Annotated in this window: 53 protein-coding genes (1 of these 53 running past the window's edge); 27 read left to right on the top strand and 26 right to left on the bottom strand. The window is 64.0% G+C overall.

From position 1 onward, the window contains the following. Positions 1-5: 5 nt before the first annotated feature. Genes epsC through hmuQ form a run of 3 tightly spaced genes read right to left on the bottom strand, consistent with a single transcriptional unit; the run spans position 6 to position 1798 of the window. On the bottom strand, positions 6-806 hold the full coding sequence (epsC, locus tag DOM54_RS14715; RefSeq protein ID WP_110717065.1) for a serine O-acetyltransferase EpsC: 801 nt from the start codon (positions 804-806) through the stop codon (positions 6-8). A gap of 40 nt (positions 807-846) precedes the next feature. After that, on the bottom strand, positions 847-1479 hold the full coding sequence (locus DOM54_RS14710; RefSeq protein WP_110717064.1) for a cell wall hydrolase: 633 nt from the start codon (positions 1477-1479) through the stop codon (positions 847-849). Then, on the bottom strand, positions 1463-1798 hold the full coding sequence (hmuQ, locus tag DOM54_RS14705; RefSeq protein ID WP_110717063.1) for a heme-degrading protein HmuQ: 336 nt from the start codon (positions 1796-1798) through the stop codon (positions 1463-1465). The genes DOM54_RS14710 and hmuQ overlap by 17 nt, the downstream gene beginning before the upstream one ends. 207 nt (positions 1799-2005) lie before the next feature. Here hmuQ and DOM54_RS14700 point away from each other — a divergent pair, with 207 nt between their 5' ends. Next, positions 2006-2929: a LysR family transcriptional regulator gene (locus DOM54_RS14700; protein WP_110717062.1), complete on the top strand. Its 924-nt coding sequence runs from the start codon at positions 2006-2008 to the stop codon at positions 2927-2929. A gap of 52 nt (positions 2930-2981) precedes the next feature. Here the strand turns inward: DOM54_RS14700 and DOM54_RS14695 are convergent, their stop codons facing one another. The 8 genes from DOM54_RS14695 to DOM54_RS14660 form a co-directional block, all read right to left on the bottom strand. Beyond that, positions 2982-3854, bottom strand: a complete 873-nt coding sequence (locus DOM54_RS14695; protein WP_110717061.1) for a VOC family protein — start codon at positions 3852-3854, stop codon at positions 2982-2984. Positions 3855-3944: 90 nt separating this feature from the next. Continuing rightward, positions 3945-5072 carry an aminotransferase class V-fold PLP-dependent enzyme gene (locus tag DOM54_RS14690; RefSeq protein WP_110717060.1) on the bottom strand — a complete coding sequence of 376 codons (1128 nt, stop codon included), beginning with the start codon at positions 5070-5072 and terminating at the stop codon, positions 3945-3947. 93 nt (positions 5073-5165) lie between these two features. After that, positions 5166-6725: an aldehyde dehydrogenase family protein gene (locus DOM54_RS14685; RefSeq protein WP_110717059.1), complete on the bottom strand. Its 1560-nt coding sequence runs from the start codon at positions 6723-6725 to the stop codon at positions 5166-5168. Beyond that, positions 6722-7633 (bottom strand): NAD(P)-dependent oxidoreductase, encoded by a 912-nt coding sequence (locus DOM54_RS14680; RefSeq protein ID WP_110717058.1) that lies wholly within the window; start codon positions 7631-7633, stop codon positions 6722-6724. Before DOM54_RS14680 ends, DOM54_RS14685 begins: the two co-directional genes overlap by 4 nt. Before the next feature lie 49 nt (positions 7634-7682). Continuing rightward, the gene (locus tag DOM54_RS14675) at positions 7683-8843 is read right to left on the bottom strand and encodes a M20 aminoacylase family protein (RefSeq protein WP_110717057.1); all 1161 of its coding nucleotides are present in this window, start codon (positions 8841-8843) and stop codon (positions 7683-7685) included. A 92-nt stretch (positions 8844-8935) separates the two neighbouring features. Then, the gene (locus DOM54_RS14670; RefSeq protein ID WP_110717056.1) at positions 8936-10228 is read right to left on the bottom strand and encodes a DUF3100 domain-containing protein; all 1293 of its coding nucleotides are present in this window, start codon (positions 10226-10228) and stop codon (positions 8936-8938) included. 190 nt (positions 10229-10418) lie between these two features. After that, the gene (locus tag DOM54_RS14665; protein ID WP_110717055.1) at positions 10419-12554 is read right to left on the bottom strand and encodes a pyrroloquinoline quinone-dependent dehydrogenase; all 2136 of its coding nucleotides are present in this window, start codon (positions 12552-12554) and stop codon (positions 10419-10421) included. A gap of 11 nt (positions 12555-12565) precedes the next feature. Next, positions 12566-12931 carry a hypothetical protein gene (locus DOM54_RS14660; RefSeq protein ID WP_110717054.1) on the bottom strand — a complete coding sequence of 122 codons (366 nt, stop codon included), beginning with the start codon at positions 12929-12931 and terminating at the stop codon, positions 12566-12568. Positions 12932-13304: 373 nt separating this feature from the next. Between DOM54_RS14660 and DOM54_RS14655 the strand changes: the two genes are divergently transcribed. The 5 genes from DOM54_RS14655 (at position 13305) to DOM54_RS14635 (ending at position 17542) form a co-directional block, all read left to right on the top strand. Further along, complete coding sequence (locus DOM54_RS14655; protein ID WP_110717053.1) at positions 13305-14186, top strand: NAD(+) kinase; 882 nt, start codon at positions 13305-13307, stop codon at positions 14184-14186. Position 14187: 1 nt separating this feature from the next. Beyond that, the gene (locus tag DOM54_RS14650; protein ID WP_110717052.1) at positions 14188-15165 is read left to right on the top strand and encodes a metallophosphoesterase; all 978 of its coding nucleotides are present in this window, start codon (positions 14188-14190) and stop codon (positions 15163-15165) included. Between the two features lie 345 nt (positions 15166-15510). After that, positions 15511-16392 (top strand): rhomboid family intramembrane serine protease, encoded by an 882-nt coding sequence (locus DOM54_RS14645; protein ID WP_110717051.1) that lies wholly within the window; start codon positions 15511-15513, stop codon positions 16390-16392. Further along, positions 16389-16655, top strand: coding sequence for a YeaC family protein (locus DOM54_RS14640; protein ID WP_110717050.1), 267 nt, complete (start codon positions 16389-16391; stop codon positions 16653-16655). The genes DOM54_RS14645 and DOM54_RS14640 overlap by 4 nt, the downstream gene beginning before the upstream one ends. Beyond that, positions 16652-17542, top strand: coding sequence for a DUF2797 domain-containing protein (locus DOM54_RS14635; RefSeq protein WP_420852758.1), 891 nt, complete (start codon positions 16652-16654; stop codon positions 17540-17542). Before DOM54_RS14640 ends, DOM54_RS14635 begins: the two co-directional genes overlap by 4 nt. 10 nt (positions 17543-17552) lie before the next feature. Here DOM54_RS14635 and DOM54_RS14630 read toward each other — a convergent pair whose 3' ends face one another. After that, positions 17553-19040 (bottom strand): RimK family protein, encoded by a 1488-nt coding sequence (locus DOM54_RS14630; protein ID WP_110717048.1) that lies wholly within the window; start codon positions 19038-19040, stop codon positions 17553-17555. 247 nt (positions 19041-19287) lie between these two features. Between DOM54_RS14630 and DOM54_RS14625 the strand changes: the two genes are divergently transcribed. Beyond that, positions 19288-19773, top strand: coding sequence for a GNAT family N-acetyltransferase (locus DOM54_RS14625; protein ID WP_110717047.1), 486 nt, complete (start codon positions 19288-19290; stop codon positions 19771-19773). 45 nt (positions 19774-19818) lie between these two features. Continuing rightward, positions 19819-20304, top strand: coding sequence for a YajQ family cyclic di-GMP-binding protein (locus DOM54_RS14620; RefSeq protein ID WP_110717046.1), 486 nt, complete (start codon positions 19819-19821; stop codon positions 20302-20304). A 46-nt stretch (positions 20305-20350) separates the two neighbouring features. Here the strand turns inward: DOM54_RS14620 and DOM54_RS14615 are convergent, their stop codons facing one another. Further along, positions 20351-21157 carry a DODA-type extradiol aromatic ring-opening family dioxygenase gene (locus DOM54_RS14615; RefSeq protein WP_162619886.1) on the bottom strand — a complete coding sequence of 269 codons (807 nt, stop codon included), beginning with the start codon at positions 21155-21157 and terminating at the stop codon, positions 20351-20353. Positions 21158-21372: 215 nt separating this feature from the next. On the opposite strand from DOM54_RS14615, the gene DOM54_RS14610 reads away from it, so the two are divergent. From DOM54_RS14610 to DOM54_RS14600, 3 genes are all read left to right on the top strand, one after another. Further along, positions 21373-21783: a YbaN family protein gene (locus DOM54_RS14610; protein WP_338067025.1), complete on the top strand. Its 411-nt coding sequence runs from the start codon at positions 21373-21375 to the stop codon at positions 21781-21783. 181 nt (positions 21784-21964) lie between these two features. Continuing rightward, complete coding sequence (gene pepN / locus DOM54_RS14605; protein WP_110717043.1) at positions 21965-24616, top strand: aminopeptidase N; 2652 nt, start codon at positions 21965-21967, stop codon at positions 24614-24616. A gap of 88 nt (positions 24617-24704) precedes the next feature. Next, the gene (locus DOM54_RS14600) at positions 24705-25904 is read left to right on the top strand and encodes an MFS transporter (protein ID WP_110717042.1); all 1200 of its coding nucleotides are present in this window, start codon (positions 24705-24707) and stop codon (positions 25902-25904) included. A gap of 130 nt (positions 25905-26034) precedes the next feature. Here DOM54_RS14600 and aldA read toward each other — a convergent pair whose 3' ends face one another. From aldA to nfo, 3 genes are all read right to left on the bottom strand, one after another. Continuing rightward, positions 26035-27510 carry an aldehyde dehydrogenase gene (gene aldA / locus DOM54_RS14595; protein WP_110717041.1) on the bottom strand — a complete coding sequence of 492 codons (1476 nt, stop codon included), beginning with the start codon at positions 27508-27510 and terminating at the stop codon, positions 26035-26037. A 175-nt stretch (positions 27511-27685) separates the two neighbouring features. Next, positions 27686-27973 (bottom strand): hypothetical protein, encoded by a 288-nt coding sequence (locus DOM54_RS14590; RefSeq protein WP_110717040.1) that lies wholly within the window; start codon positions 27971-27973, stop codon positions 27686-27688. 21 nt (positions 27974-27994) lie between these two features. Further along, the gene (nfo, locus tag DOM54_RS14585) at positions 27995-28843 is read right to left on the bottom strand and encodes a deoxyribonuclease IV (protein ID WP_110717039.1); all 849 of its coding nucleotides are present in this window, start codon (positions 28841-28843) and stop codon (positions 27995-27997) included. Positions 28844-29030: 187 nt separating this feature from the next. Here nfo and DOM54_RS14580 point away from each other — a divergent pair, with 187 nt between their 5' ends. Beyond that, the gene (locus tag DOM54_RS14580; RefSeq protein WP_110717038.1) at positions 29031-30581 is read left to right on the top strand and encodes a methyl-accepting chemotaxis protein; all 1551 of its coding nucleotides are present in this window, start codon (positions 29031-29033) and stop codon (positions 30579-30581) included. A 5-nt stretch (positions 30582-30586) separates the two neighbouring features. Here DOM54_RS14580 and DOM54_RS14575 read toward each other — a convergent pair whose 3' ends face one another. Continuing rightward, entirely contained in the window at positions 30587-31189 is a 603-nt protein-coding gene (locus DOM54_RS14575) for a hypothetical protein (protein WP_110717037.1), read from the bottom strand. A gap of 229 nt (positions 31190-31418) precedes the next feature. Between DOM54_RS14575 and DOM54_RS14570 the strand changes: the two genes are divergently transcribed. After that, positions 31419-31622 carry a putative motility protein gene (locus tag DOM54_RS14570; RefSeq protein ID WP_110600908.1) on the top strand — a complete coding sequence of 68 codons (204 nt, stop codon included), beginning with the start codon at positions 31419-31421 and terminating at the stop codon, positions 31620-31622. 505 nt (positions 31623-32127) lie between these two features. Next, positions 32128-32454 carry a DUF1127 domain-containing protein gene (locus DOM54_RS14565; RefSeq protein ID WP_110717036.1) on the top strand — a complete coding sequence of 109 codons (327 nt, stop codon included), beginning with the start codon at positions 32128-32130 and terminating at the stop codon, positions 32452-32454. A 75-nt stretch (positions 32455-32529) separates the two neighbouring features. Here DOM54_RS14565 and DOM54_RS14560 read toward each other — a convergent pair whose 3' ends face one another. From DOM54_RS14560 to DOM54_RS14545, 4 genes are all read right to left on the bottom strand, one after another. Beyond that, positions 32530-33327, bottom strand: coding sequence for an HpcH/HpaI aldolase family protein (locus tag DOM54_RS14560; protein WP_110717035.1), 798 nt, complete (start codon positions 33325-33327; stop codon positions 32530-32532). 100 nt (positions 33328-33427) lie between these two features. After that, positions 33428-34405 (bottom strand): tripartite tricarboxylate transporter substrate binding protein, encoded by a 978-nt coding sequence (locus DOM54_RS14555; protein WP_110717034.1) that lies wholly within the window; start codon positions 34403-34405, stop codon positions 33428-33430. Between the two features lie 180 nt (positions 34406-34585). Further along, entirely contained in the window at positions 34586-35101 is a 516-nt protein-coding gene (locus tag DOM54_RS14550; RefSeq protein WP_110717077.1) for an invasion associated locus B family protein, read from the bottom strand. A gap of 386 nt (positions 35102-35487) precedes the next feature. Next, positions 35488-35973: an Lrp/AsnC family transcriptional regulator gene (locus DOM54_RS14545; RefSeq protein WP_110717033.1), complete on the bottom strand. Its 486-nt coding sequence runs from the start codon at positions 35971-35973 to the stop codon at positions 35488-35490. Between the two features lie 256 nt (positions 35974-36229). Here DOM54_RS14545 and DOM54_RS14540 point away from each other — a divergent pair, with 256 nt between their 5' ends. Further along, positions 36230-37936 (top strand): 2-isopropylmalate synthase, encoded by a 1707-nt coding sequence (locus tag DOM54_RS14540; protein WP_110717032.1) that lies wholly within the window; start codon positions 36230-36232, stop codon positions 37934-37936. Positions 37937-38024: 88 nt separating this feature from the next. Here DOM54_RS14540 and DOM54_RS14535 read toward each other — a convergent pair whose 3' ends face one another. From DOM54_RS14535 to DOM54_RS14525, 3 genes are all read right to left on the bottom strand, one after another. Further along, entirely contained in the window at positions 38025-38573 is a 549-nt protein-coding gene (locus DOM54_RS14535) for a FlgO family outer membrane protein (RefSeq protein ID WP_110717031.1), read from the bottom strand. A 23-nt stretch (positions 38574-38596) separates the two neighbouring features. Beyond that, complete coding sequence (locus tag DOM54_RS14530; RefSeq protein ID WP_110717030.1) at positions 38597-39262, bottom strand: hypothetical protein; 666 nt, start codon at positions 39260-39262, stop codon at positions 38597-38599. A gap of 303 nt (positions 39263-39565) precedes the next feature. Then, entirely contained in the window at positions 39566-40414 is an 849-nt protein-coding gene (locus DOM54_RS14525; protein ID WP_110717029.1) for a formate/nitrite transporter family protein, read from the bottom strand. A gap of 152 nt (positions 40415-40566) precedes the next feature. Between DOM54_RS14525 and DOM54_RS14520 the strand changes: the two genes are divergently transcribed. The 4 genes from DOM54_RS14520 to DOM54_RS14505 all read left to right on the top strand — a co-directional run bounded on the left by DOM54_RS14520 (position 40567) and on the right by DOM54_RS14505 (position 44121). Beyond that, complete coding sequence (locus DOM54_RS14520) at positions 40567-41241, top strand: MgtC/SapB family protein (RefSeq protein ID WP_240613921.1); 675 nt, start codon at positions 40567-40569, stop codon at positions 41239-41241. A 69-nt stretch (positions 41242-41310) separates the two neighbouring features. Continuing rightward, the gene (locus tag DOM54_RS14515; protein ID WP_206019119.1) at positions 41311-42495 is read left to right on the top strand and encodes a multidrug effflux MFS transporter; all 1185 of its coding nucleotides are present in this window, start codon (positions 41311-41313) and stop codon (positions 42493-42495) included. Between the two features lie 202 nt (positions 42496-42697). Then, on the top strand, positions 42698-43621 hold the full coding sequence (yegS, locus tag DOM54_RS14510) for a lipid kinase YegS (protein WP_110717026.1): 924 nt from the start codon (positions 42698-42700) through the stop codon (positions 43619-43621). Positions 43622-43680: 59 nt separating this feature from the next. Next, a complete protein-coding gene (locus tag DOM54_RS14505) occupies positions 43681-44121 on the top strand; it encodes a nucleoside deaminase (RefSeq protein ID WP_110717025.1) in 441 nt (146 codons plus the stop codon). A 127-nt stretch (positions 44122-44248) separates the two neighbouring features. Here the strand turns inward: DOM54_RS14505 and DOM54_RS14500 are convergent, their stop codons facing one another. After that, positions 44249-44455 (bottom strand): cold-shock protein, encoded by a 207-nt coding sequence (locus DOM54_RS14500; RefSeq protein WP_110600936.1) that lies wholly within the window; start codon positions 44453-44455, stop codon positions 44249-44251. Between the two features lie 609 nt (positions 44456-45064). Between DOM54_RS14500 and DOM54_RS14495 the strand changes: the two genes are divergently transcribed. Continuing rightward, a complete protein-coding gene (locus tag DOM54_RS14495) occupies positions 45065-45481 on the top strand; it encodes an NINE protein (protein ID WP_206019118.1) in 417 nt (138 codons plus the stop codon). A gap of 61 nt (positions 45482-45542) precedes the next feature. Next, positions 45543-46121, top strand: coding sequence for an exopolysaccharide biosynthesis protein (locus DOM54_RS14490; protein WP_110717023.1), 579 nt, complete (start codon positions 45543-45545; stop codon positions 46119-46121). Between the two features lie 111 nt (positions 46122-46232). On the opposite strand, the gene DOM54_RS14485 is transcribed toward DOM54_RS14490, so the two are convergent. Further along, entirely contained in the window at positions 46233-48209 is a 1977-nt protein-coding gene (locus DOM54_RS14485; RefSeq protein ID WP_110717022.1) for a transglycosylase SLT domain-containing protein, read from the bottom strand. 299 nt (positions 48210-48508) lie between these two features. Here DOM54_RS14485 and DOM54_RS14480 point away from each other — a divergent pair, with 299 nt between their 5' ends. The 6 genes from DOM54_RS14480 to DOM54_RS14455 all read left to right on the top strand — a co-directional run. Next, positions 48509-48844: a YkvA family protein gene (locus tag DOM54_RS14480; RefSeq protein ID WP_240613920.1), complete on the top strand. Its 336-nt coding sequence runs from the start codon at positions 48509-48511 to the stop codon at positions 48842-48844. Between the two features lie 123 nt (positions 48845-48967). Then, a complete protein-coding gene (gene htpG, locus DOM54_RS14475) occupies positions 48968-50866 on the top strand; it encodes a molecular chaperone HtpG (protein WP_110717021.1) in 1899 nt (632 codons plus the stop codon). Between the two features lie 388 nt (positions 50867-51254). After that, complete coding sequence (locus DOM54_RS14470) at positions 51255-51926, top strand: glucosaminidase domain-containing protein (RefSeq protein ID WP_240613919.1); 672 nt, start codon at positions 51255-51257, stop codon at positions 51924-51926. A gap of 136 nt (positions 51927-52062) precedes the next feature. Continuing rightward, positions 52063-53523 (top strand): protein adenylyltransferase SelO, encoded by a 1461-nt coding sequence (locus DOM54_RS14465; protein WP_110717019.1) that lies wholly within the window; start codon positions 52063-52065, stop codon positions 53521-53523. Positions 53524-53906: 383 nt separating this feature from the next. Then, a complete protein-coding gene (locus tag DOM54_RS14460) occupies positions 53907-55478 on the top strand; it encodes a Re/Si-specific NAD(P)(+) transhydrogenase subunit alpha (RefSeq protein WP_110717018.1) in 1572 nt (523 codons plus the stop codon). Between the two features lie 18 nt (positions 55479-55496). Next, positions 55497-55884, top strand: partial view of an NAD(P)(+) transhydrogenase (Re/Si-specific) subunit beta gene (locus tag DOM54_RS14455; RefSeq protein WP_110717017.1) — the start only. 1055 nt of this gene lie beyond the right edge of the window; the window shows 388 of its 1443 coding nt (coding positions 1-388); its start codon is at positions 55497-55499; its stop codon lies off the right edge, out of view.

The following is a 55884-nucleotide window of genomic DNA, read 5'->3' as shown; positions in this document are numbered from 1 at the left end:
CTCTCTCAGCGCGGTCTGGCGGCGGTACCGATCACGGTGGTGCCGGCGGCGACGTTGCGAGTGACGATGGCAGCGGCACCGATGCGGGCGTCTTCTCCGATTTCGATGTTGCCCAGAATGGTGGCACCGGCCCCCAGGAAGACGCCACGGCGGACCCTGGGGTGACGATCGCCGCTCACCTTGCCCGAGCTGCCAAGCGTCACGCCGTGAAAGAGCGTGACATCGTCCTCGACGACGGCGGTTTCACCGATGACGATACCGGCGCCATGGTCGACGAACAGGCCGGCGCCCAGGGTCGCGGCGGGGTGGATGTCGGCACTGAACTGGACAGCCGCGCGGTACTGGAGGTGGCTGGCCAGATCGGTCAGTCCGTCCAGCCACCACTGATGGGCAATGCGGTGACACTGCACGGCCCGGTAGCCGGGAAAGAACAGCAGCGGCGTGAAGGGTTCGGGAATGGCGGCATCCTCGCGGAGCAGCGCGACCAGGTCCCGCTCGGCCGCTCTCACGATCTCCGGATGTCGGTCGAGAAGCGCCTCGACGCGCTCCCGCGCCGTTTCCTCCGGCAGCTGCGGTGTCGTCAGGGTGTCGGCAATCACCCGAGCCAGGGCGCTAGCGAAGTCCGGCGCCTCCAGCAGGGTATGGCGATACAGCGCCGACAGCAGCGGGTCCCGGTTCATCGCGCTCCTTGCGGCATCCAGCAGCATCTGCCACAGGTCGTCGGTATCGATTGGATTCGAGAAAGGGCGCGATCGGGGTCCGGTGTCGACTGCCCCGGTCTGTTCGGTGTCGAAGCGTGGTTTCATCGGCGTGGATTCGGCCTGCGTCGGGAGAAGTTGGCCCGGATCATCCGGGCTGGCGATAGAAGTTGAACTCTTGGGTTCGAGCCGTCCTGATCAAGGTCGACATCCAGCCGGGCGAGATGCTGCGGTGGTGGAAGAACAGGGCGCCATGGGTGATGTCGGGGAGTGTCCCGTTGAGCGCGCGACGCGCCACTTCCCTGGCTTTTGCATACTGTTCGGGCTCGTTGGCTTCGTCGGGACGACCATCGCACCACCACGAGAACTGGCAGTGTCCGTGTTCCGATCCTTGTTGAACGATGTCACACAGGCTCGAGGGAAACTCGGGGTTGCCCAGCCGGTTCATGATCACGTTGGCGACCGCCTGCATCTCGCGCTGATCGGTGCCCTTGGCCTCCCAGTAGATCGATCGCGCCAGACAGGTGATCGCATCGTCGAGCGGCGCCAAACCTCGCGGGTCGACAGCCTCGGTTCCTTCCGGCGTCAGTCGCACTGCCTCGGGGGCCGGTTCGATCCTGTCCGTCTCGGCCACGCGCCGCTCCAGCTGCAAGGCCTTCTGCTTAGCGATCTCGGCTTTGGTCGGCGGTGGCGAGGCCGACGAGGGGCCGCTCGACAGCAGCGCGGCCAGAACGAGGCCGATCGCCAGGCGTCGGTAGCCGCGCTCAACCGGCGCTTTCATCGCTGCCGATCGTCTGAATGACGTCGAAGCCCTCGAACTTGGGCGGGCCGAGATAGAGCCCTTCGCGCCGACTCTGACCGGCGTTGGCATGGGCCGCGCGGAACGCCTCCGAGTGGGTCCAGGCTTCGAAATCGGCGCGAGAGTGCCAGACGGTGTGGGAGGCGTAGAGCACGTGGTCATCCTCCGCCGGGCCACGCAGCATCTGGAATTCGACGAACCCGGGCAGCCCCTGGAGATGGGTTTCGCGCTCCAGCCATATCGTCTCGAACTCCTCGGTGCGCGCCGGGTTGACGCGAAAGCGGTTCATGGCGATGAACATGAGGTGACTCCTGCTGGGGAAGAGCGGCGCCGGCGAGGAAATCGATGAAAGCCGTCGCCGCGAGTTTTCAGGCATGCCCACGCAACATTGCCAGCATCCGGTGGCCGAAGTCGAGTCGAAAGCGCCGTTGCCCCGGCGAGAGCGTTGACGTCGTCGCGCGTTGATGGGCTAATCGTGGCCACGCTTCCCGCTCTCCGGTCGACACTCATGGATATTCCCCATCAGCGCCTGGTCTACTTTCGCGTCACGGTCGAGTCCGGATCGCTGCGCAAGGCGGCGGCACGGCTGGGCATCGCACCCTCGGCGGTCAGCCGCCAGATATCATTGCTGGAGGCGGCTTTCGAAGCACCGTTGCTCGAGCGTACGCCGAGAGGGATTCGCCCCACGCCGGTGGGCGAGATGGCGCTCGACTACTGCCGTCGACGCGGGGACCTGGACGACGAGTTCATCACCCGGCTGGAGGCCTACCAGCGACTGGAGACCGGCACCATCTCGCTGGTCGTGGGCGAGGGTTTCATCAACGATCTGATCGACGCCCCGCTCAGAGCCTTCGCCGAACGCTACCGGGGCGTGCGCCTGGATATTGAACAGGCGGGCACGGACGAGATCATCGAGTCGGTCGTGGAGGATCGGGCACATATCGGACTGATGTTCCATGAACGGGTCCATCCCCAGATTCGCTTCTGGGCCTCCAGCGGCCAGCCGCTGCTGGCGATCTGTCCCGCCGACCATCCGCTTGCCGGGGATCCTGACCCGATCTCGCTGCAACGGCTCAGCGGAATCCCGATGGCGCTCTGGAAACCCGGGCATGGGGTGCGCCGGCTGGTGGATCAGGCATTCGCCCAGGCGAGCCTGCACCCGCAGGTCGCGGTGGAGACCAATTCGATGGCGGTGCTACGCCGGGCGGTGGTCGCCGGCATGGGGATCACGCTGCTGCCGCGTTTTGCCGTGGCCCACGAGATAGTCGAGGGAAGCGTGGTGGCGTTACCGGTGGCGTCGGCGCTTTTCCAGAACTCCCAGGCCCATATGATCACCCGGGTCGGCCGGCGCCAGCCGCAGGCCAGCCTCAAGTTGCTGCGCCACCTGGCGGCCTGGATGCAGGCGTTCCGTGCCCCGACAGGGCGGTCGTGAGCAACGACATCCGGCGGGCTGTGATCGGGTTCCTGCCCGGCGGAATACCTGACTAGCGCTGCTCGAATCGAAGCAGGGTGCCCATGACGCCCGGCGCAATGTCGGCCTGGGTCTCGCTATGACGGTGATAGTCGATCCCTTGGTCCTCCCAGCAGGCGATCGCCGCCGCCAGGTCCCGACAGGTGAGGGTCAGTGCCACGGCGCGTGGGGGCTCCGCCTCGACCTCGCCGAGGGTGGGGAAGGTCGCCGCCAGCGTCCGGGCATCGAGCAGGTGGCAGTCCCCCTTGTGGGTGTGAATCGTCCACGCCGCGTCGCTGCCCCGGACCGAGCCAGCACCGTGAATGCGGCGGAAGTGCTCGATGTCGTAATCCGGTTCATCGCTGACGTACCAGACATCGGCGATCGATGTCGCGGTGTTGGCATGCGCCTCCTGCGTCGGGTCGACACGAAACAGTTCCGGGCGTAGCTGCTGGCAGAGGAACTGGGTCAGGAAGGGGCGTTCGGGGTCGTGGAGGATATCCAGCGCCACGCTCACCTCCTCGTCACGGCCACCGGGCAGGTGGGCCATGCGGCGGAAGATGATCGGGCAAGCGTTGTCGAAGCCACGTGACGCGACCAGGGCGTGATCGCGCTGGATGCTGTCGCTGTCCAACGCCACCATGGCGATGCCGTCGCCCACGGTGATCAGTCGCGCTTCGACCAGGCGGCCGAACTGGAAGCCGTTGGCGTCCTGATAGTCCAGGCATTCCGGACGACCGATGCCGATCAGCTCGATGAAGTTGTTGCTGAAGAACAGCAGGTGATTGTCCGTGCCCCACGGATGCTGATGCCGTGGATTGACGGTGAAACCGAGATCCCTGGCTGCCTGGGCGGCATGATCGAGATTACTGACCGCCAGTAAAGGGTGATCGATGCCGAAGCTCATGAGCCTTCCATCCCGTCGCGTCGTTGTCTGCAGTATCGCCCAATATCGCAAGACGAGGGAGACAGGGTACGCGATCGGCTTCGCGTTTTCTCATCTCAACGCCGCCATGGCGCGGTCGATATCCGCCGAGGTGTTATGCCAGTGAGGCGAGATCCGCAAGAGCGTGCCGGTCGCCGGCAGCCGAACGTTCAGCGGCTCGGCGGCCGTGTTGCAGGCCTTGGCGACGATCCCGGCGGCATCGAGCCGCTGAACCAGCTGAAGAGGCTCGACATCCGGCAGGTGGATCGTGGCGATGCCGGTCTCGGGATGGGGCAACAGCGGCCGAAACCCCTGTTCCCGGGCGATGTCGTAGACGCGTCCGGCGAGCGCCGCCAGATGGTCGCGCAGCGGCTGCAGCGCGATCTGCTGCAACTCGTTCAGGGCGGCCGTCAAACCCACCTGATTCATGATCGAGAGATCGGAAGCATCGAAACGTCGGGCCTGAGGCAGATCGACGAACCGCTGGGTTGCCGGATCCAGCCTCAGCCCCGCCAGCTCTGGCGTCGGATTGAGGTGCATCATGGCCATTGCTGGCTGGCTGACGTAGAGCAACGCCATGCCACGAGGTCCGCGAAGCCACTTTCGCGTCGTCGCAACCAGTACGTCACAGCCGAGCCGGCGGACGTCGATCTCCGTCTGTCCCAGCCCCTGCGCGGCATCGACGATCAGCGGGCAGTGCGACGGCCGCGGCAGGGCGCCAAGGGCTTCCACCGCGTAGCGCCGGCCTTCGGTGCTGGTCACCAGCGGCGTCAATATCGCCGCGACGTCGTCGTCGATTTGCCTGGCGATGGCCGCCATGTCCAACCGTCCTTCCGCATCCGTCGCCAGCAGTTCGATGGCGCGTGGCGGCTCCCCGCCGAGCCGTCTGAGCATGACGATGTTGGAAGCCCACTCGCCAGGTGCGACCAGCAGCCGTCTTCCGGCGAGCTTCAGGTTGCCGATGACCTGGGCCATGAGCTGCGAGGTGCTGGCACCGAAGGCGAGTTGGGTCTCCGGTGCACCGATCCACTGGCCCAACCGGGTTCTGGTCGCCTGGCCGTCCCAGAGCGCGCTTTCAAGGCGCTGGCGCGGATAGGCCGCCATCTCCGCCTCCAGCCAATCCCGCAGGCGGGCCGCGACCGCCGGGCTCTGCAGGCCGACGGAGGCATTGTTGAGATAACAGAGGTCGGCGGGGTGCACGGGTGACTCCTCGTCGGTTCCAGGCTGATGCCCGCGATGATACCCGAACTCGCGCCTGGGCGAGCGAAGTTGATCCCCGCTCTCGACGGTGCTTCAGTCTGCTCCGCTGCCGTAGCCCATGGCGACGCTGGCTTCGACGCCGGTCTCGACCCAGACGCTCTGCGGGACGGTGTATTCACGCAGGCCATCGAGACCGCTGGATCGGCCAAAGCCGCTGTCACGGAAGCCGCCGAAGGGCGACATCACGTTGATCGCCTTGTAGCTGTTGATCCAGACCGTGCCGGCACGCAACTGGCCGGCGACGCGATGCGCGCGGGCCGGGTCCTGCGTCCAGACGGCACCGGCGAGACCGAAGCGGGTCGCATTGGCGAGCCGAACGGCGTCGGCTTCGTCGTCGAACGGCATGGCGACCACCACCGGACCGAAAACCTCCTCGCAGGCAATCTCCATCGAGGCGTCGACATCGGCGATCACCGTCGGCGCGAGGTAATAGCCGTCGGCGCCTGGGGGCAGGCCCTCCGGGCGCTGCCCGCCGGTGACGACACGTGCGCCGGCGGCCCTGGCGCGCTCGATCATGGCGGTGACGCGTTGGTACTGGCGGGCGTTCTGCAGCGGCCCCATGCGGGTGGCCTCGTCGGCGGGGAGGCCTACCACAATCTGGCTGGCGGCTCGGCCGACGCGCTCGACCACGGCATCGAAGATGTCGCGCTGGATCAGCAGGCGCGAGCCGGCCACGCAGCTCTGCCCGGCGGCAGCGAAAATCGCTGCCTGGGCGCCGGCCACGGCATCGTCGAGCCTGGCATCGTCGAACACGATGTTGGCGGATTTGCCACCGAGCTCGAGCACGCTGGAGACCAGGCGGCGGGCGCCGGCCTCGGCGATCAGGCGGCCGCTGTCGGGGGAGCCGACGAACACCAGTTTGCTGATACCGTCGTGGCCTGTCAGGGCGGCGCCGGTGGTCGGACCGAGACCGTTGACGATATTGATCAGCCCCTTCGGCAGGCCGCCACATTCGAGCAGACGGGCGATCACCACCGACGAGAACGGCGTCAGCTCCGAAGGCTTGAGAACGACGCCGTTGCCCGCGGCGATGGCCGGCGCCAACTGCCAGGCGCAGGTGAACATCGGTGCGTTCCAGGGGGTGATCTGGCCGACCACGCCGAAGGGGACGTGGCGAACGTAGTTGAGATGGGAGGTAGGCACCGGAATGACCTCGCCGTGCTGCTTGTCGCACCAGCCGGCGTAGTACTCGAACATCTCCCTGACCTTGCCGACCTCGCCCCGGCAGTCCCGAATCGGCTTGCCGGCGACCACGCTCTCGAGCTGGGCGAGGTCTTCCTCGTGGCCCTCCAGCCGACGGACGGCCGCGTTCATGCACCGGCCGCGCTCACTGGCGGTCAACGCCATCCACTCGAGCTGGGCGCGCGCCGCGGCCGCGACGGCCTGATCGAGCAGGTCGGCGCCCGCATCGCGATAGCTGACCAGGTCGCCTCCGGTCGCCGGGTTCGTCAGCGCGATGCTGTCGCCCTGACCCGCGACCAGATTGCCGTCGATCCAGTTGGAGCAGGGCGTGTCTCCGGGCTCCAGCGACAAGCCGAACTGGGCGAGAAGACGGTGCAAGGCTTGCTGTGCCTGGGTGTCGAGCGCGTTCATGCGGAGGTCTCCTCGTCGTTGGCGGAGCGCCGGGTGAAATCGACCCCGGCCTGGGCCAGGATCGGCGAGACGATGTGATTGAAATCGTCGCCATCCGCCGGGCGTTCGGCGTTGGCATGCCAGCCGGCAACGACCTGATGGAGGAGTGCCAGGTCGAGCCCGAGATCGTCGGCGGCGTCCCGCGCCAGACGCAGATCCTTGCGCATCAGGCCGCTGGTGAAGCCGGAATCGAAACGGCCGGAAAGGATCCACTCGGGGAAATTGACTTCGCTGATGGCGCTGCGCCCCGAGCCGCTGTTGAGGCCGGACAGGCAGGCCGCCGGATCGACGCCGGCCTTGGCGGCGAGGGCCACGGCTTCGGCGGTAGCGATCAGGTTGGTGGCGCAGAGATAGTTGTTGGCCAGCTTGACCACGTGGCCGCTGCCCGGGCCGCCCACATGGGTTCGCTTGGCGGACATCGCTTCCAGCATCGGCATGACGCGCTCCAGCGTCACCATGTCGCCACCGAGCAGCATGCCGAGTTTGCCGTTTGCCGCGCCTTTGGGGCCACCGCTGACCGGGGCGTCCAGCCACTCGAGGCCGGCCGCGACGACCTTGGCGGCGAGTTCGCGGCTCACCACCGGGTCGCTGGTGGAGGTGTCGACGATCACGCTGCCCTTGGGCGCGCGAGCGAGCAGTCCAGGTGAGGTTTCGATGACTTCCCGGACGTGATCGGAGGTGGGCAGTGACAGCAGATAGACGTCGCTGGCGGCAATCGCCTCCGGGCTGACGGTAGCGAGGCCTTGCGCCGCCAGACGCTCGCGGGCGGCCTCGAAACGGTCGCTGCCGCTGACATCGAAGCCAGCGCGCTTGAGCGTCAGCGCCATGTTGCCACCCATCTGGCCAAGGCCGATGACGGTGATTTTCATCAGGTTCTCCAGGCTTGCTTTCGGATCAATCGTTTCGCTAGGGCCGTCGTCAGTCGTTCAACAGCTTCTTCACCAACGCCTGCCAGTAGGCGACGCCGAGCGGCGAAATGGCGTCGTTGAAGTCGTAGGCCGGGTTGTGCAACGCGGCGCTGTCGCCGTTACCCAGCCAGATATAGGCCCCAGGACACTGGTTGAGCATGAAGGCGAAATCTTCCGACCCCATGCTGGGCGCCAGGTCGCGGTGGACCTTGTCGATGCCGGGCAGCGCATCGAGCAGATCGGCACATTGGGCGGCATGCCGGGGCGTGTTGATCGTGGCCGGATAGCGCGCCTGGTAATCGAAATCGGCCTTGAGGCCGTGAAACTGGGCGGTGGCCGCGACGGCGTCGCGGAACCGCTGCTCCAGCCGGGCCTTGAGCGTGGCATCGAAGCAGCGCACGGTGCCGCGCAGTTCCACCGTCTCCGGAATGACGTTGTAGGCATCGCCGGCGTGGAACTGGGTAATGCTCAGCACGGCGGATTGATGCGGTGGGGTCTCGCGGCTGATCAGCCCCTGCAACTGATTGGCCAGCTGGCAGGCGGCGAGCACCACGTCCGTTCCCAGATGGGGCATGGCCGCGTGACAGCCGCGCCCGGTCAGCTTGAGCGTGAAGACATCGAACGCCGCCATCACCGGTCCATCGTGGACGGCGGCTTCGCCGACGGCGAGCCCCGGCCAGTTGTGCAGGCCGTAGACCGCCTCCATCGGGAATTGCTCGAACAGTCCCTCTTCGACCATCACCCGTCCGCCGCCTTCACTCTCTTCCGCGGGCTGGAAGATGCAGTGGACCTGGCCGGCGAAGTCCGGGTCCTTCGCCAGCGCGCAGGCCGCGCCCAGCAGCATGGTAGTGTGGCCGTCGTGGCCGCAGGCATGCATGCGCCCTGGTATCGTCGAGCGATAATCGACGTCGTTGAGTTCGTCGATGGGCAGGGCGTCGATATCGGCCCGCAGCCCGATACGCCGGCCGTCCCCCCGGTTGCCGTTGATGGTGACGACGACGCCGGTGCCTCCGCCAAGCCCGGTGACCGGGTCGAGGCCGTGCTCGCGCAGGATGGAGACGATGCGCTCGCTGGTGCGGGTCTCCTCGAAGGCGATCTCCGGATGGCGATGGAAATCGTGGCGCCATGCGGTCAACGTCTTCGGGTCGGGATAGGGTGCGATCTGGTTCATGATCTGCTCCGGCAATGGCTGATGATCTATTCGAACGATCGGGCGACGCGCCCGCTACGGGGGCGGGCGCGTCGCCTGTGAAGGCGAGGTGCCTACAGCAGTACCTGGGCCACCACGGCCGAGCCGACGTAGGTGCCGGTGAACACCAGCAGCGAGATGATGATCAGCTTCCAGCCGGTCTGGCGGAACATGCTGAACTCGCGCCGGCTGAGGGCCAGGCCGGCGTAGGCCAGGACCGGAGTGACGATGGCGAGGAAGTTGACCGCGGCGAGCTGCTCGACGATCCAGCCGCTGCCCGGGAAAAACGGCAGCGTCATGACGATGCTGACCAACGACACCCAGGCCACGGCGGGGAGATAGAACGGCGCCGCCCGAGTGATGACCAGGCCGACCAGGGTCATGACGTAGAGAATGATCATGCCCGGCAGGGCAGCGATCAGCGAGGCGCCGTTGATGGTGTTGGCGATCCAGCCGACGATACAGGCCATGGCCAGTACGGCGGCGGTCTTGCCGAGATCCGCCTCGGGGCGTTCTTCGCGGGTGAGGTCCGTCGCCTCATCATCGGTCGTAGCGCCCGTCGTGCTGGTGGTGTGGCGGCCGCCGCCCAGGCGACGGTAGAGCCACTCGGCGACGGGCAGGGCAATGAAGAGCGAGACGTAGAGCCCGGTGGCGTAGGTCAACAGGTTGCTGGCACCGGCAAAGGCGAGCAGGTCGTCGGCGAGATCGGGGACGGCGCCGGCCAGCGCGCCGGAACATGCCGCGACCATGCTGCCGCTGCCGACACCGCACGCCATGGCCAGTGCACGTGGGTCGAACCAGTCCAGCGAAGCGAGATAGCCGGCCATCAGCGCGAACCATAGCGTGCCGAACATGGTGCCGACGACATAGACCCCCATCACGCCGACGCCTTCCGGGCCCTTGAGGCCGTACTTGTCGGAGATGATTGCGATGTTGGGTTCGCGCGCGATCGAATAGGTCGCGCCGATCGCTTCCCGTCCCATCTTGAGAACCAGCACCGCCACCGGCAATGCCACCAGCATGGTGCCGAGATTGCCCAGTTCCTGCAGGATCAGTGCGGGGCCCGCGCTGATGAGCTGGTCGATGGCAGGGCCGATGGTCGAACCGAAGCGCGCGATGAACGGCATGATCGAGATCAGGATCAGCGGGGTAGCCGCCTGGCTGACGCTCTCGGGCAGGAATCGCTGGGTTCCGGCGAACAGGTGCGGGTTGAGCAGGACCCCGAGCACGAAGGCATAGAACAGCGGCAGCAGCAGTAGCGTCCCCGGCCCGAGCGGAATCTTGACGATACCGATCCATTCGCTGAGCAGCGACAGCAGGACGACCAGCAGATGCAGGCGCCAATTGAGCAGTTGAGAGAGGGGCATCGATCGTTACCTCTTTGTTGTTGGTGGAGAGGTCATCCACCGAGTATCCAGAGAGAGCGTGATCGAATGAAAGGCGCGGGGTGTTCTGTTTTTTTGGATGGCTGTCAGGAAGCCGTGGACCGGAACGTAAACGGGGTAGGCCGAAGCCTACCCCGTGCGGGTGATCACCGAACGATGTGTGATGCGGTGATCACTCCTCCGGCAGGGCGTAGACCACGACCTGGTCGCCCACCTGGTCCTTGAGGATGGTGTTGCCGCCGGCCACGAAGGCGACATATTGCCGGCCCTGATATTCGTAGACCGAGGGGTTGGCCACGGCCGGCGCTTGGGCCTGGTCCGACCACAACTCTTCACCCGTCTCCAGCGAGAAGGCGCGCAGCTTGGCGTCCATCGAGGCGCCGATGAAAACGACGCCGCCCGCAGTCACCGCCGGACCCCCGATGGTGGGAGAGCCCCATTTCTCGGGCATGAAGAAGCCGTACTGCTGCGATGCCCCCACCGGACGCCGCCACTTTACGTCACCGGTGTGCATGTCCAGCGCTACCAGCTCGCCGAACGGCGGTTCCCAGCACGGCATGCCCAGCCAGTTCGTCGCGACTTCCAGGCGCAGGCCGTAGGGCGCGCCCTTCTGCGGTGCGAAGCCGCTCTCGTTGCCGGAACCGCTGTCCGCTTTCTCGTAATCTTCGCGGTTGTACAGCTTGATGGTCTGCACGATATGCGACGTATTGACGATCGCGGTCTGGCTCACGGGGTCGAACGCAACCCCGCCCCACTGCACGCCACCCGCGCTGTCCGGATAGGCCAGGGCGCCTTCGCCCTTGGTGGTCGGCGGGGTGTACATGCCATCGTAGGTCAGCTTGTCCCACAGGCGGGAGCACTGGCCGCCGCCCACGGCATCGGCGAGGCCCCAGATCTTGGGCTTCTCGGACTGGTCCAGCAGCGGTGCCGGTTTGGTCGGGAAGGGCTGGGTCGGGGCGTAGACCTCGCCTTCGACGCTGCCGTCGCCCTGCGGTACTGGACGCTCCTCGATCGGCCAGACGTCTTCGCCGGTCAGACGATTGACCACGAACAGGAAGCCCTGCTTGGTTGCCTGGACCAGCGCCGGGATCTCCTTGCCATCGACAGTGATGTCCATCAGCGTCGGGGCGGAGTTGATGTCATAGTCCCAGATATCGTGGTGAACCCATTGGCGTGACCAGACGACCTTGCCGGTCTCGATATCGAGCGCGGTGGTCGAAGTCGCCAGCGGGGCCTCTTCGGTGCGGTTGCCGCCCCAGTAGTTCGGCGACGGCGAGGAGACCGGCAGGTAAAGCAGGCCGTTCTCGCGATCCGCGGACATGTGAGTCCAGACGTTGGCGGTACCGCTCTTCTCGCGCATCTCGTCGGAGAGCGCCTGGAACGTCCACTCGAGTTCGCCGGTCTGGGCGTTGAGCGAGAAGATCGTGCCCGGCGGTGCCTGTTCATAGGCCCAGTCCATGCCGGCCCACCCCAGCATCAGGTGGTCACCGACCACGGTCGGCGGCTGCAGTACGGAGAGCGGCCACTCGGCGTGGGTATCGTTCCATTGGTTGACGTTGAGCACGCCGTTGTCGGCGAAGCCCTTGCAGAGTTCGCCGGTGTCGGCGTCCAGCGCGAATAGCTGGGCGTCCATGGTGCCCATGTAGACGATCTTCTGGCACGGCTCGCCGGCTACGGGGTTCTCGGCTTCCCAGTAGGAGACGCCGCGGTTCTTGAGTACCGGCTGGGTCAGCGCCTTGCGCGAGGATTTGGTATCGAAACTCCACTTCTCCTCGCCGGTGCCCGGGTCGAGCGCGATCAGGCGATAGAAGGGGGTGCCGATATAGATCGTGTCATTGGCGAAGACCGGGGTCGCCGACCACACGGTTGCCGGCGTATCGCCGGAGCCATCGGAGATATCCCCGGTGTGGTACTCCCAGACCTTCTCGAGATCACCGACGTTATCCGCCGTGATCTGGTCGAGCGGGCTGTACTTCTGGGCATTGAGCTGGCCATGGAAACTGTCCCAGGTCGGTTTTTCGGGGACGAGCGGGATCGGTGCCCGGTTGGCATTCTGCCGATCGCTCGAGTCCGCCGTGCTGACGTCCCGGGTACTCTCATCGTCGGCCGGCGCCGAGCTGGAGGCTGTCGCGGTCTCGGATGATGTCGTGGATTCGCTTCGCGTCGAGGTCTGGTCCGATTCGGCCGGCTGATCCTGGGCAAGCAGCGGTAGCGGGGCGAGCAGCAGCGCCAGTGCCGTGACCGAACCCAACCGGGTGGCGGCGAGTTTCAGGGTCGGTGTGGACGACTGTGACAGGGATATGGACATGACTCGGCTCCTCAGGAATGGGCTGGTGTGGCGGAGGAGGCGGGACTGGCCATCTCCAGCAGCAGGCCGATCAGGCCCACCACCATGGCGGCCGTCAGCCACCACTGGTGCAGCAGCAGCCCGGCGAAGCCGGTGCCGACGAGGTCCAGCAGGATCAGCACGCGCAGTGCCACGCGGCCGCTGCGGCAGGAAAGCGGCGCCAGGACCAGCGTCAGGATGGCCAATGCGATCGTCGATAGAATGACGATGAGGGCGCCAAGGGATCCATTGACCCCGGTGAGCGGCGTGAAATAGGCATAGAGCGCCACGGCGAGCCCGGCGAGTGAGCCCAGGAGCATCACGATGATGCCTGGCCTGAATGATCCAGATTGCGACATGAAGCTTTTTTCTCCTGATGAGAGCGGTTTTGCGAGCCTGGCGGTTGCCTTTCGGTCCGATATGGCATCAGACCGGAAAGACCACACCGAGAGCGCTAGGTGAAGGGGGCCGTGGAGGCGTGAACTCCCTGCGCCAGACCGGCCAAAGTATAGGATATTTTAGACAGTTGGCCCCAGGCCGATTGGCTCGACCTTGGGTCCCTGGGGAGATTTCGGGGGTTACCGGCCAGCCGTCAGCCGTGACACGCAAGGGCGGGTGCGCTTGGTGCGGGGATAGTTCACGCCGCATGTCGGGAGCGAATCGTCGGGTTTGCCGGGGAGCGAGGCCAGCCAGCATAATGGCGGGCCGTCACGTCGCGTAGAGACACGCTGTATGGAATCGTTCAACACCATCGGCCTGATCGGCCGTTTGGGTAGCGAGAAGGTAGTCGAGACGCTCAAGCGTCTGGTGATCTTCCTCGAACGTCGTGGTCTCGACATCGTGATCGAGGATCGCACCGCCGCGCTGCTGCAGGGGCACGGCCACGGCGAAGCCAGACGCCGCGAGCTGGGTACGCTGTGCGACCTGGTGATCGTGGTGGGGGGCGACGGCAGCCTGCTGGGCGCCGCACGGGCGCTGTGTCACAGCGGGACGCCGGTACTCGGCATCAACCGTGGCCGGCTGGGATTTCTGACCGATATTTCGCCGGACGAGGTGGAGCAGAAGGTCGCCGAGGTGCTGGAAGGGCAGTACGACAGCGAGCGGCGCTTTCTGCTCGAGGCGGAGCTCTATCGTGGTGAACGGCTGATTGGCTCCGGCTCCAGTCTCAACGATGTCGTCGTGCATCCCGGCAAGGCAGCCCGGATGATCGAGTTCGAACTGTTCGTCGACGATCGCTTTGTCTACTCCCAGCGCTCCGATGGCTTGATCATGGCGACCCCGACGGGCTCCACCGCCTACGCGCTGTCGGGAGGCGGGCCGATCGTGCATCCGGGGCTGGAAGCCATCACGCTGGTGCCGATGTTCCCGCATACGCTCTCCAGCCGGCCGATCGTGATCGATGCCGCCAGCGAGATTCGCGTGCATATCGGCGACATCAACCAGGCCTATCCCCACGTCAGTTGCGATGGCCAGACCCGCGTCGTCTGCAAGCCCGACGATGTCCTCTATGTCCGCCGCAAGGCCGAGCGGCTGACGTTGATCCACCCGCGCGGACACAGTTTCTTCGAAGCCTGCCGCTCCAAGCTGGGCTGGAGTAGCAGGCTGGGAGACTGACATGTCACAGGACGATAGTGTCGACGGCTACGACCTGATCGGGGATGTGCACGGTTGTGGGCACACGTTGGTACGCCTGCTCGAAAAGCTGGGCTATCGGGCGGACGATGGCGTCTTCCGCCATCCACGCCGACGCGTGATCTTTCTGGGTGATCTGATCGACCGCGGCCCCAGCATCCGACTGGCGGTTGCGGTGGCCAAGGGCATGGTCGATGCCGGCGAGGCCCATATCGTGATGGGGAATCACGAGGTCAACGCTCTGGCCTACTGCCACCAGGCACCGAGCGACAGCAAACGTGAGTGGCTACGTGAGCATACCCCGCGCAACAACCGGATCATCGGTCGCACCCTGGAGCAGTTCCACGCCTTTCCGCTGGAGTGGGAGAACTGTCTCTCCTGGTTCATGACACTGCCGTTGTGCCTCGACCTGGGAGGGCTGCGGGTGGTCCACGCGTGCTGGGACGAGCCGCTGATCGCCGCTTTCCTGGCGCGTCGCCCCGATGCCCGTATCGATCGGGACTTTCTGATCGAATCGATCGATCACGGCAGCCTGGCGCAGCGGGTCCTGGATCGGCTGACACGCGGTACCCAACTGCCGTTGCCCCCGGGCGTGGAGATCCGCTCCGGCGATGGCTTCACGCGGCGCTCGTTCCGCACCCATTTCTGGTGTCGGGACCCGCGCACCTACGGCGATGTGGTGTTTCAGCCCGACAACCTGCCGTTGGGACTGGAGGATCGCCTCCTGAGCGCCGGCGAAAGGGCGAGGTTGAGCTACTATCCGGAATCGGCACCGCCACTGTTCGTGGGCCACTACTGGTGCAAGGGGGTCCCGGCGTTGCCGCGGGCGAACATCGCCTGTCTCGATTACAGCGCGGTGAAGTATGGCCGGCTGGTGGCCTATCGCTGGGACGGGGAAGAGCGGCTCGACGCCAACCGTTTCGTCTGGGTCGATGTCGAGAGGGCGGGTGCGCATGATTGATGTCGCGAGCTTGGCTGTCGCGATTTTTGCATTTTTTTACAATGATTCTAGTAATTGATTTCTCGGGTTTTTCTGACAGCCCCGGTGCCAATCGGGAAAAAAATGGGATTTTTGTCCCTCCGCCGAGGAACTCCGCCCGGCGGATACCCTCAAAGTCAGTGTTCCCTTGAATGATCCCTTGCTCTTATCCGGCGGCCTTCCGCCGGATTTTTCTTTTTCTGGTCTGTAGAATGGCGGCGTCGAACGACCATCGACGTCGTCGAGCGCCGGGCCGTCCGCCCGGCGCGCGCCCGTGTCGTCGATTCCCGTCGTCACTTTTCTCGGAAACCGGGTCGGACCTTTCCCATGTACAAGTTACTCGAACTGCCCGACGATCTGGATACGCGTCCGCTCCGGCAGGCGATGTGGGCAAACCATATCGGCCATCGCTTCACCCAGGAGGCCGATCGGCAGGTGCTGTGGCTGGCGGATCCCGAACAGCGGGACGAGGCGGCACGGCTGATCGAGCTGTGGCATCGCGGCGAGCTGGAAACGTCGGCTGCCCAGTCGGCGCCTCGCCGGCGTCCCAGCATCACCGGCCAGGCCTTCGGCCAGGCGCCGCTCGCGGCAGGGCTGATTGCGGTCTGCGTGGCGGTCTTCCTCTGCATGATGTTTGCCGGGGATGCCATCGTCCGTGCTTTCACCATCGTACCGCTCGAGGTGATGGGGCAGCGGCTGGTGCCCGGCGATCTCGCCTCCGACACCCTGGCCGGTGGCCAGCTATGGCGGCTGTTCACGCCGGCGCTGCTGCACTTCGGTTGGATGCACCTGATCTTCAACATGCTGTGGGTGTGGTACTTCGGCCGCCAGGTAGAGTCGCTCCAGGGCTGGCGCCGGCTGGGTATCATTGTCGTCGTGGCCGCGCTGTTCTCGAATCTGGCCCAGTACTTCACTGGCACCGTGCTGTTCGGGGGAATGTCCGGTGTCGACTATGCGCTGCTCGGCTATGTCTGGCTGATGTCCCGGCGCCGGCCCGAAAGCGGCCTCTTCGTGCCTCAGATGCTGATGGTCTTCATGCTCGGCTGGATGGTCTTTACCATGACTGGGCTGGGCGACGCCTTCGGCTTCGGCAACGTTGCCAACGAGGCGCATCTGGGGGGATTGCTGATCGGGTTGATCATGGGCTGGTTCGCCAGCCGCAACGCACCGGGAGGCGCCGACCACGACGCCTCGGGAGACAGAAAATGAGCGAGATGAGTTTCGACCGCATGGTCGCGCAGATGACGCCGGAGATGTACCAGAACTTCAAGCAGGCCATCGAGCGTCGCAAGTGGCCGGACGGCCGCCGGCTGAACGCTGAACAGACCGAGCTGTGCATGGAGGCCGTGATCAAGTACGAGATGATCCATGACGTTCCCGCGGAGCAGCGTGTCGGCTATTTGGAGCGCAACGAGTGCGCCTCCGGCAGCCACTCCTCCGCCGAGGAAGCCGCGGTCAAATGGATCAACTGATCCCGCTGGCATCCGGTGACGAGGGCCTCCCGGGAGAGGGCCGGCAAGATCGGGCCCATGGCCAGTTGCGCAAGCTCGATATCCGGCTACCGGTGGCGGGGCGACCGGTGGAGTACACGCTGCGGGCCGGCGACCGGCGCATGGGGCTAAACGCCTGGCTGGGCCGGCGCGTCGAGCTGCATCACACCGGCGAGATTCACTGTATCGAGTGCGGTCGGGCCACGCGCAAGAGCTTCGGCCAGGGTCACTGCTACCCCTGTTTCTCGTCGCTGGCGCACTGCGATCTCTGCATGATGCGCCCGGAGACCTGTCACTACTTCCAGGGTACCTGCCGCGATCCCGCCTGGGGGGAGCGTCACTGCTTTCGTCCGCACACCGTCTACCTGGCCAACGCCTCCGGGCTCAAGGTCGGCATCACGCGCGGCACCAACATGCCGACACGCTGGCTCGACCAAGGGGCGATTCAGGCGCTACCGATTCTCGACGTGGAGACGCGTCAGCAGTCCGGGTTCGTCGAAACGCTGTTCAAGGCGCAGGTTTCCGATCGCACCAACTGGCGGGCGATGCTCAAGGGCGAAGTCGACCCGCTGGATCTGGTGGCCGAGCGCGATCGGCTGCTGGCGTCGCTCGAGCCCGGGCTGGCAGAACTGCGTCGACGGTTCGGTCACGACGCCATCCAGGCGGTCGATGATGTCTCGCCACTGTCGATCGACTACCCGGTGCTCGAGTGGCCGCGCAAGATCGTATCGTTCAATTTCGACAAGACGCCCCGGATCGAGGGCACCCTGATGGGGCTCAAGGGCCAGTATCTGATCTTCGATACCGGCGTTATCAACCTGCGCAAATTCGCCGGCTATCAGGTGGCCGTGAGCGCCGAGGCGGCCTGAAGCGGGAGCGTCAGCGCGGCTTGTGCTCGAGCTGGCGCTCCATGCGGTTCAGGAATACCGCCATCACCCGGTCGTAGAGTTTATCCTTCAGCACCACGTCCTCAACGCCCGCGTCCAGGTTGGGGTTGTCGTTGACCTCGATGACCACGACCCGGTCGCCGATCTGCTTGAGGTCGACCCCGTAGAGGCCGTTGCCGATCAGCTTGGTCGCCCGCAACGCGGCCTTGACCACCGGTGGCGGCACTTCGGACAGATCGTGGGTGGTGAAGCCCCCGCTGCGTGTCTTGCCGCTGGAGTGGTCGTAGATCTGCCAGTGACCGCGAGCCATGTAGTAGCGGCTGGCGAACAGCATCTGGCCGTCGAGTACGCCGATGCGCCAGTCGAAGTCAGTGGGCAGCCACTCCTGAAGCAGCAGCAGGGCGGAGGATTCGAACAGCTTGGGGGCCTCCGCGACCAGCTCCTCCCGCGATCGAATCTTGACCACGCCCTTGGAAAAAGCGCCGTCCGGCACCTTCAACACCAGCGGATACTCCAGGTGGGCCAGCTTCTCGTCGAGCCGCTCCATGTCGCCGCGATAGAGCAGTTGGCCGCGAGGCGCGGGGATCTTGTGGGTGCCCAGCAACTCGTGGAGAAAAATCTTGTTGGTGCAGCGCAGGATCGACTGCGGGTCGTCGATTACCACCAGCCCCTCGTGTTCGGCCTTCTTGGCCATGCGGTAGGTGTGGTGGTCCAGCCGGGTCGTTTCGCGGATGAACAGGGCGTCGAATTCGGCCAGCCGACCGGCATCGCGATGGGTGATCAGGTTGACGTCGATGCCCAGCCGCCGGCCGGCGCGGATGAAACGCTTGATGGCCCCCCGATTGCTGGGCGGCAACGCTTCCTGCGGGTCGACCAGGATCGCCAGGTCGAAACGGTAGCGACGGCGCGCACGCGGGGTGCGCCAGACGCGAGTCGAATGGCGGTTCAGCGCCGTCGCGAACAGATCCTCCTCGCCGGGCTGCAGCGCGGTCAGCGCCAAGGGCTTGAGTCGTGCCAGCCGCCAGACGTTCTGGCGTTTCTCGAAACGGGCTTCCAGCAATGGATGGGGCAGGCGCTCGAACAGCCTTCGGGCCAGGCGCTGCAACTCCGGCTCGCGACACTCACCGAAGAACACCCGCAGGGTGAAGGCGTCGCCCGCCAGCGCACCGCGCTTGTCCAGTTCCATCAACAAGGGGTCGATGGCGGCCAGCTGCATGTCGATCAGGGCCTTGCGCGACAGCTGATTGAGGGTTTCCACGCTGGGCAGGACGCGCTGGTCGCGGGCCTGGGCCAGCAACGAGACGTAGTAACCGGTTTCCAGGTAGTCGAGGTTGGCGCACAGGTTGATGACATGAGTGGCGTCATCCGCTGCCACCGAGCCGTCCAGTGCCAGAAAGGCGTCGGCGCTGATCAGGTCCTCGGAAGGGTAGTAGGGTTGCCAGTCGGCAAGGCGGTCGACGACGATACGCAGGCGTGACATGAAATCGGTGGCTCCTTTTCCCGCCATCTCCCCATGGGAGGCGGCGGAGATCGATACGGCAGGCGTCGAGGCTGCGGGGGGAACAGCATGCGACGACGGGAAGGCGGCGACAAGTCGTTGTCGGCGTGAAATAATTTCAGCATCGCCGGTACGTTGAAGGTCCTTCCGAAGGCCTGCCGGTGCGGTTTCAGGGCGATGAAGACCTGAAGACACTGGAATTCTAGATGAATCTGATGAGAGCGCACGCATGCTCCGCACGCTTCGTCGCGGCTTACCCGCCGATTGCGACGCCTTGTACCAACTGGAAGAGCGCTGCTTCGACAGTGACCGCTTCAGCCGGCGCCAACTGGCGCACCTGTTGACCCGCGCCAATGCCATCAACCTGCTCGCCGTTGCAGAGGATCAGCGTGTCGTTGGCTACGGCACGTTGCTGTTTCGGCGCAACAGCGCCACGGCGAGGCTCTACTCCTTCTGCGTCGATCCGGCCGCCCGCGGCACCGGGCTCGGGCGGGAGCTGCTCCAGGCGCTGGAAAAGGCGGCGCAGGGGCGCGGCAGCCAGCGCCTGCTGCTCGAGGTGCGTGCCGACAATCGTGTCGCGATGGGACTCTATCGCCGAATGGGGTTCATCGCCCATCGCTGGCTGGACGACTATTATGCCGATGGCTGTGCCGCCTGGCAGATGGACAAGCGACTTGACGCTCCCGAGGCGCCCGATGCGGCGTCAGCCGACTGACCCTCGCCGCAGCCGCGGCGGATTTTTTGACTGAGGACTATTCCCATGCCGTCTTTCGATATCGTCTCTGAATTCGATCGTCATGAAGCGACCAACGCCGTCGACCAGGCGAACCGCGAGATACAGACTCGCTTCGACTTCCGCGGCGTCGATGCCAGCTTCTCGCTGGAGGGCGAGACCGTGTCGCTCGAGGCGGACGCTGAGTTCCAGCTGCAGCAGATGATCGATGTGCTGCGCAACAAGCTGATCGCTCGGGGTATCGACCCGCGCTGCATGGAGATCGAGGACGCCCAGACCTCCGGCGTCAAGGCGCGCCAGCAGGTCAAGCTCAAGCAGGGCCTGGAACAGCCCGATGCCAAGGCGATCGTCAAGCTGCTCAAGGAGTCGAAGCTCAAGGTGCAGCCGGCGATCCAGGGCGACAAGGTCCGGGTGACCGGCAAGAAGCGCGACGACCTGCAGCAGGCGATCGCGTTGCTCAAGGGCGAGGATGGCCCCGACCTGCCGCTGCAGTACGACAACTTTCGGGAGTGACGCGGCGCCGGCTGCCCCAAACGCCGGCCCGCCCCGACTCCACTCGCTAAGCGGCGGCGGTGTCGAGCCGCCCCGACAGCTCCTCGCTGCCCAGCGCCAGCATGCTCAGATTGCCGAACATGAAGCTTTCGTGAAGTGTCCGAAGCGGTCGGCCCTCCATGGCACCCACACACATCAGCAACGGCAGGAAGTGCTCGGGCGTCGGGTGCGCGTAGCGGGCGTTCGGCGCATCCCGCCACGCTCTCATCGCGTCGAGGTCGCCACGTGCGGCGACGTCGATGGCCCAGTCGTGAAACTGCCGTGCCCAGGTATCCGGCGCATCGTGGATGACGTGCCGGGCGCCGAGATTGTGGGTGGCGGCACCGGAGCCGATCAGCATCACGCCGTTGGTTGCGGCCCATCGGCCCAATGCCGCCGCTATCTGGAGCTGGGTTGCGGTATCGGCCGCCATGGGCACGCTGATCGGTATCAACGGCACATCGGCCTGCGGCCACAGCAGCGAGAGTGGCGACCAGATACCATGATCCAGCGGTCTGGTGGAGTCCAGGCGGGCGTCGATACCTGACGCGGCGAGGTCCTCGCTCAGTTGCCGTGCCATTGTCGGCGCGCCGACTGCAGGATATCGCAGCCGGTAGAGTGGGTCGGGGAAGCCGTGGAAATCGTGCCAGGTGGCGGGGCTCTCGGCACTGCCCAGAACCAGCCCCGGTGCTTCGAAGTGCGCCGAGATCACCAGCGCGACCGGTGGCTTGATCAACCGCTCGCCGAGATCGGCCAGAAAGGCGCGGGCCGGGTGGTCGGTCAGGCTGAGATCTGGGGAGCCGTGAGAGAGATAGAGGATCTGGCGCGTGGTCATGACAGTCGCTTCCGGGGGCATGGGCGTGACCTACAGCCTACGCCGAAGACCGGGCCAAACTAGCCGTCTCCAGGCGAACGGATGGTTTCGCTATCGTCAACATTGGCGTTTTCCATCGACGGAGATTGGAGGGCAGGGAGGAGGCTGGTTTACACTACCCAACCAAGCGTCCTCTTCGGGTGGCGCCTCGATCCATCGCAGTGGGGATGTCCGGCATGCGTAATGCCATCTATGTCACCTTGGCCGCCATCAGCTTTGCGCTGGGCGTGATCGGTCTGTTCCTGCCGGTGATGCCGACCACCTGTTTCATGCTCGCAGCGGTGTGGCTGGCGTCGCGAGGCTCGCCACGATTTGCCAACTGGATTCGCAACCACCCGCGCTTCGGCCCGCCGATACAGTCATGGGAACGCGAGCGTGCCATTCCCAGGCACGCCAAGATCATGGCGGTGATCATGCTAGGCGTGTCGTGTGCGATCATCGCTTTCACCGTTTCCCTCTGGCCACTGAAGGTGGGCCTGATCCTGGGGCTGGCGGGGCTGGCCCTCTGGATCGTGACGCGGCCCTTGCCGAGCCTGCAGTGCCCGGTGCGCGGGGTATGGTCGGAAGAGGCCCCCGAGCGCCGCTGAGCCCAGGGCAGATATTCGCGGTTCTCCCCCCCGCTGTCATCCCGCCCGGCCTCCGGGCGTCATCCTGATTCGATATCGTTCCGGTCACGCGGGTAGAATGGTGCTCGATCGTCGGTCGCCGGGTCCGCTTTCCAATTCGACCCGCCGTCGCGACCTACCCACTTCCACAAGGAGCGTTGCCATGTCTGAGATGCAAGCGACCTATCTCAAGGACTATCTGCCGCCGGCGTACCGCGTCACGCATACCGAGCTCACCTTCGATCTCGCGCCGGCCGCCACCCGGGTCAAGGCGCGCTTGCATATGGAACGCCATCCCGATCGCAAGGCCGATGACGCTGAAACCAGCCTGCCGCTGGAACTGGCCGGGAGCGAGCTCAAGCTGATTCGTGTCGCCGTCGACGGCCAGACACTGGAGCCGGGGGAGTTCGAGGTCGGCGACGGCAAGCTGACCGTCGCGACCGTGCCGGAACGCTTCCTGCTTGATACCGAGGTCGAGATCGATCCCGATGCCAATACCGCGCTGGAGGGGCTGTATCGCTCCAACGGCATGTTCTGCACCCAGTGCGAGCCGGAAGGGTTCCGCCGGATCACCTACTATCCCGATCGGCCGGACGTGATGGCAACGTTTTCGACCACGGTGATCGGCGATCGCGAGTCGCTGCCGGTGCTGCTCTCCAACGGCAATCCGGTGGAGAAGGGCGAGTTGCCCAACAATCGTCACTTCGTGACCTGGGAGGACCCGCACCCCAAGCCGAGCTATCTGTTCGCGCTGGTCGCCGGCAGCCTGGAGAAGGTCGAGGACCACTACACCACCATGAGCGGCCGCCAGGTGCTGCTGCAGATCTGGGTCGAGCCGGAGAACCTCGACAAGACCGAGCACGCCATGGCCTCGCTCAAGCGTTCGATGCAATGGGACGAGGAGACCTATGGCCGCGAGTACGATCTCGACCGCTTCATGATCGTTGCCGTCAACGACTTCAACATGGGCGCGATGGAGAACAAGGGACTCAACATCTTCAACTCGGCGGCGGTGCTGACCCATCCGCAGACCGCCAACGATGCGACCTTCCAGCGCGTGGAGGGGATCGTCGCCCATGAATACTTCCACAACTGGTCGGGCAACCGGGTTACCTGCCGCGACTGGTTCCAGCTCTCGCTGAAGGAAGGCTTCACCGTCTTCCGTGACCAGACCTTCTCCGCCGACGTCAATTCGGCCCCGGTCAAGCGGATCGAGGACGTCTCGTTCTTCCGTACCGCCCAGTTTGCCGAGGACGCCGGGCCCACCGCCCATCCCGTCCGTCCCGATCACTACATCGAGATATCCAACTTCTACACCCTGACCATCTATGAGAAGGGCGCGGAGCTGGTGCGCATGCTGCGCCACCTGCTGGGGTGGGAGGATTTTCGTCGCGGCAGCGATCTCTACTTCGCGCGCTTCGACGGCCAGGCGGTGACGATCGAGGACTTCGTCGCCTGCATGGCGGAAGTGTCCGGGCTCGACCTCGAACAGTTCCTGCGCTGGTACTCGCAGGCAGGGACGCCGGAGGTCGACGCCCATGGCGAGTACGATTACGCCACCGGCGAATACCGCCTGCGCCTGTCGCAGCGTACCCCGGCGACGCCGGGACAGACCGACAAGCTGCCGCTGCACATTCCGGTTCGCATGGGCCTGGTGGGGACTAAGTCCGGCCACGACCTGACCCTGACGCTGGACGGTGAAAAGCGCGGTAAGGACACGGTCATTCATCTGCGCGAAGCCGAGCAGACCTTCGTCTTCACCGATGTCGAGGAGGCGCCGGTGCCGTCGCTGCTGCGCGGATTCTCGGCGCCGGTGAAATTGCGCTATCCCTACTCGCGCGAGGAGCTGGCATTCCTGCTGACCCACGACTCCGATGGGTTCAATCGCTGGGACGCCGGTCAGCGGCTGACCATGCTGGCACTGGACGACCTCATCGCCGCACACCGCAACGGCGTCGAGAAGGTGATGGACGTGCGCCTGGTCGAGGCGTATCGCAGCCTGCTCAACGAGCCCGGCGACGACAAGGCGGTGCTGGCGGAGATGCTGACGCTGCCGTCGGAGGCGTACATTGCCGAACAGCAGCCGGTAGTGGATGTCGATGCCATCCATGCCGCCCGCGAGTTCGTGCGCCAGTCGCTGGCGTGGCAACTGCGCGACGACTTTCTCGCCGTCTACCGTGACAACCTGAGTGACGAGCCCTATGCGCCGACACCGGAGCAGATCGCGAGCCGTCGGCTCAAGAACGTCGCCCTGGCCTACCTGATGAGTATCGAGGACGACGAAGTCATCAGCCTCACCCAGCAACAGCTGGAGCGGGGCGCCAACATGACCGACGTGCGCGCCGCGTTGACGCTGCTGGCGCACAGCGACCGTACCGATCTGGCCGAGCCGGCACTCAAGGCCTTCGGCGAGAAATGGGCGCACGACCCGCTGGTGATGGATCAGTGGTTCACCATTCAGGTCACCCGTCCCCAGACCGATGTGCTCGAGCGCGTGCGCTTCTTGATGGGGCATCCGCTGTTCTCGATGAAGAACCCCAACAAGGTGCGCGCGCTGATCGGCGCCTTCGCCCAGAACCGGGTCAACTTCCACCGGCTCGATGGCGAGGGCTACAAGCTGTTGGCGGATGTGGTGATCGAGCTCAACCGCCTCAATCCGGAGATCGCGGCGCGCATCATCACCCCGTTGACCCGCTGGCAGCGCTTCGACGACCAGCGCCAGGCGCTGATGAAGGCCGAGCTCGAGCGCATTCGTGCCGAGAAGCTCTCGCCCAACGTCTATGAGATGGTCGAGCGCGCACTGGCGGATGCCTGATGACGGCTGTCGCCCGGTCGGGCCGGGTCGCACCTGGCGTGCGGCTCGGTGGCCGTGCCGATAACCGGCCCCGGAGAGTGCTCGAAGGATGAGATCGCCCAATCGTCATTTTTTCGTGTCGCTGCTGCTGTCGCGGCTGGCGGACCAGATGCTGCTGTTCCTGGTACCGCTGGTGATCTATCAGTTGACCGGCAGTGTCGCCTGGTCGGGTCTGGCGTTCTTCTTCGAGACCCTGCCACGGTTTCTGGCCTTTCCGCTGTGCGGTCAGCTCTGCGACCGTCACCGCAACGATCGGTTGCTGCGATCCAGCCAGCGCTGGCGCATGGCGACGTGCATGGCGGCGATCCTGGGCTATCTGGCGATACCCCACGTGGCATGGTTGATCGGGCTGTCGGCGCTGGTCGGCATATTGTCGACCCAGGGCGTGATGGCGCGAGAAATGCTGTTGGTGCAGGCCTTCGGGTCCGCTCGCTACGAGCGGCTCGTCTCCCACGCTCAACTGTTCGACCAGGTGGGGACGGTACTTGGCCCGCTGGTGGCGGCGGCACTGCTGGCGCGGCTCGAGTGGGAGGCGGTGGTGGTGGTGATCGCGCTCGGGTTCGCGGTCAGCGATCTCGCGGTCTGGCGCTGGCAGCGCTTGGCCAGGCCCGAATTGCCGGTGCCACGGCCGCATGCCGCCAACGGGTATCGGGCGCTGCTGATCGCGGGTCATCATCTCCGCGTGAGCCCCGCGCTACCGGCCTCGATCGGCCTGGCGATGGCCGTCAATCTGCTGCTGGGGACACTACTGGCCACGGCGCCCGCCGTGGTCACCGGCGTTCAGAGCCACGGCGAAATCTACTATGGCGTGTTGCAGGCCGGCGGTGCGCTGGCCACGGTGTTGGTGTTGCTGTTCACGGCAAGATCGCTGATACCGGCGGACCGACTGGGGCTGCTGGCCTACGCGGCGATGGCGCTGGGTGGACTGATGGCGAGCGTGACCGCAATTTCGTCGCTCTATGCGCTCGGATTTCTGCTGGTGATCGGTTTCGACAAGATGTTCAGTGTCTCGATTCGCAGCCTGCGCCGTCGGGTGATTCCCTCGGAAGACTTCGGCAAGACGACGGGGCTGGTGGTGATGCTCAACAATCTGACCCAGCCGCTGGGCGGGTTGATCGTGAGCACGACGGCGGGATTTCTGGCGACGGGCTCGATCCTGCTGGCGGTGGCACTCGTCATGGTTTTCGCCGGGGGGATCATCCTGTGGCGCTACCGTGACCATGTGCTGCCGTCGTTGAGTGGGCGATAGCCGCCAGGGTTTGTACGAAAAGTCGGCGAGTGCAGGTAGCTCTCGCGCAAAGCCTAACTGCAACGGGCCGCCACTGGCGGCCCGTCATGGGGCGAATCAGCAGAACGAGGGCGGTTCGTTCGGATGGGCGTCAGGCGTAGTGCACGTACATCGTCTTGCTCTTGACGTAGGCTTCCAGCCCGTACTTGCCGTCCTCTCCGCCGAGGCCGCTGTTGCGATACCCCTTGTGAAAGCCCTGGACGGATTCGCCGGCCCCGCGGTTGACGTAGATCTCGCCGAAGTCGAGCTCACGGGTCAGCGCCATCAGGTGCTTCACGTTCTGGGTGAACACATAGGCGGATAGGCCGTACTCCGAGGCATTGGCGTACGCCATCGCCTGTTCGAAGTCTTCGACCTTCATGATCGGTGCCACCGGGCCGAAGATCTCCTCCTTCATGATATCCATGTCGTTGTTGACGTCGGTCAGTATCGTCGGCGCGTAGTAGTTGCCCTTGTCGTAATCGCCGCCGGTCAGGCGTTGGCCGCCCGTCAACAACTGCGCGCCCTGGCTCTGGGCCTGCTCGACCATGGCGTGGATCTTGTCGAGCTCTCCGGCGTTGATCTTGGGTCCCATGTCGACGTCCTTGTCGGTCAGCGGGTTGCCGACCTTGAGCGCCTCGACGCGCTGCTTGAATCGCTCCAGGAAGCGGTCGTAGATGCCGGACTGGACGTACATGCGCTCGTTGCAGGTACACACCTGGCCGCAGTTGTTGTAGCGCGAGGCAATGGCGGCATCGACCGCCGGGTCGAGATCGGCATCGTCGAGCACGATGAACGGCGCCTTGCCGCCCAGCTCGAGACGCACGATCTTGAGATGTTCTGCGGCGGCCTTGTTGATCTCGCGGCCGCCGCGCACGCTGCCGGTCATGCTGACCAGTTGGGTAATCGGGCTCTGGATCAGGTGATTGCCGATGTCTCGACCGCGACCGTTGACCAGGTTGACCACCCCATCGGGAATGCCGGCCTGGCGCGCCAGTTCGACCAGCTCGAGTGCGGTCAGCGGCGTCTCTTCCGAGGGCTTGAGCACGATGGTGTTGCCTGCGGCCAGCGCCGGACCGAGCTTGCGACCGATCAGCGCGGCGGGGAAGTTCCAGGCGGTAATGCCGACCACGACGCCATGCGGGACCTTCTGGATCCAGATCTGCTCGTCGGGATCGTCCGCCGGGATGATGTCACCCTCGAGTCGGCGGGTGTTTTCCGCCGCGAAGCGGATCAGGTCGCAGCACATGCCGACGTCCGCATCGGCTTCCGAGAGCGGCTTGCCTTGCTCGGTGGTGATCAGCCGGGCCAGGCGGTCCCGGTTGTCCTGAATCAGATCCACCAGCTTGTAGAGATGATCGGCGCGCTCGACGGCAGTCTTGCGTGACCAGGCGGGGAAGGCGTCCTGCGCTGCCTGGAGCGCCCGGTCGGCCAGCTTTTCATCGGCCAGCCGAGCCCGTGCAATGACCTCGCTGGTGGCGGGATTGAGGACGTCCAGCAACTCGCCGTCACCGGTGAGCCACTGGCCGCCAATGAACTGGTTGTAGACTTCGACGCCGTTCTGCTGCGCTTTGAGTGACTGACTCATCCTGATGTCTCCTTGTCTGACGTGACGACAGAACCTGTCGTCAATCGGTCACCAATCAATGTGACCTTGCGACCTCAAGGTGGTAGACGAAAGAGGGTATGACAAGGAGGTCACGGGGGCCAGGAGGAATAGGCATGTCTTCCCGACAATCGTTGCAATCGGGAAGAGACCCGAATCAACGAATCAGCCAGCTTAGTATCAGCAGCCCCAGCAGCAGCCACACGATGCCGCCGACGATGCCGCCGCGCACCAGCGAGCGGAGGCCGTTGATCAACAGCAGTACGCCAATCACCAGCACGGCAATGCTGAAGATCGAGTCGCTGATACCCAGCGAACCTGTCAATCCCTCGACGAAGCCGTCGATGGCTTGCCAAAGGCCGCCGAAAATGCCATGCAGCCCATTGATCACGGCACGAATCACGTTGCCGATCGCCTCGCCGAGCCAATTGAAGAATCCATCCATGGTGAGGTCTGTCCTGAAAAGTTAATCGACGTTCTGCTGATCGCGCAGCCACTGGATCTCGTCCGGCCAGATCGCCGGCTCGACGGTTTCCAGTATTAGCGGTATGTCATCGGTGCGGGGGTCGCGCATCAACGCGGTGAATCCCGGCAGACCGATATTGCCCTTACCGAGGCTGTGGTGGCGGTCGACCCGACTGGCGAACTCGCTCTTGGCATCGTTGAGGTGCATGCCGCGAAGATATCGAGCGCCGACCACACGTTCGAACTCATCGAGCATCGCAATGGCATCGACCTCGGTACGCAGGTCGTAGCCGGCTGCGAAAGCGTGACAGGTATCGATGCAGGCTCCCACGCGGGTCTTGTCGTCGACCTGTTCGATGATCTCGGCCAATTGCTCGAACCGGAAACCGAGATTCGAACCCTGGCCGGCAGTATTCTCGATCACCGCGACCACCGAGCGGGTCGGCGCATGGGTCTCGTTGATTGACTCCGCGATCCGCGCCAGGCAGTCGCGCTCGCTGATCTTGTTGAGATGGCTGCCGGGATGGAAGTTGAGCAGCGTCAGCCCCAGTTGCTCACAGCGCTGACACTCGTCGAGAAACGCGGCGCGGGATTTGGCCAGTCCCTCCGGATCGGGATGGCCCAGATTGATCAGGTAGCTGTCGTGGGGAAGTATCTGCGCCGGGCCGAAACCCTGCTCGCGGCAGGCGGTCTTGAATGCCTCGATCGTACTCTCTTCCAGGGGCTTGGCCTTCCACTGGCGCTGATTCTTGGTGAACAGCGCAAAAGCGTTGGCGCCGATCTCGGTGGCGCGACTCACGGCCTGATCGACACCGCCCGCGGCGCTGACGTGGGCTCCGATGGTTTTCATGAGGTCATCCAATCCTGGGGCTGGCGCTCGCAGTGTAACAGCCGCGTCATGACGGTGTCCTGAGGCGGGAGGGGTGGCAAGGCGGGAGTGAAGAGTCGCTGCCCGATGCCGATAACTGTTCTGATCGGCATGCCTGCCGACGCCCGGTGGATTCACCGGCCCCGACAACAAGATCGTGAGAGACGCCATGGATTCATCCGCTTCGCCCAGGGACCTGCTGGCCGGTATCTATGTTCGCGCCAATCGTCTGACGGCGCTGCTGCTGGTCGTCCTTGGTGCCGCGACACTGGGAATGGCCGCCGTTCACGGTTTGTGGTGGCCTGCCATCGTGGTGGGGTTGCCGGCCAGTATCGTACCCATCGTGATGATCCGGTGCTGGCCGACCGCGCTGACGACGCGGCTGTGCGTGGCGACGGCGTTCATGGTCCATGCGGGGCTGCAGATCCACCTGCTGCTGGGGATGATCGAGGGGCACTTCGTCATCTTCGTGCTGCTGTCGATCCTGCTGGCGTATCGCGACTGGCGAGTGCTCGCCTGCGGCGCGGGGGTGATAGCGGGTCACCACTTGCTGTTCTGCTACCTGCAACACCAGGGGTGGGACATCTATGTGATGCCGCAATCGCACATGATGGCGTATCTACCGATGGTCCTGATTCACGCGGCCTACGTGATTGTCCAGACGGTGGTGCTGGGGTTCCTGGCGCGCCAGATGGCACGCGACGCCATCAGCGCCGAGGAGCTGAGCCGTCTCAGCAGGCACATCGGGCGCCGTGAAGGCATCTTCGATCTCGGGTTCGACGATACGACGATGCGCAGCCACGTCGGTAGCGAGTTCAAGCGCACGATGCAGGTCGTGCGCGCGACGCTCGGGCGTGTGAAGACGACGCTCGTCGAGGTCGCAGCGGTGTCCACCACGATCAATCACGGCAACGACGAGCTCGCTGATCGCAATCGCCGGCAGGAGACGGCGCTGGTCCGCACCCAAGGTAAACTCGAGGCGATCGGCGGCTCCGTGCAGGAAAACAGCGACCATGCCCAGCGCGCCAGTATGCTGGCCAGCGAAGCCGGCGACGTGGCGGACGAGGGCCAGCGGATGGTTAACGCATTGACGGGGGCCATGCATCAGCTGCGCGAAAGCTCGAACAAGATCACCGAAATCACCGATCTGATCGACAGCATTGCCTTTCAGACCAATATCCTGGCGCTCAATGCTGCCGTGGAGGCGGCGCGCGCAGGGGAAAGCGGACGTGGCTTTGCGGTCGTCGCCGGCGAAGTGCAGGCGCTGGCGAATCGCAGCGCCGAAGCGTCCCGCGATATCAGGGCGCTGATCGGCGAATCTCGGCAGCAAGTCGTGAATGGTACCGCCAGGGCGGAAGACGTCGCGCGTACCATGACCGACATGCTTGGCCGGACGAACGACGTCGCCCGGTTGATCGACGGAATCAGCCAGGCCTGTTGCCGACAGAGCGACGATATCGGCGAGGTCAACGCCGATCTGCGTGGGATCGCCCAGGACACCGAGGAGAACGGATCCCTGGTCGAGAGCGTCTCGCACGCCTCCGAGCGACTGCATCAGCAATCCTCTCTGCTGGATGAAGCGGTCTCATCCTTCGACCTGGGTAAGACGATCGAGGTGGCAGCATCGGCGCCATCGAACTGCTCTTTGGCTGAAGCGGGTACCCGAAGGAAACAAGCGTTTCCTCAGGTGACCGGCCACACGCCGGCGACAGCGGGATAACCCGCTCATTTCCCGTTGAACGACAGCCCGTCGCTGATCGTGCGTAACCGCTCCATGGCCTCGTCGCTGGAAAACGGCGGCTGGCGAGGAGGGTCGTAAACTTCGCCATCGGTTCCCTGCACGATCAGGTCGATGGCGTAGCAGGTATCGTTCACCACGGCGCGATAACCTTCGACATTCTGGAAGTGGCTCATGCCGGCGTCGCCGAGGGTAAAGCCGCTAAACGCCTCTCCCGCCAGGGTGGTCTTCGACGGTGTGGCCTGGGCATTGGCGGGCAGGCGCAGGCAGTTGGCCACGGCCTCTTCGTCACGGCTTGCGCCCAAGCGCCACAGGGCGGTCTCCTCGTCGTCGGATTCGGGGAGTTCCAGCAGAATCAGGCGATCGCCGGGCGCGTCGTCCGACAGCTGCCAGCCGCCGTTGTCGAAATAGCTGGAGACCTCGCCATCGACGCGTATCAGCGAGGCGTCGTATCGTACCTCGAGCGGATAATTCGCCGCCTGGAAGGTCTCCTTGGCAGCGTCGGTATCCTGATTCGAAGCGTCACGCTGCTGGCAGGCACTCAAGGCAACGCCGGCACAGAGGGTGAGGGTCAACGCGAGTCTGGGCATCGATATATCCTTCGGACGGTAAACGCTTGACTGGATTGGAATTGCGTCGTCAAGCGTAGACGATAGCGTGGTGATTTTCTCGGCAGGAGAGCCTTGCTGCGGTTCCTGCTCGCACCCGACGGCTAAAGTCGGTGGGGCGTCGCGCCGATAGACCGATGGATGGACCGAAAGATCGAGAAACCGAGAGTGCCATGAAAGCGTGGCCTTTCTTCGGATCGAGGAGTTTGTGATGGATACTGCAGTCAATGCCGCCGTCGGTACGGCGCTGGCGCTACAGAACTTCAATCAGGACCAGCAAGCGCAGAATAGTCTGTTGAAGCAGTCGCTGGATGGGCAGGCGTCACACATCGCGCAATTGATGTCCTCGGTGGCGCCGTCGCCGGAGCTGGCATCCTCCGGCAGTGTGGGAACGCAAATCAACACCTATGCCTGAAGCCCTAGCCCGGCTTGCGCTACCCAGCGCGCCGGGCGTTTTGGGTCTTGCCGAACCCTAGCGTCGCCGATCGATCCCCGCTCGCCAGGCCACACCTCCAGGCGTGAGCGCGGTACCCTCGCTTTTCTGCCCTTGAGTTGTCATTAAAGCGGGCTCGAAGAAATTCTCCCTATTTCGATTTTTCCGGTTGACGCCGGTAGAGGCCTCGTTTTTAATCAAAATGACCGGAGGTAATAAGATTATTGCTTCCGGTCATTCGATAACGAATGACGTTATCGAAACTCTCCCACTAATTTCGGAAATCGTGATGAATTCCCATCGCCTGATCTGGTCAACGTTCTTCGACATCGCGCGTCTGCGCGGTATGCGAGCACGTTGCCGGTCGCGCGCCCTGGATTGAATTTCATCATCGGCCGCGACACCCATCGCGGCCGAAAGACGAAGAAAGTCCACGCCTTTTTACTGCGATTCGTGTCCGGCCTCCTCCAGCCTGGAGATCAGGGGCATGAAGTTTTCTAGCATTTTCAAAGCATTGTTGCAGCGCCTCGCCGTGGAACGGCAGTATCGGCACGACTTGAAGGCCCTGAGTGGGTTGAACGATCACATGCTCAAGGATATCGGTCTGCGCCGGACCGAGAACGAAATCGTTTCGGCCTTCCCGACCTTTGACGAAAAAGCGAGGATGAAGGATCGCGTTCTCGGCGACATTGAGCGTGCCAAAGCGCACCGGAAGACGGCGGACATTACGAGGGCAGTGGAAGCACTGCCGGGCGTCGAGTCCCTCACGAACAAGACCGTGATATGTCGATATTGCGGAGAACAATTGGCTTAGCCAAGCCCCGGTCACAGGATGTGGCCGGGGCTTCTCTGGTGATTCGCTTGTCGTCGGTAACCTCCAGGGCGGGGTTCAGTAGCCGAGACTCGATTTCGGCTGAGGGATGTCGGACTTGTAGCGCGAAATCGTATCGATGGCAGCCTGGTGCAGCAGGCTGATATCGATACCCACGGCGATGAAGTCAAAACCCCATTGCGCATACCGTCTGGCATCTGCCTCGGCGGGGGCCAGAATGCCGGCGGCCTTGCCGGCAGCGTGGGTGACCTCGAGGGTACGACGGATCATCGCCTGAACATCGGAATGATTCGGATTGCCGGCATGGCCGACCCCGGTGGAGAGGTCCACCGGGCCGACGAAGACGGCATCGACGCCCTCGGTTGCCGCTATCGCTTCGGCATTGTCGACGCCGGTCCGCGACTCCACCTGGACTATGAGGCAGAGTTCCTCGTGGGCTCGGGCCAGGTAATTCTCGACGCTGTCCCATCGCGTGGCGCGAGTCAGGCCGCCACCGACGCCCCGGAAACCGTTCGGCGGGTAGCGTGTCGCGGCGACCAGTCTGGCGGCCTGTTCGGCCGTGTCGACCATCGGGATCATCAACGTCTGGGCGCCGATATCGAGTAGCTGCTTGATCAGGGCAGGGTCGTGGTTGACGGTACGCACCACCGGTGCACTGGAATAGGGTGCCACGGCCTGCAGCTGCGACAGGATGGAAGGGACCGTGTTGGGTGCGTGTTCACCGTCGATCAACAGCCAGTCGAACCCGGTGGTGGCGAGAATCTCGGTGGCATAGCCGGTACCGAAGCCGGCCCAGCAGCCATAGCGCGTATTGCCGTCAAGCGAGCGTTGGAAGGGATTCTGCGGCAGCTCCATGCCGGTCACCTCTTGGGTAGCTGAGACGAGAATGAGAACGAGCCGGTATCGTCACGACGCCGGCCCGATCGGTTATCGATTGCAGAGTATTGGGCACCGCTCAATGGGTTAGCCCCATCTCGCCCATGATCTTGCCAAATTTCTGGTCATCCTCGGCCATCAGCTGGGCGAAGCCATCGGCGTCTCGCCACACCACGCCGTAACCCTGCCTGGCCATGAAGCTCTGGTAGGCATCGCTGTCGTAGGCTTTCTTCAGCGCATCCTCGAGCGTGGCCACGACATCTTCACTCATCCCCTTGGGGCCGACGATGCCACGCCACGCGCCCAGCGTAAAATCACTGCCGATCTGCTCCTTGAAGGTTGGTACGTCGGGAAAGCCTTCCAGTCTTTCCGGTGTCATGACACCGAGGCTCTGGAGTTCGCCGGCATCGATCATCGATCTCGCCTCGGGCAGCGACGAGGCCACCAGGTCGATGCTGCCGGAGGCCAGCTCGGTCATGGCCGGCGCCGAGCCTTGGCTGGGGATCCAGGTGATCTTGCCGGCGGCGATACCCTGGTCCATCAGGAAGCCATTGAGCGCGACGTGCCAGATGCCGCCCAGGCCGGTGCCCGATGCGGTATAGGTCCCCTTGGGGTTGTCCCTGACCTGGGTCACGAACGCTTCGAGATTCTCGAACGGGGAATCGTCGGCGACCGAGAGGCTGGCGGAGTCGAAGTTGATCTGGGCAATGGGAGTGAGGCCCTGATAGGTGAGGTCGGTCAGCCCTTGCCAATGCATCATCGCGACCTCGACGGTGGCCAGGCCCAGGGTGTAGCCATCCGGCCGGGCGTTGGCGATCGCGGTGTGACCGACCACGCCGCTGCCCCCGGTCCGGTTGACCACGTTGATCGTCTGCCCGAGCTGCTCTTCCAGCGACGAGGCGATGATGCGAGCCGTGGCGTCCGTGCCGCCTCCGGCCGCCCAGGGAACGATCAGGGTAATCGGCTTTTCGGGATACTCCGCCCATGCCAGTGGCGAGGCCAGAACGGCGGCGAACAGCAGCGGAGTGAAATGGCGGGACGCGCTTGATCGACTCATTGTGACCTCGCTAGACGGGTTCTGTTATCGATAAGATGCACTTTGCATGCAAAGTCTTAACCCGGACGCCACTGTCTCCACAATTGCGCAATCGTCTAATGAGGGGCTGCACTCGACCGGCCCCGACGGTGCGCCGTCGGGATCGGTCCGCCGGCGCCGCCCCTGGTATTGATGGGGCCTTTATTGCGGGCCGATGTGCTGGCTGGCGCTGGTGAAGCCCATCAGCGACAGATCCATGTCGAGCCGCTTGCCGTCGGGGGCGATGGCGCTGACCGTGGCCTTGTTGCCGCCGCGCAACTGGGCAAGCAACTGCGGCGACAGCGCCAGGTTGGCGCGGCAGCCCTGCTGCAGGCAGACCTGGTAGGGCATGCCGACCGGTTCGTTGGCGTCCACCTGCAGCTGGATACCCGGCGCCAGGCGCACGCCCAGCGGCAGCAGAAAGACCATGACCGGACCGTCGGCCTGGGCTGGACGACCGACCATGGCACGCATCAGCGGCTCGTTGCTGTCGGGGTTGCTGACCATCTGGCTCATCACGCAGCTCTTGCGTTCACCGCCCTTGGGGCAGCCCACTTCCCAGGACTGGAACTGCTGGGTATCGACCTGCGGTTCGCTAGGCTGCTGAGCCTGCGCCGGCGTCAGGATGGCGGCGGCCAGTGGCACCAGCGAGGCGAGCAGGGTACGGCGAAGAGACATGGCATTGTCCTGTGTTGTGATGGGTTGCGCGTTGTCATGCATGGGTATGGTCCAGGCTTTGCCTCAAAAGTCGACGAGCCTAGGCAAGACCTGGACGCGTGGCTACTGCAAAAAATCGGCGAGAGCGCAGACCGGGATAGCGTGCCAGTCTACGCGGTATCAATGAGCATGTGACTCGCTCCGCTAGCCCTCCTAGCCGTCCTTCGGACGTTCTGAACGAGGTTCATTGAGCCGATGTCTAACGCCGTATGGGCAAGCGTAGTACTTTTCGGACATGGCCGAATTCGCATGCCGCGTGAGACGGCGGTCACGACATTCCAGCACGCCCGATGCCGGGGTGGCCAATCGAGGCGCGGGGCGCTTCGGCGTCAGTGCCGGATACGCAGTCAGGGCGCCACCGGCACGCCGCGATTTTCGAACACTGGACGCAGCACGAAGTTGGAGTGGACGCCGGAGACGCCCTCGATCGGCGTAATATGCTGCAGCAGAAGCTGCTGATAGTCGTCCATGTCCTCGACCCGGATCTTGAGCTGGTAGTCGACCTCCTGGCCGGTGATCATCAGGCACTCCTGGACCTGGGGCAGCGCCGCCACTTGGCGCTCGAAGTTGGCGAAGCGCTCCGGGGTGTGGCGATCCATCGAGATGTGCACTAGCGCCATCAGCCGGTAGCCGAGCTGCCGCGCGTCGACCAGGGCGCGATAACCGAGGATCAGGCCGCTCTCCTCCAGCGCGCGCAGGCGGCGCAGGCAAGGCGAGGGCGAAAGGCCGATGCGCTCGGCCAGTTCCTGGTTGCTGATCCGGCCTTCCTGCTGGATCAGTTCGAGAATGCGCCGGTCGTAGCGGTCGAGTGGTGGGGGATGGGGAGATTTCATTGGCAATATCTGCCTCTGGTTGTCGTTTGATTGGCAGATTATGCCATCGGGCGACGGAAAAGATCGATCTTCGCAATGTCCTGTCGGCACAAAAACCTTACACTGTCTCTGCTGCCACAAGCAGCTTCGGGCAGGCCCCCGCATCCGGGGACCTGCCCTCGCGTCCGCCGCGATCCGCGGTGGCCCGACAGCGGGGTTCGCTCCAGCGGCGCGCCCTACAATCCTTCGGCTCTTCTACCTCGTCAGGATGGTTGCCATGTCTGCCTTCGATCATCGCGCCTTTGATCACAGAAAATACCGCCCGGCTCCCCGGGTTCCCGCCTTCGACCGCCAGTGGCCGGATCGTAATCTCGATCACGCACCGATCTGGGTCAGCGAAGACCTGCGCGATGGCAACCAGGCACTACTGGAACCGATGAGCGTCGAGCAGAAGAAGCGGTTCTGGCATCAGATCGTCAAGGTGGGGATCAAGGAAGTCATGGTGGGATTCCCGTCGGCGAGCCAGCCCGACTACGACTTCGTTCGCTGGTTGATCGAGGATGACCAGATCCCCGATGACGTGACCATTGCCGTGCTGGTGCAGTGTCGCGAGCACCTGATCGAGAAGACCTTCGAATCGCTGGTCGGTGCCAAGCGTGCCATCGTCCACCTCTATAACTCGACCTCGACCGTGCAGCGCGAGCGGGTGTTCGAGATGGATCGCGATGGCATTGTCGATATCGCGATGCAGGGGGCGACCTGGGTCAAGACCTATGCCGAGCGCTACCCGGACGTGGAGTGGCGGTTCGAGTACACCCCTGAGAGCTTTTCCAGCACCGAGATCGACTTCTCGCTGCGTATCTGCGAAGCGGTCATGGACGTCTGGCAACCGACCCCGAGTCGCAAGTGCATTCTCAACCTGCCGACCACGGTCGAAGTGGCCGGGCCACATCATCACGCCGATCAGATCGAGTACTTCTGCCAGCACATCAAGAATCGCGACAGCGTGATCATCTCGATTCATACCCACAACGATCGCGGCGGGGCGGTCGCCTCCGCGGAACTGGCACTGCTGGCCGGTGCCGAGCGCGTCGAGGGCACGCTGCTTGGCAACGGCGAGCGCACTGGCAACATGGACATCGTCACCCTCGCGATGAATCTCTATAGCCAGGGGATCGATCCGGAACTCGACCTGTCGCGGCCGGACGAGATCATCGAAGTGGTCAACGAGTGCACCAATATTCCGATTCACCCCCGCCACCCGTGGGTCGGCGAGATGGTCTACACCGCCTTCTCCGGCAGCCATCAGGATGCGATCCGCAAATCGCTCAAGAAGCAGAAGCCGGATGAGCCGTGGCAGGTAGCCTATCTGCCGATCGATCCCCATGACATCGGTCGCGACTACCAGGCGGTGATCCGGGTCAATAGCCAGTCCGGCAAGGGCGGCATGGCGTTCCTGCTCGAGCGCGACTACGGCATCAGCCTGCCGCGCTGGATGATGCTGGCGCTGGCGCCTTACGTGCAGCAGGAGAGCGAGAAGCGGGCCAGCGAACTCTCCAGCGAAATCATCCGCCAAGTCATGTTCGACCGGTTCACCAGCGAATCACCGTTGTCGCTGGCCGACTATCGTCTCTCCAAAGGGCAGCACGAAGGCATCGAGGTGACCCTGTGGCAGGGCGCCGAGACGCTGCGTCTCTCCGGCAAGGGCAACGGCGCGATGTCCTCCTTCACCGACGCGTGGCAGAAGCATTCCGGCGTCAGTGTCGGCATCATCGACTACGCCGAGCACTCGCTGGGGGGCGACAGCGAGGCCAACGCCATTGCGTTCGTCCAGCTCAATGTCGACGGGCAGCGCGTCTGCGCCGTCGCCGAGGACAGCGACACCGTCAGTGCGTCGCTCAAGGCGATCCTCTCCGGGATCAACTTGGCCGGGGCGCAGCGGGAGTCGCAGGCGAGCGACGCGCGTGCGACCACCGTCGACTGAACGCCAGTCTGACGTCAGGTGTGGAAGACGAGAAGGGCGCCCCTGGGGCGCCCTTATACGTTTTCCAGGCTAATGCTGTCCGCCGGATTCAGGGATAGCTGGGGGGCAGCAGTGTGCGCAGATCATTGTTGAGCGGCAGCGCGAAGCTGGTCGCGCCGAGGATGGCGCGATCGGCGATACGTACCACCCGGACATTGATGAACAGCCGGTCCTGGGCCCGGGCGTAGGTGCCCACCAGCACGGCGCTGGCGTCGTAATCCTGACTCAGCCGCTGCACGTTACGCGACAGGATCAGCTCGCCGGTATTCTCCTCGATGTAGAGGCTGTTGCGCAGCTTGACCTCGATCACCGGCAGGCCCGATTCAACCAGCCGCGAGACGAACATTTCGCTCAGGGTGCGGCCCAGGGTCGAGGATTGCCCGAGGTGGTCGACGTCGACGAAAGTGGTGGCGACCAGCGGCGCGGCGTCGTCGAGCCGTCCCCGGTGGTTCTCGACCAACGTCTTGGCCGCCGAGTCGACCCGCTCCAGGGTGGTCGGCTGGTGAGGGTGGCCGTTGGGATCGAGCGCCGAGCAGCCCGCCAGTGCCGCCAGCAGCAGCACGAGCAGCCAAAGCCGAGCGCAGGAAGATAGGGGCATCGCGGAACTCTCTCTGCTGTGGCTTACCATTGCGACGATACCTTGAGCTGGCCGGCAGCCGCCGCTCGGCCGTACTGGCCGCTATCGCCGGGGTTGATGTAGTAGAGGTTGGAGGAGGAGTAGAGCAGGGTCTGGTACTCGTCGGCCTGGACCGTGATGATCACCTCCTCGTCGCTCTCAGACGTCCAGCTACCGCTGAACAGATCGACCAACCCGGCGGCAGGGATCAGCGCCAGCGCGGGCTCGCGCCAGTGGTTGAACGGTATCGTCGCCACCGCGATACCCGCCGCCAGGGCGGTCAACGCGCCCTGGGGTGGGCGGATCGGCTGGCGATCCCGGTGCGCCACGACCTGCACGTCGAAGGTGACGGTGGCTGCGCCGAGATCGCTGGTCCTGACCGTGGCGCCCTGTTTCACCAGCTCGCTGGTCAGCAACGAGCGAAAGCCGCGGCTGAAGGCGGTTTCGGTCTCGGGGGGCTTGATATAGAGCGCGCGCCGGTCGAGCCGACGGTCGGCCATGATGGCCCGGGCCTCGTGCTGTGCCAGTACCTCCCAGTGGTAGGCGGCCTGCATGCGCTGCTGGGTGGTCGCCGGGTAGGTGGTGGCCAGCGGGGCCTGGGAAGTGTTGACGCCGAAGCAGCCGGAGAGCGCGGCCGCGCCACAGACTATGGCCCAGGTCCTGAATGACATGAATGCAATGTTCCCGTTCGCTGATCGTGACTCGATGTGGGCTCGAGGGTTGTTGGGCCTGTCCCACGTCCCGTCCCTTCGGGTTGCGCGTCAAATACGCCCAGGCTTCGTTGCGTGACTGGACAAGGAAACAATCCTTGTCGGCGTCTCGCGCCTTGACTCAACGCATTTGGCGTTCGCGGCGTATCGTGTGAGCAGGCCCTAGGCCTGTATCGGCGAGCGGGCGGCAGGACTTGAATCGACCGGCGGCCTTGAAGTGCAGGGCGGGCGCCGGGACGCCCGCGGTATCTTTGCATCCAGGTCTCAGCGATCGCTATCGCTGCGGATCTGGGCGTGGCTGATCAGGGCGAAGATGAAGGTGCCTCCGACGACATTGCCGAGCAGGGTGGGGAAGCCGAAATGGAAGAGATATTCCGACCAGCTGGCGTGACCGGAGAAGACCAGGTACATCACCTCGGTGGAGCCAACGATGATATGCGTGAACTCGCCGATCGCGACGAGGTAGGTCACGATCAGGATGACCCAGATCTTGGCGCTTCCCGCGCTGGGCAGCAGCCAGACCATTGTCGCGATCATCCACCCGGCCACGATGCCCTTGGCGAACATCTGCATCGGGGTATTTTCGAGGATATGCTCGCCCAGGGCGAGGAACGCCTCGTGGGTCTGCAGCGAGAAGATCGGCAGCGCCAGGATGGCCCAGGCGGAGACGGCGACACCGACCAGGTTGCCGATCAGCACCACACCCCAGAGCCGGAGCAGGCATAAGAACTTGCCGAGCCGGGGCTGACTCATCACGGGAAGCACCGCCGTCACGGTATTTTCGGTGAAGAGCTGCTGGCGGGCCATGATGACCACCAGGAACCCCACCGTATAGCCCAGCGACTCGATCAAAAAGCCGATATCGTTGTCCGGCAGGTGCGCGCGCAACAGGCCCTTCGCCAGCATCGAGAAGCTCATCGACAGGCCGGCGGCGATGGCGGACCAGAGCAGCGCCGATACCGTCCGGCTCAACTCCGTTTCCCCCTCCTCCCTGATGGATTCGTGCACGGCAGCGGCGCGTGAGGGCAACTCCTCGCCGTTGAGCTGAAGGTCATGTTCTTCCTCGTCTTTTTGCACACGGCTGGGCGGGGTGAGATTGTGACGTTTGCTCAAGCGTTCATTCCTCGATGGCTGGAAAGTGGCAAGGCGCGGGCACGGAAGACACCGCCGAGGCTTCTGCGGTGGCCGTTCACAGGCGCTATGCTTGAACGATAGTCGTAAACACGACAGGGAGATAGCCAAGTATGTCGCCAGAGTCCTGGACAATGTTGATTCACTTGGGGTTGGCCTGGCTGGCGGGTAGCCTGATCGGGCTGGAGCGGACCTTTCATGGCCGGCCGGCGGGCTTTCGCACCCATGCGCTGGTCTGCGTGTCGTCGGCACTGCTGATGATGGTCACGGTCTACCAGTGGCAGTGGCTGGGCACCAACGTTCCGGAAGCGACTGTTCGCACCGACCCCACCCGGATGGCTCAAGGGATCATGACCGGTATCGGGTTCCTGGGTGCCGGCGTGATCTTCAAGGAGGGATTGACGGTCCGGGGACTGACCACGGCCGCCTCGATCTGGGTCACATCCACGCTGGGCATCCTCTATGGCATTGGTTTTCTGTTTCCGGCCGTGGTGGCGACAGCGGTCACCTTGCTGACGCTTTCCCTTTTCCGGGTGGTGGAGGGGCGTATGCCGAGTCGGATCTTTGCCCGCTGCATCCTGCGTTTCGACAGTGGTAGCGTGATGTCCGAAACGCAGATCCATGACCTGATGGCGTCTCACCGATTCAGGGTCGAGAGCCTGAGCTACCGGACGCGCGACGATGGCCGGCAGTTCGAGTACCGCATGATGTTGCGCACGCATGACCGCAAGTACATCCCGCCACTGGCCGCCGATCTTCGTGACCATGAGCGGCTGTTGGAGTTCCAGCTCTCTCCAACGGGGGATTGACATCGAGAATGGTTGTCATTCCCCCGTCAGTCGATAGAGTAGGCGCTCCTGAATGGTGGTGAGGCAGTCATGCAGCAACAAGGACGTCCGGCTTTCTGGATATTGATGGGCGCGGTCATGCTGTCGCCACTGGCGATCGACATCTATCTGCCTGCATTGACCGCGATGGCGACGGAATTCGAGCGCTCCTACGCGGCGATGCAGTTGACCATCACTCTGTTCCTGATGAGCGTCGGTGTCGGGCAGCTCATGGTTGGCCCGCTGACAGACCGTTTCGGTCGCCGCCCCGTGCTGCTGGGGGGCGCCGCCATCTACATGGTCGCGGCGTTGATCGGCATGTCGGCCATGTCGATAGAGATGCTCTACGGTTCCCGCGTGCTTCAGGGATTCGGCGCCTGCGCTTCCGTCACGGTGGCTTTTGCGGCGGTGCGTGACAGCTACACGCCCATCGAAGGAGCCAAGCTCTACAGCTATCTCAACGGTTCGCTGACGCTGGTGCCCTCACTGGCGCCGGTACTGGGCGGGGTGCTGACGGTGTGGCTGGGTTGGCGGAGCAACTTTGCCTTCATGACCGGGTTCGCGGGACTGCTGTGGTTGGGAGCCTGCTGGCGATTCGGGGAGACACGGCCCCATGACACGCCGATCGAACGGCGTCTCTATCGCTGGTCGCGTTATCGCCCGGTACTGTTCCATCGGCGGTTTCTCTACTATGCCATCCTCGTCAGCACGATGATGGCCGCCATTCTGGTCTATGTGTCGGCAGCGCCAGTGGTGATGATGGACCGGCTGCGGCAGCCGGAGTGGGTCTTCAGCCTCTGGTTTGGTGGCAATGCCCTAGTCAGTACCGTGGCGTTCTTCGTCGTGCCCCGGTTGATGGCACGCTGGGGTCGCAGGCCGACCGTGCAGCGTGGACTGGTCGTCGTGGTGGGCGGGGGCGCCCTGATCGCTGGCCTGTACTGGGGACTGCCGGTTTCCGTGGTTACCTTCATGGGCCCCGTGGCGCTGTTGTCGGTGGGGTTCTCGATGGTGCTGGGGGCGGCGGCGAGCCTGGCGCTGGAACCGTTCCCACAGCGGGCCGGGACGGCGGCGGCACTGCTGGGCGCCATCCAACTGGGGGGTGGCGCATCTCTGGCAACGCTGTTGCTGATCACGCCGCTGGCACCGCAGACGTCGTTGGCACTGATATGTTGTGGTGGCGGTTTGGCGTTGTGGGCGATCGGAAGGGGATTGGCGGACACCGCCGCCGGCGAGTGACCCGATCGGTGTCGAGGGCTTGCCCCGCCGTCGGGAGAGCCGGCGGGGAGCGGGACGCCGCTGCGTTGGCGCGAGGTTTAACATGTCGAATATCGGTGTGGCGCCAACGCGCTAAAATGAGCAGGTTCGTCGTATCGACAGCGCGAGGTTTCACGGCACGGCCGAGATGAATCGACCGGCCCCGGGAAAGGACGAGACAGGTATGGCCAGTCATGGCAAGGAAAGCACATGGTTGATACTCAATGGTAAATCGGCTCAGCAGCCCGAGATCCGCGATGCGGTCGAGGAGCTGCGCCGTCAAGGTCACGATCTCCAGGTTCGGGTCACCTGGGAGGGCGGCGATGGCGTCTGGCTGGTGGATGCCGCGGTAGCAGGCGGCGCTTCGAGAATCATCGCTGGCGGTGGCGACGGTTCGATCAACGAGATCGTCGTCGGACTGATGCGGCAGCCTCCGGAGCTTCGTCCGGCACTGGGCATCCTGCCGTTGGGCAGTGCCAACGACTTCGCCCACGGCCTGAACCTGCCGATGGGGCCGCGTGACGCCTTGAAGCTGGCCCTGATCGGCAGCATCCGGCAGGTGGATGTCGGCAAGCTCGATGACGAGGCCTTCGCCAATGTGGCGTCCGGCGGGTTCGGTGCCGAGATCACGACTTCCACACCGGTAGGATTGAAGAGACTATTGGGCGGCGGCGCCTATTCGTTGATGGGCATGTTGAAAGCGTGGAATTACCAGCCCTTCGAAGGTCACATGCGCTGGCCGGAGGGAGAAGCGCGGGTTCCGCTCTTCATGCTGGCCATTGGTAACGGCTGCCAGGCCGGCGGTGGACAGCGTCTTGCGCCTTCCGCGAGATTGGACGATGGCCTGCTCGAGCTGCTGTTCGTGCGTCACTTCAATTCGCTGGGTGAGCTGAAGCGCATCATCGACGAACTCGAGAACCTCCCGCAGGATGGGGAGTTCGTGCGCTACCTTCGCGTGCCATGGGTCGAGTTCGATAGCGACGGCGCTTTCCCTCTCAATCTCGATGGTGAGCCACGCCGGTACGAGCACTTCCGCGCCTCGCTCGATCGCGAGGCTTTGCCGCTGGTGGTTCCTGAAGACTGCCCCTTGCTGCGTCGTGCCGGTTGACGCCGGCTCGCCACGGGAAGGCGTCACAACCCGATCAACGTGCTAGAGGAGAGCGCGACGTGGATGACTTCATGCAGGCAGCGGTCGAACAGGCGAGGCGTAGTCTCGACGAGGGTGGCGTGCCGATCGGATCCGTCCTGGTCCACCGGGGTGAGATCATCGGGCTAGGGCACAATCAGCGCCAGCAGAGAGGGAGTGCCATTCTCCATGGCGAGATGGATGCCTTGGAGAATGCCGGCCGCCTCCCGGCTTCTGTCTATCGGGATTCGACGCTCTACACGACGCTGTCGCCATGCTCGATGTGCAGCGGCGCAATCCTGCTCTACGGCATACCCAGGATCATCGTTGGCGAGAATCGAACCTTCATGGGCGAAGAAGCGTTACTCAGGGAGCGTGGCGTGGTGGTCGAGGTCCTCGACGATCCGGTGTGCCGGGAGTTGATGTCGCGGTTCATCGCCGCCCATCCGGAGGTCTGGCACGAGGATATCGGCGAACCCTGAGAGGCGGCGGGCAGAGCGCTTGCGGGCTTTGCGTCGCGGCCACTAAAAAGCCCACCATCCGGTGGGCTTTGCTCAAGGCGGTGAAACGCTGGGAATCGATCCCTGCGTTTGGAACCTTTGGCCGGTTTTAGCCAGCGACCTTGATATTGGCGGCCTGAAGGCCTTTCTTGCCCTGAGTGACGTCGAAGGTAACCTTCTGGCCGTCCTGCAGAGTTTTGAAGCCTTCTGCCTGAATTTCGGAGAAGTGCGCGAACAGATCATCGCCGCCGTCATCCGGGGAGATGAAACCGTAGCCTTTGGTGTCGTTAAACCATTTGACAGTGCCAGTTGCCATTGTCGATATCCTTAACTTGCATAGTGATGTACCCGAGCCTCCCGGGGGATGCCCGAAATGCGTGGTCAGACTAGGGGGGAATGCGCACTAGGAGTTGGACGAGATCGACTAACAACTGACGACATTCTACCTGCAAACCTACGCAACGGATGTTGCATTGGGGGATATACCTCGTCAAGCGTCTGAGGGCTTGACTTTGGTAGCATCGTTTCCCATGCCCCGCTCACAAACCATAGATGGAAAATTTATGCGCGTCTACAGCCTGCCAACGCCTTTTTTCCGGGCTGATCGCGTCACACGGTATGGTTTTATTAACCCTTTTTAAGAAGATTGACAGAAAACGGTCACGCTCGCCCTGACGGACGCCGTTGCCGGCGAGGAATGCTCGGGGTTTACCGTCAGCCGTAGCGGGTACGTCTGCCGAGCGTCGCGGGCGCAGCAGGTATTGCGGCCCAGGTGTGGCGGCCGGGCCAGCGTCTCGAAACGCCACTATGTATCGGGCCGGCGACCTTGGGTAAGCTGTCGCCCGCTGCTCGCGGGGCGCGTCAGCGCGGCAAGCCGGCGCCGGCCAGCGGTTTTCACACATTGAACGAGTCAGGAGCAACGCGCGTGGCACAACACGGTTTGAGTCTCAACGACACGCACAGCAAGGTCATCGGGTATCTGCTGTGGATCTTCGGGTTCACCGGAGCCCACCGTTTCTACTACGGCAAGCCCGTCACCGGCACGATCTGGTTTTTGACGCTGGGGCTGTTCGGGATCGGCTGGCTGATCGACCTGTTCCTGATCCCGAGCATGGACCGCCAGGCGGACTTGCGCTTCCGGGCTGGCCCGACCAGCTACACCCTGGCGTGGATCCTGCTGACATTCCTGGGGGTCTTCGGCATTCATCGGATGTACATGGGGAAGTGGATCACCGGATTGATCTATCTGTTGACCGGGGGCTTGTTCCTGATCGGCGTTCTCTACGACTTCTGGACGCTCAACGATCAGATCTCGTTGAAGCATGCCCGTCGCGGCCTTTGACCGCGTCGTTCGCGAGTCCGTTTACCAGGACAATGACCATGACGTTACAGGGAGGTGACGTATGTCGGAGCGAATGAAGCTCACCGATATTCTCGAGACGCTCGACGATCAGGTCGAGGATGAGACGATAACGCTGCAGGATATCGTCGATACCTTCAATGCCCGGGGATTCGGCCCCGTGGTGTTGCTGCCGGCGCTGATTGCATTGCTGCCCACCGGTGGCGTGCCAGGGGTGCCGAGTCTCTGTGGCATTTTCATTGCGCTGATGGCGATCCAGCTGGTCTTCGGGCGCAGGAGCCCGTGGCTACCGGGCACCCTGGCCGAACGCGGCATCAGTCACGAACGGTGGCATCGCGTCACCCAACGCGTCAGGCCCTGGACGCGGAGAATCGATCGATTCCTCGCGCCTAGGCTGTCCTGGCTGATGGGAGATGTGACCCAGCGCCTGCTGGCGCTGCTGATGGTGGTGCTGGGGCTCGGGATGATGCCATTGGAGTTGCTGCCGTTCGCCGCTGCCATCCCCGCACTGGCGATCGTCATCATGGCGCTCGGCCTGACCGCCGGGGACGGATTGATGATGCTGATCGGCCTCGCCATCACCGTGGCCGGGGGCATCGGCATCGGGCTCTGGCTGATCTGATCGGTTCGCGCCCCGCCCCTGGCCCGTTCGACCCGAATCGCCCCGTACGCCCGGAACTGGCACTCTATTTCCGTACGGGCGGGGCGTCGCGTCTAGCCGATTGGGACCGAGTCAGTTTCGGGCGATCAGGGTGGGATCGTAATTCCCCTGGCGCTCGGCCTGGGAGAGCATGGCGACGCCCTGGGTATCGCCCTGTTTGGCCAGGCTCTCGAAGATGACCCGGTAGGCCAGCACGGCCTGCACGTAATCCCGGGTCTCCCGGAAAGGAATGCTCTCGACGAAGCGGTCGAACTCGCGCGGTGCGCTGGTCAGCCATCGATCCACGCGCTGGGGGCCGGCGTTGTAGGCCGCCGTCGCCGCGATCCGGTTGCCGCGGTAGCGCTCCAGCATCGAATGGATGTAGGTGCTGCCCAGGCGGATGTTGATCTGGGGCTCGAACAGCTCCGAAGTGGTAGGGGCGCTGATACCGAGATTGCGGGCGACATGGTCGGCGGTACCCGGCATCAGCTGCATCAGGCCGCGCGCTCCCACCGGAGATGTCGCCTGCGGATTGAAGGCGCTCTCGCGCCTGGCGATGCCCATCAGCAGGTAGGGATCGACCTGATTGACCTCGCCCCACTTGATGAACGAGTCGCGGTAGGCCGCCGGAAAGCGCCAGGGCAGGGCGTCCCACTGTTTCGCGGCAATGGTGGTCTGTATCGCCATGCCGAACCAGCCCTGGCGAATCGCGTAATCGGCCAGCGCCTCGGCCTGGTCCGGTGTGTCGCGAGCGGCGGCGGTGTACCACTCGCTGCGCGCCAGGCCCTCTTCGCCGATGCGCATCAGCGCCTCGGTGCGCTTCACCACCGGCAGCATGCCCGTCAGTTCCTGCTGTAGCGTCGAGACCTGGGTATTGGCCATCTGCAGTTGATAGGGCTGCCCCAGGCGATCGGCGGCGGCAAAGCCGAAAAAGCTGCGGTCCTGAGCGGCCAGCTGGTACGCCTGGCGCGCCTTGGCCTCGTCTCCCATCGCCTCGCTGGCGCGTCCGAGCCAGTACTGCCAGTGGGCCTCCGCCCGCACGTCGGGCGGGAGCGCCTCGCTCCAGCGCGCGACATTGGGCCAATTGCCTTCGGTGACCGCATTGCGAATGCGCAGCTCGATCAGGTCGGCGTCCGCGAGACGTGGCAGCGTCGTGTCGACCCAGCCCTGATTGTTGTCGACGTCACGAACCATGGAGTAGAACGCCAAGTCGTGTTCGATCCGATGACGCCGCTCCTCGTTGAGCGAGACATGGGGGGCGATCTTGCGCCAGGCCTCCAGCGAGGCTTCGGTATCGGCGCGCGTCAGCCCATGCATGGCGGCGGCGATCAGGGCGCCACTGGCCTCGCCATCGGGCCCCAGGTCCAGTGGAACCCGGGTGACCCCGGCGTAATTGCCGCGGACGCTATCGAAGCTGTCGATGGCGCGCTGCCAGCTGTCGTCCAGACCGCGCTCGAGGTAGGTGACCAGCCCGTCCTCGCCGTTCTCCCACGCCAGCATCATGCGCTCCCAGGTGTCCTCGTCGGTCAGCACGCCGCGCTGCTGAAGCGTCGAGAACAGGGTGTCGCAGGCCTCGGGCTGGGAGGCGCCCACGTGCCACAGCTTCTCCCCGCCCGCCGAAGCCTCGGCCGGATCGCGGTCGAGAAGCGCGGTGTAGTAGTAGCACTGACGGATGGTGGCGGAGGGTTCGCCATCGCTGATCGCCAGCAGGTCGTCGAAGCGTCCCAACTGGCCGAAGCGGGTCTGGGCGGCGCCGCGCATCCAGTCCGCCAGCGGGGAGTCGCCATGGCGAACGATGAAGTCATTGACCTCCGCCGCCGATGCGGTGGAGAGCCGGGCGCGAAGCCGGTGGTACTCCACGTATCCGGCCAGTACATGGTTCTGGATGGCGGCTTGGTCGATATCGTCCCAGCGCCGGTCGCGGGCGGCATCCAGCGCCTGTTTCATGATCCGGTCGTCATGGGTGGTGACGTCGGGCGACGCCACGACGGCTTGGGCACCGGTGCTCAAGCCCATGGCGCCGGCCAGGCACCAACTGAACCAACGTCTGCGAATGGGCAATGCGGGCATTGGGTCTCTCTCTTTTTCAAAGCGCACTCGTCGTCGAACGCGTCAGGTCTGATCGGGCGGTCGACGACAGCTTCGCCAGCGCAGCCGTACTGGCTGCGCCGATGTAAGACGTGGCGCAATGGCCAGGCCGTCCGCCAGGACCGGGTCGACTCATGGCGACCATCGTCGCCGATGGGGAGCGACTTGGGTAGCCCCGTTTCACAACGCCAACGTTGAATCCTGGTCGAATCGTGACCATCTACAGGGTCAAGTGACGGCGATCGCGCCTTCTCCCCCAATCCATCACTAGAGGTTCGACCATGAATCCCTGGCGTTTCGTGACCCAGCTCTCCCGCCTCAGACAGCGTGGCGGCGCCTTGGCCCGGATCGGACGCGCATTTCGCGTCTTCGGACCCATGAGCATGGATGTCTTTCGTGGACGCTACCGCCCCATCCCATGGGCGGCTTTCGGGTGGATGGCGCTGGCACTGGTCTATCTGGTGTCGCCGCTGGACCTGATCCCCGATTTCCTGATGATCATCGGGCTCGTCGATGACGTCTTCATCGTCGGCTGGTTGCTGACGCGGGTCGACCGGGCGATGGGCGACTATCGCCGCTGGAAGGGCATCGACGACGACGAGGTCGTGGTCGACTGAACGTGCTCCCCGCGGGCCTGGCTTGAAATGGAGCTGGCCAGCCCCATATCGCTGAGCACCCAATTTCGTTCGTCTTTATTTCCCGTTTCGTCTTCATTACGAAAAACCGTCAAGAGGCAATCAATGACCACCGCGACTCAAGAAGAAACGCTAGGCTTTCAGACCGAGGTCAAGCAGCTTCTCCATTTGATGATTCACTCCCTCTACTCCAACCGGGAGATTTTCCTGCGTGAGCTGATTTCCAACTCGGCGGACGCCTGCGACAAGCTGCGCTATGAGGCGCTGGAGAACGACGGGCTCTACGCCGGCGATGCCGAGCTGCGCGTCGAGATCGAGCACGACGCCGAGGCGGGCACGGTGACCGTGCGCGATACCGGTATCGGCATGAACCGCGACGAGGTGATCAAGAACCTGGGGACGATCGCCAAGAGCGGGACCGCGGACTTCCTCAAGCAGCTCTCCGGCGAAAAGCAGAAAGATGCCAAGTTGATTGGCCAGTTCGGTGTCGGCTTCTATTCCGGTTTCATCGTCGCCGACGAGATGGTCGTGCGCACGCGCCGTGCCGACAGCGATCAGGGGGTCGAGTGGCGCTCGAGAGGTGAGGGCGAGTTCACCATCGCCGACATCGACTACCCCCAGCGCGGTACCGAGATCGTGCTTCACCTGAAGGACGACGCCAAGGAGTTCGCCGACGATTTCCGGCTCAAGAACCTGGTTCGCAAGTACTCGGACCACATCGATGTGCCGGTACGCATGCCCAAGGTCGAGAAGGCCCGCGACGAAGAGGGCAACGAGATCGAAGGCAGCGAGACCGTCAGCTGGGAGACCGTCAACGAGGCGACCGCGCTATGGGTGCGACCCAAGGCCGAGATCGGCGACGACGAATACAAGGCCTTCTACAAGCATATCGCCCACGATTTCAGCGACCCCCTGACCTGGAGCCACAACAAGGTCGAAGGCAAGCTCGAGTACACCAGCCTGCTCTACGTGCCGGAGCGTGCCCCGTTCGATCTCTACCAGCGTGATGGCGTGCGCGGGCTCAAGCTCTACGTCCAGCGCGTCTTCATCATGGATGATGCCGAGGCGTTCCTGCCGCTCTATCTGCGCTTCGTCAAGGGCGTGCTGGATTCCCGCGATCTGCCGTTGAATGTCTCCCGCGAGCTGCTGCAGAAATCGCCGCAGGTCGACTCGATGAAGTCGGCATTGACCAAGCGTGCCTTGGATATGCTCAAGAAGCTGTCGAAGGACAAGGAGGCCTATCAGACCTTCTGGAACACCTTCGGCGACGTGCTGAAGGAAGGTCCGGCGGAGGATTACGCCAACCGCGACAAGATCTCGGGGCTGCTGCGCTTCACGACCACCCATACCGACGGCGCGACGCAGGATCAGTCGCTGGCGGATTACGTCGAGCGCATGAAGGAGGGGCAGAAGAAGATCTATTACATCGTCGCGGACGGCTTCAACGCGGCCAGCCACAGCCCGCACCTGGAGATCTTCCGCAAGAAGGGAATCGAGGTTCTGCTGCTGCACGATCGCATCGATGAGTGGCTGATGAGCCATCTGACCGAGTTCGACGGCAAGTCGTTTGCCGACGTCGCCAAGGGCGATCTGGAGCTCGACGACATGGCCGACGAAGCCGAGAAGCAGGCACAGGAAGAGACGGCCAAGTCGAAGGAGGAGCTGGTCAAGCGAGTCAAGGAGGTACTGGGCGATAACGTTCAGGCCGTGCGGGTCACCCATCGTCTGACTGACTCGCCGGCCTGCGTGGTCCTGCCGGAGCACGAGATGGGCTTCCAGATGCGTCGCATGATGGAGGCCGCCGGCCAGCCGCTGCCGGAAGTGAAACCTATCCTCGAGCTCAATCCGGAACACGCCCTCGTGTCGCGTCTCGAACGTACCGAGGGGGGCAATTTCGACGATCTGGCCCATATCCTGCTTGATCAGGCGGTCATCGCCGAGGGTGGTCACCTCGACGATCCGGCGGCCTACGTCAAGCGTCTCAACCTGCTGCTAAGTGCCTGATCGATATCGGGCATCGCGCATTCAGCGTGTCATGGCCGGCCCTCGTGGTCGGCCATTCTTTTACTGAAAACGGGCTAATTGCACCTTTTTTCCTCAAGTTTGCAGTCAATTGCTGGTAACCTGCCGGCTTCTTTCCAATGGAGGAGCGAGCATGTCGCGTTCCTTTTTGTCGTGTTTGCCTGAATCTTCCCCTGTCGACCCTCGTCGACGCAGCCGCCGGAGGCTGTCGCAGCACGCTGCCGCGGCCATCGTAGGACTGGGGATCACACTCGGCACTGCAACGTTTTCGATAGCGGCTCATGGCGAACCGCTCTCAAAAACCCCTCAGTCGCCCCCGCAAACCGTATCGACCCTCACGTCTCGCGTTCAGCCCCCGGCGCTGGATCCGGTGAGTGAACTTCCGGATCTGGGCGAGATCAAGGCGGGTCCGAAGCGCAAGGCGGCTTTCCTGAGCATGCTGGTCCCCTTGGTGCAGGCCGAGAACGCCCGCATTCAGAGCGACCGCAACTGGCTGTTCGCGGCCAGCACCCGTGTCAATCCGCTGCGCGACGACGAGAAGGCGCGACTGGCGCGATTGTGCGACGCTTACGGGGTGACCTGCGAGCCGGGCCAGGTAAGCCAGGATCTGCTCAGCCGGGTCAACACCATTCCGCTCGAGATGGTCGTAATCCAGGCCGTCGAGGAGTCCGGATGGGGAACCTCGCGCATCGCCCGCGAGAGCAACAATCTGTTCGGTATGCGCTGCTTCTCGGCCGGCTGCGGCATTGCCCAGAACGGCACCTCGCGGCGCTTCCAGATGTTCGATAGCGTGCGTGACGGCGTCCGTGCCTATCTTCACAACCTGAACACCCACCGCGCCTATGCCCAATTGCGCCAGGAGCGCATGGTTCTGGCCACGAGCGGCCGCTCGATCTCGGCCGAGCGGCTGATCGGCAAGCTGCACAACTACTCGACGTCACCCAACTATCAGCAGCAGCTATTGTCGCTGTTGCGCACCAACGGTGACCTGATCCGGGATCACGGCATCGACGGTCCCTTCGCGGCAGGCAGCCCGGCCTGATTCGTCAGGTCGGGTCCCCGACTCGAACCGGTCCTCGCGAGCGCTACCGGCGAGATGGCCGGGTAGCGCCGGTTCGTGTGTGACCGCTCATTTGGGCTAGACTACAGCCAATCCCCGCCAACCCGAGGAGGCCGCCATGGCCAGCGCGACATCCCTCGAGTCACTGACCTTCGACAATGTCTGGTCTCGCTTTCCCCAGGACTTCTTCAGCCGTGTGACCCCGACCCCCTGGCGCGACACTCGGCTGCTCGACATCAGCCCGGCGGGTGCTGCGCGGCTGGGGCTGGAGGTGGACGATATCGATCGGGATCGGTTGACTGCCCTGATGAGCGGCGAGCGCCTGCTGGACGGCATGGAGCCACTGGCCCAGAAATACACCGGCCACCAGTTCGGCACCTACAATCCGGCGCTCGGCGATGGCCGCGGGCTGCTGCTGGGCGAGGCGATGACGCCACAGGGCCCGATCGACCTGCATCTCAAGGGAGCCGGCCAGACACCCTACTCGCGCTTCGGCGATGGCCGCGCGGTGCTGCGCTCCTCGATCCGCGAGTATCTGGCCGGGGAGGCGATGACCGGGCTCAAGATTCCCACTACCCAGGCGTTGGCGGTCGCCATCAATGGCGAGAAGGTCATGCGCGAGCGTGTCGAACCGGGCGCGACCCTGCTGCGGCTGGCCGAGAGTCACGTCCGGTTCGGTCACTTCGAATGGCTTTACCAGCAGCAGCGCGTAGAGGATCTCGAGCGACTGATGCGCCACGTGATCGATCGCCACCGCTCCGACCTGGCCCAGGAGGAGGCACCGTTGGAAGCGCTGTTCCAGGACGTGGTTACCCGCACCGCCGAACTGGTCGCCCGCTGGCAGGCATATGGCTTCGTGCACGCTGTGATGAACACCGACAACATGTCGATTCTGGGGTTGACGCTGGACTACGGTCCCTACGCGTTCATGGATCGGTTCGTGTCCGACCTGACCCCCAACCACACCGATGCCTCGGGCCGCTATGCCTTCGATCAGCAGCCGGGCGTGGCGTTGTGGAACCTGACCGTATTGGGGCAATCACTGACGCCATTGATCGAAGTAGCGCGGCTGCGTGAAATACTCGACAGCTACGAGCCCACGTTGCAGGCAGCCTACGCCATCCTGATGCGGGGGCGTCTCGGGCTCGAGACCGAGCAGGAGATCGACGGCGAACTGATCGACGAATGGCTCGACCTGCTCGAGCGCTCGCGCGCCGATTTCCATCGCAGTTTTCGCGCACTGAGCGACCGGGATGTGGTCGGTGGCCTCTCTCTGGCCGAGGAGGTCGACAGCCCCGCGCTCGGTGCCTGGCTCGAGCGCTACCATCAGCGCCTGGCTTGCGAGCATCGCGGGGAGACGGAGCGTCTGGCAGCGATGCGGCGCGTCAATCCGCTCTATGTCCTGCGCACCCATCTGGCGCAACAGGTGATCGAAGCAGCGGAGGAGGGCGACACTCGTCCGCTCGCCACGTTTCGCGAGCTGCTGTCATCACCGTTCAATCGTCGACCCGGCATGGAGATCTGGGCCGAGGCACCGGCGGCCAGCGCGCCACCGGTATGCCTTTCCTGTTCGTCCTGATGGCCAGATACCGGTGGTTTCCACCGGTATTCTCGGCGATAAGTCATTCGTTATAAGTTGGATAACGAAAAGATGACGTTCATTTTTTAATATTGAAAACAAATGGTTGTTGGCAGTTTTAAACATAACGCATTCATTATGCCTGCCATAAAATATTGATCGGGTTGGTTTTTCTCCTAATTGCTTGATTCGCCTCCATTCTTGCCGGAAAACTGTCGTACCTGTCCACATCGCTCGCCCTCGGTGATCGTTGCTTTCTCTGCCTGATCCATCGCTGTCGGACACTGGGTCGCAGCGTTATCGGCGAACCGATCATCGGGAATCGTTGAGCGATACACGAAAAAGGAATCTCGACACATGGCTGACCATCGGGAGAGCGAAGAATGAAAATTGGGGCGCCGAAGGAGCTCGCCAGGGGAGAGGCGCGGGTGGCGCTGACGCCCGAAAGCGCGCAGCAGATACAGAAACTGGGGCATGAGTGCCTGATCGAGAGCGGTGCCGGAGTGCTGGCCGGTTTCAGTGACGAGGCGTATCGCGATGCCGGCGTCAGCGTGGTGGAAGACGCTGCTGCCCTGTGGCGTGAAGCCGAGGTGGTGATCAAGGTGCGCGAGCCTCTGGCCGAGGAGACCGAGCGGCTAAGGGAAGGGCAGACGCTGATCACGTTCTTCTGGCCGGCGCAGAACGAGGAGAATCTCGAGCGTTGCCGCGCCAAGGGCGCGACGGTGGTCGCCATGGACATGGTGCCGCGGATTTCGCGTGCCCAGAAGATGGACGCGCTCTCCAGCACCGCCAATATTGCCGGCTATCGTGCCGTGATCGAAGCCGGCAATCAGTTCGGGCGCTTCTTCACCGGCCAGGTGACGGCGGCGGGCAAGGTGCCGCCAGCCAAGGTGCTGATCGTCGGCGCCGGCGTCGCCGGCCTGGCGGCGATCGGTACCGCTACCAGCCTGGGTGCGGTGGTGCGCGCCTTCGATGTGCGCCCGGAAGTCGCCGAGCAGATCGAGTCGATGGGCGCCGAGTTCCTGTTCCTCGACTTCGAGGATGGTCAGGATGGCGCGGGCAGCGGCGGGTATGCGGCACCTTCCAGCCCCGAGTTTCGCGACAAGCAGCTGGCGCTGTTCCGCGAGCAGGCACCGGAAGTGGACATTGTCATTACCACCGCGCTGATCCCGGGCCGGCCGGCGCCCAAGCTGTGGCTCGAGGAGATGGTCGCGCTGATGAAGCCCGGTTCGGTGATCGTCGACCTGGCCGCCGAGAAGGGCGGCAACTGCGACCTGACCGTACCCGACGAGCGCATCGTCACCGACAACGGCGTGATCGTGGTCGGTTACACGGATTTCCCCTCGCGCATGGCGACCCAGGCATCGCTGCTTTACGCCACCAACATTCGCCACATGCTGACCGATCTGACGCCGGAGAAGGATGGCGTCATCGTCCATGACATGGAGGATGACGTCATTCGCGGGGCCACGGTGACCCACGCCGGTGAAGTCACCTTTCCGCCGCCCCCACCCAAGGTCAAGGCGATCGCGGCTGCCAAGCCCAAGCCCAAGGTCAAGGAGCCGACACCGGAGGAGAAGAAGGCGGCCGAGCACGCCGCATTCCTGGCCCAGAGCAAGCGCCAGATCGGCATCCTCGTCGCCGGTGGCGTGCTGATGTGGTTGCTGGGGATGGTCGCGCCGGCGTCATTCATGCAGCACTTCATCGTCTTCGTCCTGGCCTGCTTCGTCGGGTTCCAGGTGATCTGGAACGTCAGCCACTCGCTGCATACGCCGTTGATGGCGGTGACCAATGCCATCTCCGGCATCGTCATCCTGGGCGCGATCATGCAGATCGGCTCCGGCAGTGGGCTGGTGGCGCTGCTGGCGGCCGTCTCGGTGCTGATCGCGTCGATCAACATCGTCGGTGGCTTCCTGGTGACCCGTCGCATGCTCGCCATGTTCCAGAAATCCTGACCCGCGGAGAGAAAGGCAATGTTGCAACACGAGTTCGTTTCCGCCGCGGCGATCGCGGCGAGTGTCCTGTTCATCCTCTCCCTGGGCGGATTGAGCAATCAGGAGAAAGCCAAGCGGGCGGTCTGGTATGGCATCGTCGGGATGGCGATCGCGGTGTTCTTCACCGCCCTGGGACCACTGATCGGCGGCTACGGCTGGATGATCCCGATGATGCTGGTCGGCGGCCTGGTCGGCGCCTGGCTGTCACGCAAGGTCGAGATGACCGAAATGCCGCAACTGGTGGCGGCACTGCACAGCTTCGTCGGGCTGGCGGCGGTGTTCATCGGCTGGAATGCCGAGCTGGAGCGCGCCCGGGTCATGGCGATCAAGGCCGCTGGCGTCTCCTTCGATGGGTTGTCGGCGTTCG

Origin of the sequence: Salinicola acroporae, from assembly GCF_003206615.1 — a bacterium.
Classification (GTDB): Bacteria; Pseudomonadota; Gammaproteobacteria; order Pseudomonadales; family Halomonadaceae; genus Salinicola; species Salinicola acroporae.
Note: the sequence above shows the minus strand (reverse complement) of the source record. Positions and strands in the feature narration are given on the sequence as shown.

Bases quoted from the DNA above. Each gene is read 5' to 3' on its own strand.
- pepN (WP_110717043.1), top strand. From the start codon at position 21,965: ATGTCTGAGATGCAAGCGACCTATCTCAAGGACTATCTGCCGCCGGCG.
- hmuQ (WP_110717063.1), bottom strand. From the start codon at position 1,798: ATGTTCATCGCCATGAACCGCTTTCGCGTCAACCCGGCGCGCACCGAG.
- DOM54_RS14575 (WP_110717037.1), bottom strand. From the start codon at position 31,189: ATGCCCAGACTCGCGTTGACCCTCACCCTCTGTGCCGGCGTTGCCTTG.
- DOM54_RS14590 (WP_110717040.1), bottom strand. From the start codon at position 27,973: ATGGATGGATTCTTCAATTGGCTCGGCGAGGCGATCGGCAACGTGATT.
- DOM54_RS14695 (WP_110717061.1), bottom strand. From the start codon at position 3,854: ATGAGCTTCGGCATCGATCACCCTTTACTGGCGGTCAGTAATCTCGAT.
- DOM54_RS14620 (WP_110717046.1), top strand. From the start codon at position 19,819: ATGCCGTCTTTCGATATCGTCTCTGAATTCGATCGTCATGAAGCGACC.
- DOM54_RS14685 (WP_110717059.1), bottom strand. From the start codon at position 6,725: ATGAACGCGCTCGACACCCAGGCACAGCAAGCCTTGCACCGTCTTCTC.
- DOM54_RS14555 (WP_110717034.1), bottom strand. From the start codon at position 34,405: ATGAGTCGATCAAGCGCGTCCCGCCATTTCACTCCGCTGCTGTTCGCC.
- DOM54_RS14600 (WP_110717042.1), top strand. From the start codon at position 24,705: ATGAGATCGCCCAATCGTCATTTTTTCGTGTCGCTGCTGCTGTCGCGG.
- DOM54_RS14650 (WP_110717052.1), top strand. From the start codon at position 14,188: ATGTCACAGGACGATAGTGTCGACGGCTACGACCTGATCGGGGATGTG.
- DOM54_RS14630 (WP_110717048.1), bottom strand. From the start codon at position 19,040: ATGTCACGCCTGCGTATCGTCGTCGACCGCCTTGCCGACTGGCAACCC.
- DOM54_RS14550 (WP_110717077.1), bottom strand. From the start codon at position 35,101: ATGTCTCTTCGCCGTACCCTGCTCGCCTCGCTGGTGCCACTGGCCGCC.
- DOM54_RS14480 (WP_240613920.1), top strand. From the start codon at position 48,509: ATGAATCCCTGGCGTTTCGTGACCCAGCTCTCCCGCCTCAGACAGCGT.
- DOM54_RS14540 (WP_110717032.1), top strand. From the start codon at position 36,230: ATGTCTGCCTTCGATCATCGCGCCTTTGATCACAGAAAATACCGCCCG.
- DOM54_RS14655 (WP_110717053.1), top strand. From the start codon at position 13,305: ATGGAATCGTTCAACACCATCGGCCTGATCGGCCGTTTGGGTAGCGAG.
- epsC (WP_110717065.1), bottom strand. From the start codon at position 806: ATGAAACCACGCTTCGACACCGAACAGACCGGGGCAGTCGACACCGGA.
- DOM54_RS14530 (WP_110717030.1), bottom strand. From the start codon at position 39,262: ATGTCATTCAGGACCTGGGCCATAGTCTGTGGCGCGGCCGCGCTCTCC.
- DOM54_RS14665 (WP_110717055.1), bottom strand. From the start codon at position 12,554: ATGTCCATATCCCTGTCACAGTCGTCCACACCGACCCTGAAACTCGCC.
- DOM54_RS14645 (WP_110717051.1), top strand. From the start codon at position 15,511: ATGTACAAGTTACTCGAACTGCCCGACGATCTGGATACGCGTCCGCTC.
- DOM54_RS14515 (WP_206019119.1), top strand. From the start codon at position 41,311: ATGCAGCAACAAGGACGTCCGGCTTTCTGGATATTGATGGGCGCGGTC.
- DOM54_RS14580 (WP_110717038.1), top strand. From the start codon at position 29,031: ATGGATTCATCCGCTTCGCCCAGGGACCTGCTGGCCGGTATCTATGTT.
- aldA (WP_110717041.1), bottom strand. From the start codon at position 27,510: ATGAGTCAGTCACTCAAAGCGCAGCAGAACGGCGTCGAAGTCTACAAC.
- DOM54_RS14710 (WP_110717064.1), bottom strand. From the start codon at position 1,479: ATGAAAGCGCCGGTTGAGCGCGGCTACCGACGCCTGGCGATCGGCCTC.
- DOM54_RS14675 (WP_110717057.1), bottom strand. From the start codon at position 8,843: ATGAACCAGATCGCACCCTATCCCGACCCGAAGACGTTGACCGCATGG.
- yegS (WP_110717026.1), top strand. From the start codon at position 42,698: ATGGCCAGTCATGGCAAGGAAAGCACATGGTTGATACTCAATGGTAAA.
- DOM54_RS14640 (WP_110717050.1), top strand. From the start codon at position 16,389: ATGAGCGAGATGAGTTTCGACCGCATGGTCGCGCAGATGACGCCGGAG.
- DOM54_RS14460 (WP_110717018.1), top strand. From the start codon at position 53,907: ATGAAAATTGGGGCGCCGAAGGAGCTCGCCAGGGGAGAGGCGCGGGTG.
- DOM54_RS14610 (WP_338067025.1), top strand. From the start codon at position 21,373: ATGCGTAATGCCATCTATGTCACCTTGGCCGCCATCAGCTTTGCGCTG.
- DOM54_RS14500 (WP_110600936.1), bottom strand. From the start codon at position 44,455: ATGGCAACTGGCACTGTCAAATGGTTTAACGACACCAAAGGCTACGGT.
- nfo (WP_110717039.1), bottom strand. From the start codon at position 28,843: ATGAAAACCATCGGAGCCCACGTCAGCGCCGCGGGCGGTGTCGATCAG.
- DOM54_RS14560 (WP_110717035.1), bottom strand. From the start codon at position 33,327: ATGGAGCTGCCGCAGAATCCCTTCCAACGCTCGCTTGACGGCAATACG.
- DOM54_RS14670 (WP_110717056.1), bottom strand. From the start codon at position 10,228: ATGCCCCTCTCTCAACTGCTCAATTGGCGCCTGCATCTGCTGGTCGTC.
- DOM54_RS14570 (WP_110600908.1), top strand. From the start codon at position 31,419: ATGGATACTGCAGTCAATGCCGCCGTCGGTACGGCGCTGGCGCTACAG.
- DOM54_RS14520 (WP_240613921.1), top strand. From the start codon at position 40,567: ATGTTGATTCACTTGGGGTTGGCCTGGCTGGCGGGTAGCCTGATCGGG.
- DOM54_RS14465 (WP_110717019.1), top strand. From the start codon at position 52,063: ATGGCCAGCGCGACATCCCTCGAGTCACTGACCTTCGACAATGTCTGG.
- DOM54_RS14490 (WP_110717023.1), top strand. From the start codon at position 45,543: ATGTCGGAGCGAATGAAGCTCACCGATATTCTCGAGACGCTCGACGAT.
- DOM54_RS14485 (WP_110717022.1), bottom strand. From the start codon at position 48,209: ATGCCCGCATTGCCCATTCGCAGACGTTGGTTCAGTTGGTGCCTGGCC.
- DOM54_RS14615 (WP_162619886.1), bottom strand. From the start codon at position 21,157: ATGACCACGCGCCAGATCCTCTATCTCTCTCACGGCTCCCCAGATCTC.
- DOM54_RS14565 (WP_110717036.1), top strand. From the start codon at position 32,128: ATGAAGTTTTCTAGCATTTTCAAAGCATTGTTGCAGCGCCTCGCCGTG.
- DOM54_RS14625 (WP_110717047.1), top strand. From the start codon at position 19,288: ATGCTCCGCACGCTTCGTCGCGGCTTACCCGCCGATTGCGACGCCTTG.
- DOM54_RS14700 (WP_110717062.1), top strand. From the start codon at position 2,006: ATGGATATTCCCCATCAGCGCCTGGTCTACTTTCGCGTCACGGTCGAG.
- DOM54_RS14535 (WP_110717031.1), bottom strand. From the start codon at position 38,573: ATGCCCCTATCTTCCTGCGCTCGGCTTTGGCTGCTCGTGCTGCTGCTG.
- DOM54_RS14545 (WP_110717033.1), bottom strand. From the start codon at position 35,973: ATGAAATCTCCCCATCCCCCACCACTCGACCGCTACGACCGGCGCATT.
- DOM54_RS14660 (WP_110717054.1), bottom strand. From the start codon at position 12,931: ATGTCGCAATCTGGATCATTCAGGCCAGGCATCATCGTGATGCTCCTG.
- DOM54_RS14680 (WP_110717058.1), bottom strand. From the start codon at position 7,633: ATGAAAATCACCGTCATCGGCCTTGGCCAGATGGGTGGCAACATGGCG.
- htpG (WP_110717021.1), top strand. From the start codon at position 48,968: ATGACCACCGCGACTCAAGAAGAAACGCTAGGCTTTCAGACCGAGGTC.